General features: G+C 60.7%; 48 protein-coding genes (1 of these 48 only partly in view). 27 read left to right on the plus strand and 21 right to left on the minus strand.

The annotated features are described in order from the left end of the window. The 10 genes from V7650_RS00160 to V7650_RS00205 all read right to left on the minus strand — a co-directional run. Positions 1–8,958 (minus strand): hypothetical protein (locus tag V7650_RS00160; RefSeq protein WP_335654218.1); only part of this gene is annotated, 8,958 nt, incomplete at its 3' end. Positions 8,959–9,004: 46 nt separating this feature from the next. After that, positions 9,005–10,759, minus strand: coding sequence for a ShlB/FhaC/HecB family hemolysin secretion/activation protein (locus V7650_RS00165; RefSeq protein ID WP_335654219.1), 1,755 nt, complete (start codon positions 10,757–10,759; stop codon positions 9,005–9,007). Between the two features lie 140 nt (positions 10,760–10,899). After that, complete coding sequence (locus tag V7650_RS00170) at positions 10,900–11,649, minus strand: hypothetical protein (protein WP_335654220.1); 750 nt, start codon at positions 11,647–11,649, stop codon at positions 10,900–10,902. A gap of 37 nt (positions 11,650–11,686) precedes the next feature. Further along, positions 11,687–13,672, minus strand: a complete 1,986-nt coding sequence (locus tag V7650_RS00175) for an adenylate/guanylate cyclase domain-containing protein (protein ID WP_335654221.1) — start codon at positions 13,670–13,672, stop codon at positions 11,687–11,689. A 68-nt stretch (positions 13,673–13,740) separates the two neighbouring features. Beyond that, complete coding sequence (locus V7650_RS00180; RefSeq protein ID WP_335654222.1) at positions 13,741–16,857, minus strand: CHAT domain-containing protein; 3,117 nt, start codon at positions 16,855–16,857, stop codon at positions 13,741–13,743. 214 nt (positions 16,858–17,071) lie between these two features. Further along, positions 17,072–17,743, minus strand: coding sequence for a nitroreductase (locus tag V7650_RS00185; protein WP_335654223.1), 672 nt, complete (start codon positions 17,741–17,743; stop codon positions 17,072–17,074). 4 nt (positions 17,744–17,747) lie between these two features. Next, a complete protein-coding gene (gene cobT, locus V7650_RS00190; protein WP_335654224.1) occupies positions 17,748–19,568 on the minus strand; it encodes a cobaltochelatase subunit CobT in 1,821 nt (606 codons plus the stop codon). An 80-nt stretch (positions 19,569–19,648) separates the two neighbouring features. Further along, on the minus strand, positions 19,649–21,766 hold the full coding sequence (locus V7650_RS00195; protein ID WP_335654225.1) for a transglycosylase domain-containing protein: 2,118 nt from the start codon (positions 21,764–21,766) through the stop codon (positions 19,649–19,651). Between the two features lie 132 nt (positions 21,767–21,898). Then, positions 21,899–22,888 (minus strand): cobaltochelatase subunit CobS, encoded by a 990-nt coding sequence (cobS, locus tag V7650_RS00200; RefSeq protein ID WP_335654226.1) that lies wholly within the window; start codon positions 22,886–22,888, stop codon positions 21,899–21,901. 137 nt (positions 22,889–23,025) lie between these two features. Next, positions 23,026–23,637, minus strand: coding sequence for a J domain-containing protein (locus V7650_RS00205; RefSeq protein ID WP_442955239.1), 612 nt, complete (start codon positions 23,635–23,637; stop codon positions 23,026–23,028). 135 nt (positions 23,638–23,772) lie between these two features. Between V7650_RS00205 and V7650_RS00210 the strand changes: the two genes are divergently transcribed. The 3 genes from V7650_RS00210 to V7650_RS00220 are packed head-to-tail and all read left to right on the plus strand — an operon-like array spanning position 23,773 to position 25,303. Next, complete coding sequence (locus V7650_RS00210) at positions 23,773–24,048, plus strand: BolA family protein (protein WP_335654227.1); 276 nt, start codon at positions 23,773–23,775, stop codon at positions 24,046–24,048. Further along, positions 24,045–24,413 carry a cupin domain-containing protein gene (locus V7650_RS00215; protein WP_335654228.1) on the plus strand — a complete coding sequence of 123 codons (369 nt, stop codon included), beginning with the start codon at positions 24,045–24,047 and terminating at the stop codon, positions 24,411–24,413. The genes V7650_RS00210 and V7650_RS00215 overlap by 4 nt, the downstream gene beginning before the upstream one ends. Beyond that, positions 24,410–25,303, plus strand: coding sequence for a pirin family protein (locus tag V7650_RS00220; RefSeq protein ID WP_335654229.1), 894 nt, complete (start codon positions 24,410–24,412; stop codon positions 25,301–25,303). The genes V7650_RS00215 and V7650_RS00220 overlap by 4 nt, the downstream gene beginning before the upstream one ends. A 180-nt stretch (positions 25,304–25,483) precedes the next feature. Here the strand turns inward: V7650_RS00220 and V7650_RS00225 are convergent, their stop codons facing one another. After that, positions 25,484–26,539, minus strand: a complete 1,056-nt coding sequence (locus V7650_RS00225) for a DUF2332 domain-containing protein (RefSeq protein ID WP_335654230.1) — start codon at positions 26,537–26,539, stop codon at positions 25,484–25,486. A gap of 45 nt (positions 26,540–26,584) precedes the next feature. Here V7650_RS00225 and hisG point away from each other — a divergent pair, with 45 nt between their 5' ends. The 15 genes from hisG (at position 26,585) to V7650_RS00300 (ending at position 38,721) form a co-directional block, all read left to right on the plus strand. Beyond that, positions 26,585–27,238 (plus strand): ATP phosphoribosyltransferase, encoded by a 654-nt coding sequence (hisG, locus tag V7650_RS00230; RefSeq protein ID WP_335654231.1) that lies wholly within the window; start codon positions 26,585–26,587, stop codon positions 27,236–27,238. Beyond that, on the plus strand, positions 27,235–28,533 hold the full coding sequence (gene hisD / locus V7650_RS00235; protein ID WP_335654232.1) for a histidinol dehydrogenase: 1,299 nt from the start codon (positions 27,235–27,237) through the stop codon (positions 28,531–28,533). The genes hisG and hisD overlap by 4 nt, the downstream gene beginning before the upstream one ends. Next, on the plus strand, positions 28,530–28,922 hold the full coding sequence (locus tag V7650_RS00240) for a hypothetical protein (RefSeq protein WP_335654233.1): 393 nt from the start codon (positions 28,530–28,532) through the stop codon (positions 28,920–28,922). Before hisD ends, V7650_RS00240 begins: the two co-directional genes overlap by 4 nt. Positions 28,923–28,955: 33 nt before the next feature. After that, the gene (locus V7650_RS00245; protein WP_335654234.1) at positions 28,956–29,480 is read left to right on the plus strand and encodes a DUF1993 domain-containing protein; all 525 of its coding nucleotides are present in this window, start codon (positions 28,956–28,958) and stop codon (positions 29,478–29,480) included. Next, complete coding sequence (nusB, locus tag V7650_RS00250; protein ID WP_335654235.1) at positions 29,477–29,923, plus strand: transcription antitermination factor NusB; 447 nt, start codon at positions 29,477–29,479, stop codon at positions 29,921–29,923. The genes V7650_RS00245 and nusB overlap by 4 nt, the downstream gene beginning before the upstream one ends. A gap of 30 nt (positions 29,924–29,953) precedes the next feature. After that, positions 29,954–30,877 (plus strand): alpha/beta hydrolase fold domain-containing protein, encoded by a 924-nt coding sequence (locus V7650_RS00255; protein ID WP_335654236.1) that lies wholly within the window; start codon positions 29,954–29,956, stop codon positions 30,875–30,877. Next, positions 30,874–31,809, plus strand: coding sequence for a thiamine-phosphate kinase (gene thiL / locus V7650_RS00260; RefSeq protein ID WP_335654237.1), 936 nt, complete (start codon positions 30,874–30,876; stop codon positions 31,807–31,809). Before V7650_RS00255 ends, thiL begins: the two co-directional genes overlap by 4 nt. A gap of 159 nt (positions 31,810–31,968) precedes the next feature. Then, a complete protein-coding gene (locus V7650_RS00265; protein ID WP_335654238.1) occupies positions 31,969–34,092 on the plus strand; it encodes a sodium-translocating pyrophosphatase in 2,124 nt (707 codons plus the stop codon). Positions 34,093–34,288: 196 nt separating this feature from the next. After that, positions 34,289–35,500: a GNAT family N-acetyltransferase gene (locus V7650_RS00270; RefSeq protein WP_335654239.1), complete on the plus strand. Its 1,212-nt coding sequence runs from the start codon at positions 34,289–34,291 to the stop codon at positions 35,498–35,500. Beyond that, positions 35,497–36,366 carry a transcriptional regulator gene (locus tag V7650_RS00275; RefSeq protein WP_335654240.1) on the plus strand — a complete coding sequence of 290 codons (870 nt, stop codon included), beginning with the start codon at positions 35,497–35,499 and terminating at the stop codon, positions 36,364–36,366. The genes V7650_RS00270 and V7650_RS00275 overlap by 4 nt, the downstream gene beginning before the upstream one ends. 182 nt (positions 36,367–36,548) lie before the next feature. Beyond that, on the plus strand, positions 36,549–36,938 hold the full coding sequence (locus tag V7650_RS00280; protein ID WP_335654241.1) for a MerC domain-containing protein: 390 nt from the start codon (positions 36,549–36,551) through the stop codon (positions 36,936–36,938). A gap of 120 nt (positions 36,939–37,058) precedes the next feature. Continuing rightward, a complete protein-coding gene (locus V7650_RS00285; protein WP_335654242.1) occupies positions 37,059–37,241 on the plus strand; it encodes a type II toxin-antitoxin system HicA family toxin in 183 nt (60 codons plus the stop codon). Between the two features lie 12 nt (positions 37,242–37,253). Next, positions 37,254–37,643 carry a type II toxin-antitoxin system HicB family antitoxin gene (locus V7650_RS00290; RefSeq protein WP_335654243.1) on the plus strand — a complete coding sequence of 130 codons (390 nt, stop codon included), beginning with the start codon at positions 37,254–37,256 and terminating at the stop codon, positions 37,641–37,643. A 242-nt stretch (positions 37,644–37,885) separates the two neighbouring features. After that, positions 37,886–38,386, plus strand: a complete 501-nt coding sequence (locus tag V7650_RS00295) for a hypothetical protein (protein WP_335654244.1) — start codon at positions 37,886–37,888, stop codon at positions 38,384–38,386. Beyond that, on the plus strand, positions 38,383–38,721 hold the full coding sequence (locus tag V7650_RS00300; RefSeq protein ID WP_335654245.1) for a putative quinol monooxygenase: 339 nt from the start codon (positions 38,383–38,385) through the stop codon (positions 38,719–38,721). The genes V7650_RS00295 and V7650_RS00300 overlap by 4 nt, the downstream gene beginning before the upstream one ends. A gap of 246 nt (positions 38,722–38,967) precedes the next feature. Here V7650_RS00300 and V7650_RS00305 read toward each other — a convergent pair whose 3' ends face one another. Next, the gene (locus V7650_RS00305; RefSeq protein WP_335654246.1) at positions 38,968–41,475 is read right to left on the minus strand and encodes a hypothetical protein; all 2,508 of its coding nucleotides are present in this window, start codon (positions 41,473–41,475) and stop codon (positions 38,968–38,970) included. 229 nt (positions 41,476–41,704) lie between these two features. Between V7650_RS00305 and infA the strand changes: the two genes are divergently transcribed. The 6 genes from infA (at position 41,705) to V7650_RS00335 (ending at position 46,849) form a co-directional block, all read left to right on the plus strand. Then, complete coding sequence (infA, locus tag V7650_RS00310; RefSeq protein WP_066742521.1) at positions 41,705–41,923, plus strand: translation initiation factor IF-1; 219 nt, start codon at positions 41,705–41,707, stop codon at positions 41,921–41,923. 111 nt (positions 41,924–42,034) lie between these two features. Continuing rightward, positions 42,035–42,604 (plus strand): Maf family protein, encoded by a 570-nt coding sequence (locus V7650_RS00315; protein ID WP_335654247.1) that lies wholly within the window; start codon positions 42,035–42,037, stop codon positions 42,602–42,604. Next, a complete protein-coding gene (locus V7650_RS00320; RefSeq protein ID WP_335654248.1) occupies positions 42,597–43,595 on the plus strand; it encodes a ribonuclease E/G in 999 nt (332 codons plus the stop codon). Before V7650_RS00315 ends, V7650_RS00320 begins: the two co-directional genes overlap by 8 nt. 66 nt (positions 43,596–43,661) lie before the next feature. Continuing rightward, on the plus strand, positions 43,662–44,294 hold the full coding sequence (gene maiA / locus V7650_RS00325; RefSeq protein ID WP_335654249.1) for a maleylacetoacetate isomerase: 633 nt from the start codon (positions 43,662–43,664) through the stop codon (positions 44,292–44,294). Continuing rightward, the gene (locus tag V7650_RS00330) at positions 44,294–46,396 is read left to right on the plus strand and encodes a TonB-dependent receptor (RefSeq protein ID WP_335654250.1); all 2,103 of its coding nucleotides are present in this window, start codon (positions 44,294–44,296) and stop codon (positions 46,394–46,396) included. The genes maiA and V7650_RS00330 overlap by 1 nt, the downstream gene beginning before the upstream one ends. Before the next feature lie 9 nt (positions 46,397–46,405). After that, positions 46,406–46,849, plus strand: coding sequence for a MarR family winged helix-turn-helix transcriptional regulator (locus tag V7650_RS00335; RefSeq protein ID WP_335654251.1), 444 nt, complete (start codon positions 46,406–46,408; stop codon positions 46,847–46,849). A gap of 49 nt (positions 46,850–46,898) precedes the next feature. Here V7650_RS00335 and V7650_RS00340 read toward each other — a convergent pair whose 3' ends face one another. The 7 genes from V7650_RS00340 to V7650_RS00370 form a co-directional block, all read right to left on the minus strand. Further along, entirely contained in the window at positions 46,899–47,888 is a 990-nt protein-coding gene (locus V7650_RS00340; protein ID WP_335654252.1) for a type II secretion system F family protein, read from the minus strand. A 19-nt stretch (positions 47,889–47,907) separates the two neighbouring features. After that, complete coding sequence (locus V7650_RS00345) at positions 47,908–48,879, minus strand: type II secretion system F family protein (protein WP_335654253.1); 972 nt, start codon at positions 48,877–48,879, stop codon at positions 47,908–47,910. A 40-nt stretch (positions 48,880–48,919) separates the two neighbouring features. Further along, on the minus strand, positions 48,920–50,206 hold the full coding sequence (locus tag V7650_RS00350) for an AAA family ATPase (protein WP_335654254.1): 1,287 nt from the start codon (positions 50,204–50,206) through the stop codon (positions 48,920–48,922). Beyond that, entirely contained in the window at positions 50,206–50,805 is a 600-nt protein-coding gene (locus V7650_RS00355; protein WP_335654255.1) for a CpaD family pilus assembly protein, read from the minus strand. The genes V7650_RS00350 and V7650_RS00355 overlap by 1 nt, the downstream gene beginning before the upstream one ends. A gap of 21 nt (positions 50,806–50,826) precedes the next feature. Next, complete coding sequence (locus V7650_RS00360; protein ID WP_335654256.1) at positions 50,827–52,455, minus strand: type II and III secretion system protein family protein; 1,629 nt, start codon at positions 52,453–52,455, stop codon at positions 50,827–50,829. Then, positions 52,455–53,414, minus strand: coding sequence for a Flp pilus assembly protein CpaB (gene cpaB, locus V7650_RS00365; protein WP_335654257.1), 960 nt, complete (start codon positions 53,412–53,414; stop codon positions 52,455–52,457). The genes V7650_RS00360 and cpaB overlap by 1 nt, the downstream gene beginning before the upstream one ends. A 74-nt stretch (positions 53,415–53,488) precedes the next feature. Continuing rightward, positions 53,489–54,085 (minus strand): A24 family peptidase, encoded by a 597-nt coding sequence (locus tag V7650_RS00370; RefSeq protein ID WP_335654258.1) that lies wholly within the window; start codon positions 54,083–54,085, stop codon positions 53,489–53,491. Between V7650_RS00370 and V7650_RS00375 the strand changes: the two genes are divergently transcribed. The 3 genes from V7650_RS00375 (at position 54,068) to V7650_RS00385 (ending at position 56,395) form a co-directional block, all read left to right on the plus strand. After that, entirely contained in the window at positions 54,068–55,024 is a 957-nt protein-coding gene (locus V7650_RS00375; protein WP_335654259.1) for an alpha/beta hydrolase, read from the plus strand. The genes V7650_RS00370 and V7650_RS00375 overlap by 18 nt on opposite strands. After that, entirely contained in the window at positions 55,021–56,145 is a 1,125-nt protein-coding gene (locus tag V7650_RS00380; RefSeq protein WP_335654260.1) for an NAD(P)/FAD-dependent oxidoreductase, read from the plus strand. Before V7650_RS00375 ends, V7650_RS00380 begins: the two co-directional genes overlap by 4 nt. A 73-nt stretch (positions 56,146–56,218) precedes the next feature. Beyond that, positions 56,219–56,395, plus strand: a complete 177-nt coding sequence (locus V7650_RS00385; protein ID WP_335654261.1) for a YegP family protein — start codon at positions 56,219–56,221, stop codon at positions 56,393–56,395. On the opposite strand, the gene rnhA is transcribed toward V7650_RS00385, so the two are convergent. Both rnhA and thrB read right to left on the minus strand, forming a co-directional pair. Continuing rightward, entirely contained in the window at positions 56,392–56,847 is a 456-nt protein-coding gene (rnhA, locus tag V7650_RS00390) for a ribonuclease HI (protein ID WP_335654262.1), read from the minus strand. The two genes, V7650_RS00385 and rnhA, sit on opposite strands and share 4 nt — an antisense overlap. After that, positions 56,844–57,671, minus strand: the 3' portion of a protein-coding gene (thrB, locus tag V7650_RS00395; protein ID WP_335654263.1) for a homoserine kinase. Its footprint extends 132 nt past the window's final position; the window shows 828 of its 960 coding nt (coding positions 133–960); its start codon lies beyond the right edge, outside the window — the gene reads right to left on this strand; its stop codon occupies positions 56,844–56,846. Before thrB ends, rnhA begins: the two co-directional genes overlap by 4 nt.

A 57,671-nucleotide genomic window follows, 5' to 3' on the forward strand; every position in this document is an offset into this window, starting at 1 on the left:
AGTAGGAGTAGGAGTAGGAGTAGGAGTAGGAGTAGGAGTAGGAGTAGGAGTAGGAGTAGGAGTAGGAGTAGGAGTAGGAGTAGGCGTGGGCGTGGGCGTGGGCGTGGGCGTGGGCGTTGGCGTTGGAGTTGGAGTTGGGGTTGGAGTTGGGGTTGGAGTTGGAGTTGGAGTTGGAGTTGGCGTCGGGGTTACGCCGCAGCTGGCCGGATTGTTGATCACGCAGCCGTTGATGGTTGATTGTTGATTGAAGCCAGCTCCCGTTATCGTCGTGGCTGGAATGACCGCTATACCCGTCACGCCATTGATCGTGCCATTTATGACGATGGGTGTGATGCCACTGGGACCAGTATTTATAGTCAAACTGCCAGCGCCGACCACGAAGCCACGCCGGGCATCGAAATCCGTGCCGCTGCCCGTATTCTGAACATAGAACTGGCTGGCTAGCAGATTGACGCTGATCGTGTCCCCGAAGATAAATCCTTCATCCCGGACAATAGCGTCGTTCTGGGCAAGTCGCACATCAATTTCGGCGGTACTCATGCCTTGAATATCGACAAATGCCTGATCGGTCATCGCGTATATATTGCGTGCCGTGAGGGACAGAATACCCGACAGGCTACTGTCATTTCCTATCCCGATAGCGCCCGTTGCGGCGTTGACGAACAGATCATCGCCAGCGGCGAGATTGAGTTTGGTGTCAAAGTCACCTCCGACAGACAAGCGGCCGTCCACTCTTATGGATTGATCGGCGGAAATATTGAAATTTCCGTTTCGAGCAAAATTACCGTCAGAAAACGCGCTCGCCGAAAGGTCCTGAATCGTCAGGTCAAATCCGCCGAGCCCCGTTTCGACGACGTCAATTGACAGGTCCCCACCTGATTGGATCCGGCTGAATTCGTCGTTGTCGAGAGTGAACCTGCCAACGAGGTCGGACCCGTCACCGAGCACCATCTGGGTCGTGCCATCGGTGAATATCTGGATGTCGCTGGTCGCAGCACTCTGACCAAGATTGCCAGCCGAACCGATGTTCATGTCGGAACTGACGGTTCTAATAGTTCCGCCAATAACATTTGCCCCAATATCGATCTGGCCGCCAGCGGTGAGCTGCAGATCATTTGCTGCGTTCACCGGACGGTTGATCAGCACATCATTGCCGGCAGTGATCGAGATATTGCCGCCGATTGAGACGGTATTTGGCGAGCTGCTGAAACCGGTCGAATCAGAAGCGCTGATACTTGACGCGTCATTCAGAGTCGCCGAACCACCGGCAGCAATCACGATGTTCCCGGTTGCTTGCGATCCCTGAACCACCAAATCGGCTGCCGATGATAGTCCGATACCACCGTTTGTTGCATCCGCCCGGACAACCATATCCTGCTGTGTAGCAATAGAGACGGCCTGACCCAAAGCGATCAGAATATTGGTTGCATCAACATTGTTGGTCACGTTGACCATCCCGTTTGAAGCGGTCAGATCGATATCATTGCCCGAGACGTTGCGCAGCGTAATGCCGCCGTCGGCTTCGATGTCGACCAGCCCCTGACCGGTCTTTGCAGCATTCGCTTGATCGGCGATAAAATTACCTTGCGACCGGAAGATCACGTTGGTCCCGCTGTTGAGCGATCCGGCCGTTATGTTCTTGTCGCTTCTGGTCGTAACCCGCACATTGGAACCGCCCGTCACATCGCCGAGAAAAATGTCGCGATTCGTGACTATCGTCACAGGGCCGCCGGCGTTGATGTCACCGCCGCTGAGATCGCCGGACTGAATGCCTGTCGTGGCGTCAATGTTGACGCTGCCAGCGGCATCAATTGCCATAAAATCGATCGGGCCATTACTGGTCAGTCCAATATTACCGCCGCTCGCAGAGCCGAATGCAATAGCGGTACCGTCGATCGTAAGATCACCGCCGGCGGCGCTGTCGAAATCGATGTCGCCATCTGCGTTAAGCGTCATATTGTCGCTGCTGCTCGCGCTGCGGAAATTGATATTGCCGCCGGCATCGACGGTGAATGTGCCGCCCTGCGCGTCAAGATCGCCAAAGCCGATATCGCCGGTCGCATCCAGATCAATGCCACCTCCAACAGTAACGGTGCCATTGCCATCAAGATTGCCAGCAACGGCATTGAGCAGGAGGTTGCCCCCGACAGTGCCATTGTTAAGTGTTACCGATGCGCCCGTGACACTGGTGTTGCCGCCGCTGATCGCATTGGCCAGCGTTGGACTTCCGGTTGCCGAGACGATGATGTCATTGGTCGCGTTGACGGTACCGAAGCTGGCATCACCTGCGGTGGCGTCTGCGGTAACTGAACCAGCCGATGTCACATCGTTCAAAACTAGTGTTTGAGCCGCCAACATCACCTCACCACCGCTGTCTATATCGCCAGCCGCGGTATTCATTCCAATTCTGCCAACGGCAGCAGTGAGCATCACGGCATTGGTTGATGTAAGAGCGTTGAAAAGGATATTTGTGGCAGTCGTAAAATTGACCATTCCGGCTATTGCATCCTCGATCGCAATATTGCCGCCTGAGAGATTTAAATCATTGGTGGCGTCAAGATCACCGCCGACGATATCGCCGCCCGCCGTCATGGATATGAAGTCGCTGCTGGTTGCTTCGGTGAAAGCGATGGTGCCCGCAGCATCGGCTGTCAGATCACCAGCATCGAGGAAGCCGCCAAAAATATCACCCGCGGACATGTTGAGAGAATTAACTGCGACGATTGACCCGAAGTTAATTCCAGACGCAGAGTTGAGATTGATATCATTTGCAGCCGATATGTCGCCCAACAGGATATCGCCGCCGTCAAAATCGATATTGTCGGCGCCCGACGTGCTGTCGACCGAAATGGTTTGCGGTGCGAAAAGGAAAATATCGGTTCCTAGTACATCGATAAAGCCGAAAAAGAAATCGCCTCCCGCATCGTAATTGACCGCGTCGACTCCTACGGTCAGCAGCCCTACCGACATGCTACCCGGTACGGAGTAAAATCCCTCCAGGGCACCGCCAACATCCGCGACCGTTGTCAGTTCTCCACCGGTGTCGATGGTTGCAGCATTGATGTCGGCTCCTACGGTAATGCCGATATCATTGGTGCTGGTCAGCGATCCGCTGCCGAGCAAACTGCCGTTCACCGCGCTGACCTGAATACTGGCGCTGCTGGCAGAAGCGTTGCGCAGGTCGACATTGCCTTCGTTGCTCTGGACCAGGAAACGGTTCGCCGCATCGAGCACGGTGGCAATCCCGTCGGTGCCCATGATGATGTCACGGCGCGTGGTGACCAGAATGTCATTGGCCGTGACCGTGCCGCTCTCGACTATCGCCTGGATGACATCGGGCGTGCTTACCTGACCGATGCCGACGATATTGTCGATGTTCAAGGTACCGAGACAGACATTGCCCTGCAAACATTGCGCGCTCAACAAGCCGTTGTCATCCAATTGAGCGACGCCATTGGGAGGCGCATTTCTGACGTCAGCAGAAATGGAGCTTGCGGTAGCCGTTCCGCCCAACCCATCGATGGCCTCGGCCGTCAGGTCGATTGCAAAATTATTGGCATCCAGCGTACCGGCTGCGACAATGGAGGCGATCGGAGTCAACGGCGTTGAATTCAGACTGAACAACAGCCCGCCGGCATCCAGTCTGAGATTATTGCCCGTGAAGAAGGGCGAGACAAGATCGGGCGCGTCCACCGGATTTATGGCTGCTTCAACAACCGCTCCCGTCTGGACAATGATATCGTCACCGGTGCGGACCAAGACGCCATTGTCCGACATCACATTGGCACCAGTTTGGAACGTGGCACTGCCGCCAGCGTTGATGTTGACGAAGCCCGTCGACATAATATTGCCGGTCACGGTCGCATCATAGTTAGGATCATAAGGTGCCGGAGTCGGTGTGGGGCTAAAGCCCGCCAATATCGTAACGCCAGAATTGATCTGGGTGCCGAAGGTGATCGCATTGGTCAGCGGTGCGCCAGTCACCGTTGCATTTTTCACCATGGCGTGCTGTCCAGCGGACAAAAGAAGATCGGTAACCGCGCGCCCATCATTGAGCGAGGCGTCAAGCTCGGCCCGGATGGTCATGGTGGATCCGGCATTCAGGATCGAGTCGGCGGCAGCATTGAAATTGCGTTGGGCGGTCGCGTTGAACGTGCCACCAACATCGATGGAATTCACCGGCGTCAAATTGTTGGTGTGATTGACCAGCATGTCCTGACTGCTGTTCAGTACCGCATTGCCGCCAACCGTCATATGGCCATCGCCGTCGAAATCATACTCGATATTACCGACAACATTGACCGTAAGGTCGCCAAGGATCGCCATGGCACCGCTATTTCCGGTCACATAAAAGCCGCCCAATGGCACCGTGTTGGACAAAGCGATCGAGCCGCTACTGGCATCAAAGGCGTTTGCAGTCAGGCTGCCCAGCGTGATCAACCCGGCCGGATCGGTGGAACTGTCGGTGATTTCAATGCGGCCACCGAATCCGGCGAACGAAAAACCGCCCACGCCGGCCATGCCATTGGCGGTGGCCACGACATTGCCCAAAGTGATGATACCCCGACTGCCTTCTTGCACCTCGATGGTTGCGGTTCCGCCGGTTCCATTGCCGCCCGTCCCGGTCACACCATCGGTAGCGCCATATCCATATCCGTATGTGCCGCCGATATCGCCGTCACCGCCGATACCTGCTACCGTGAAGTTGACATCCTGCCCAGTGATGGTGCCCCCTTGCGCCAGAAACAAAGCGGTCCCGCCAGTGCCAAGGCCACCGTCACCGCCATCACCCGGTGTGTTGGAATAAGTATTTCCGCCATCGCCGCCCGCGCCGCCAGTGCCGGTGCTGGTAAAATCAAACGTGCTCGAGGTCAGGTTGATCGTTCCGCCGGTTCGAGCGATCAGTTCCGACCGGCCACCAGTGGCGTTGCCGCCATCACCGCCGCTGCCGGCATTGCCCGAAAAATTGTCATATCCGTTCGCGCCCTGACCACCTACGGCATTGGATTGCTGGACAATGAAGCCGATGTCGATATTGCCGTTGGTGCCGGTAACTTCCAGTCTCGCGGTGCCGCCCACCGCGTTACCGCCGCTACCGCTATTGCCCGTGTTGAATGTCGAGAAATCATTCTGTCCGGTCGCTCCGTCACCGCCGGTGGCGTTGGCAATGATGCTGGGGTCGTCAAACACGACGGTCGCGTCGATAACATTGATCTCCGCTGTGCCGCCCTGGGCATCACCCCCGTTTCCACCGGTTGTGCCAAAGCTCCCGGCTGCGCCAACACCGCTGGCATCGACTGTATACTGAACCGGATTGGGATCATCCTGCCCCAGATTTATGGTTGCGTTGCCGCCGGTTCCGCTGCCGCCATTGCCGCCGGTCTGGCCGATATAGCTCTCGACAAAAAGATCATTCGATCCAGTCACGGGATTGAAGGTGAAAGAGCCGCCGCGTCCGGCACTACCACCCGTGCCGATCGCGCTTACGCTCAAACTGTTGTAACTGATATCGCCACTGACATTGTTGAACGTGGCATCGCCGGCAACTGCATTGCCGCCATCGCCCGCTTTTCCGACGGTTGGGGAGGGAGTTGGCGTGTTACCGGCCAATGCATCACCACCAGCCCCGCCGGTTGTGCTCGCCGAAATATCGGCGATGTCGGCGATGCCACTGGCCGTGCCATTGAGGTTGAACGTGGCGTTTCCGCCCAGGGAGTCCCCGCCATTGCCTGCATCATTGCCCTGGCCCTGGCCGCCATTCCCGCCGAAACCGCCGGCTGAAACCAGCAAAGTGCTATTGACCGTCAACGAGCCGGAACTGGCGTTGAAATTTGCGGTTCCGCCCGTGCCCGAACCACCGTTTCCGGCCATGTCTGTACCGTCGAAGTCACTGGAACTGCCGCCATCGCCACCAAAGCCGTCGGCACTGACCGTCAGATTGTCCACCGTAACATTTGCGCCTTGCAGGTTGAAGATTACAACACCACCGCTGCCATCGCCGCCGCTGCCCACGACACCGGGAACCGATGGAAAGCCGATGGGTCCGGAGCTGCCGCCGAAGGAAGCGAAACCGTCCGAAGCGACGGCAAGATCACCGCCGGTAAACGTGCCACTCAGCAGGTTGAAGGTCGTGCTGCCGGCAATGCCATTACCACCTTGTCCGGTCACCGGGTCTGGCCCTTCGGCGCCTATGGCAATTTCGCCATTGGTAAAGACCGAAATGGTTTCGGCATCGAACACGCCCGCATTCTGAAGCGTGATAACGATATTGCCGCCCTGTCCGGCACCCCGATTGCTCGAAGCGCCGTCGAGACTGTTGCCGCGCCCAAAACCGCTGGCTGTTAAGGCCAAGGACGGATCCGGAAACGATGGGTCCGTGATATCATCGGACAGGCTCACCGTTCCGCCATTGACATTGAAATTGATATCCCCGGCCGACGCACGGCCGCCGGATGTTTGCGACGTCGCGTCGGTGGTGGCGGCAAAAGCCGTTCCAGACAGTTTGCCACCACCCTGCACGGTGACGTTGATTGTTCCCGCTATTCCGGTATTCGCTGCGCCAGCGCCAGCGGCAGTGGATCGTGAGGCGTCGAGCAAGAACGAGCCGTTGGCAGCCAACGTTGCGTTATCGACGTGCAGATTGATGTCGGCCGAAGCGGTGACGCTGCCGGGGCCAGCGGTTGAACCCGACGTATCGATCGCCAACTGGTTCGCAACAGTGATGTTCGAGCCGTTGAGCACATTTAATGCAACACCGCTCCCGGCTGACCCTGGCGCTACAGTGCCAGCCAGTGCGCTGGAACCATTGGTTCCAAGAACGATGCTGTCCACCGTGGCGGTGCTATTATCAAAATTGACCGACAAGGCACCGCCCGTCACATTGCCGGAAATTTCGTTGCCCGCAGCATCATATGATCTCGCGGCTCTGGCATCGTTGTAGAGGTTCAAACGGTCGGACAGGTTTACGATGGCATTGGTGAAATTGGCGGTGACAGATCCGCCTGCTGCACCATTCTGGCTTGCCAACAGATTTCCGGATGCATTGCTCGAGGCCTCTGCACCCGCGTCGATGGTCAAGGTTGTGCCGCTGACGGTTCCGCCAATGACGTTGAAACTGATTGTTCCGCCGGTACTGGTACCGCCGGTCGCGGTGCCGCGGAAATTTGACCCGCCTGAACCGCGCGCGTCAACAGTCAGGCCAAAAAGCCCCGCGGTTATCAACTGGCCGCCTGGACCGATATTGAAATTGATCGTCCCGCTCGTGGCCTCTCCTGCCGTTACCAGACCCATGATCGGGGCAGCGCCAACGTTGAAGATTGACCGGCCAAACGCTCCAAATGTTTGTTGATTGGTGACCTCGAGAATGCCGCCATTCTTCAGGTCCACATTAATGGTGCCACCAAATGTATCGGTACCACCGTCTAGTGTCGCGAAACGGCTGTCTCTGCCCGCCACACCGGCATTGGCCGTAAACTCGCCATCAACGCGGATGCCACTGGTACCGGCAACGGTGCCATCCCCAGTGCTGCTGATACTAATGATGCCGCCCCAAGCCCCGGAAGAAGCGGACGCGTTTAGATCTCCGAGGAAAAGCATTTGCGCGTCGAGATTGGTTATAAGGTCGATACTATTTGCCGCATTGAGGACGGTATTGCCGGTAAAGGTCGAATCCGATCCCGAAACCAGTTCAATACTGATTGAATCGCCGGCGGTGAAACTCGATCCCCGAAAGCCAACCCCGTTGTTGGATGTAATACTGCCGCCCGCTGCGCCGATAAAATTGATATCGTTATTGGCAAAGACATCGACATCGCCGTATAAAGCGATATTGCCGAAGTTGATGCTGGCTTCGATGGCCGGATCGACGGTTTTGACCGCAATCTGGTTGCCTCCGCTGGTGCCGACGCCGCCACCTGCGGTCAGGATGATTGTACCTTCGTGCTGACCTGCGACAGCAGAATTGGCCGCAACGTAGCCCATCGAACCCGACAGCAACATGGTCATCGCCTGGTTCTTCGGAACCGCGGTGGCCACAATCGTTTGGTAATCGAAATTGAACGGACTGGTTGTGGTTTGTGCTTCGGGTCCGGTGGTTGTGCCGGTGTGGACAATGCCGTTTCCATCGCCGGTGCCTACACCGATCGTGATGTCAAACAGGCCATTGTTGATGATCAGGTCCGCCTGTTCAGCTGCGACATAGGCGACAGAACCATCGACATTGACGAGGCCACTCTGAACGACGCGCGGTGCCACCAACGCGACGTAGCTACTACCATTGTTCAGAACGTTTATTGTAGCACCGGACTCAACGATTACAGCCGATTTGCTATCAGTAGTGCCCCGGAAGAGAATTGCTCCGCCGTTGCTGAACAGCCCTGAGTTGGTGTCGATAGCATTGGCAGTCAGCACCAGACTGCCAACATCAAATGTCGAACCGGTAGCGGCAATGATGCCACCCGGGCTGTAGAACCAGACATTGCCACCAGGCGCTCCGCTGATCAGGCTTTCAACCGTGCCACTAAATTGCGCTGGCCTTCCGTCGGCAGTAGCCACCGGAAGAACGCGATTCAAAATCGTATAATCGAAGCCGTCCGACTGGAATCTAAGCGTTCTGCCGCTCGGCAATATGTTGATCGGATTGTTGACTAGGCCAGTGACCGGATCAAATGTTGCTGCATTCGTATCGAGTGGTTGCCAGTTGATGAATGCCTCGCTGCCTTGAAGCGTGATTACGTCAAGATTGGTGTTTTGCGCGAGAGTTGCATTTGATAGGGTTTCAGCATCGGCCTGAAAAGCTCGTCCCGCTACAGGTGTGAATGCTGACTGACCTTTAACCGCCAGCGGCGCGGAAGCCAGCAGGACTGCAGCGGCAGCGACGGAAGTACCCGATAGCCACCGCATTTTTCTGGATCGCCCCGTTATGGATTTCTGTGGGGTCTTTTTGGCTCTGCTTGTCATTGGCCTATCCTCAATTCAAATATCATTTGATAAAAGTTTTGCCGCATCATTTGCGCCTCCAAGGTGCAAGCTGCACAGTGAGTGTCAGCAGGGCCCGGGCACTGTCGCGGCGGGTCTGGAAGCCGGCGCGTTTCAGGGGTACGACGGTGACGAGATCCAGGCTGGCCTGTTGACCGATGGTTGCGCGCACGCCACCGCCGGCGGAATAGAGCCTGTCGGGATCCCCTAGGGTGTTCTTGTTCCAAACGCCCATCAGGTCGAAAAACAGATAGGGCTGGATCGCGATGCCTTCGGGTGTGTCCGGTTGAAGCGAGCCGTAGCTCAGCTCTGTCTGCAGGCCGTAGCCGCTGTCGCCGATGATTGTCCCGGGGTCGTAGCCCCGTCCGGTGGTATAGTTGCCGCCGGAAATCTCTTCATAGGAGAACAGGGCATCCGGCGAATATTGGGCCCGCGGCTTGAGCGTGAAGGCAAGCAGGGGGGTCGGCCGAAAGTCGATCCTGGCTTCGCCCCGGATCACGAAGGCGGTGGGATCGCCATCAGCCCGCGTCGGGAAAACGGTCTGGCCAATGCAATTGACAAAGCCGGGGCCGCAGCCCTGGCTTGCCCCCAGAATATCCAGTCCCTGCCGGATTTCCAGAGAACCACCGAGGCCCCATTTGGGTTCGAACGCGGAATAGCCCCCTCGGCCGGCGATGCTGTCGGATTCTATCTGGCTGAAATCCAACCGTGCATAGGCGATGCTGAGCCGGTCTTCATTGGTACGGGTGCCCAAAATGTCGGTTTTCTGGTCAATATAGTCGAGGCCGACAGTCGCGAAGATATTGCGCGACTGCTTGCGGATCAAAGGGTAGGTCGCGTAGGCACCGGCAACCAGTGTTTCTGAACTGATGTCGAAGCCGCCAGCCAGTTCGGGTCTGGTCCACGCATAGGTGAAATTCCCCCCGAATTTAAGACCTTCGCCCCCAACCCGGAATTCGTGGCCGGCCTGCAGCACCTGCTGCTCCTTGAAATCGGAAGTGGAATAGCCGCTGATCACGGTCTGGTCTCCCATTCCTGTCAGCCCGTTGAGTCGGATCCGGGCCAGACCTCCGAAGCGGCCCACTTCTTCCGATCCGAAATTCTGCAGATTGATGTCCGCATAGATGGGGGTGCGAACCACGTTGAATTCGCCGACAACTTCTCCGGGCCTTCCTCCGGATTCGGCGGATACCGGACGCAGCGAGAGGCGCACGTCAAGCCCCGGAATATCCCGTGCCAGCAGCAGATAGCGATCGGCAGTGTTGATGTTGAAAACCGGCTGGGCAGCGAGCTTGGCGATATATTTCTGCAACAAGGCTTCGGATGATCCCGCGTCACCCCGGACCTGCACTTCGGTCATCCGCGCCATCAGCACATCGAAACGCACATTGCCCTGGTCTATCGTCTGGGGAGGGACCTGTACGGCTGCGAGATAGCCATCGCGGCGCAATATGGTCGCCGCCCTGTCCCGGATCTCACAAATTACGGAAACCGGAAGGTCCTGCCCGACATATTCCGCGTAGGAGGGGTTCAGGGATTCAGGCCCGACCGAAATCAGGCCGCCAAACTCAACCGATCTCAGCGTAAAGCGTACATCGGCGAACTCCGGTGCGGCAAGCGGGCAGGGCGAACGCTCGACATCTCCGGTAACTGTCAGTGCCTGTGCCTGGCCCTTCAGCGCCTCATCGATGATCCCCCGCTGGATTTCTTCCCTGGTCGGTGCGGCAACCGAAGCTTGTCCCCAGGCTGGCATGGCTGATGAACACAAGGCGACAGATGCCACCAGAGCAGATTTCCGAAACATAGTGCGCGCGCGCGGCATATTTTTCACCGTAATGCGATAATCCTGGCGCGACCCTCGGAACATCTAATAGTCAGTCTGCCGTCCAGCCCTCATTCCGGACGGCAGATTTTTTCTTGTGGCTAACCCTGATCAGCCGGGTCGCCGCTGTTGGCATTGACCGTTTCGACGAGTAGGTCCAGCTGGCCGTCGCAGCCATTTTCAATCAGCATGGCCGCTGCGTCATCCAGATCAGCCGGCTCGCTGCCCAGCACGATAAAATTCACCTCGACCGATTGCTGCACGCTCGACCCGAGCAGGCGATAGTTGGCGCCATCGACCACCGGCAGGACGTCTTTTGGCCAGGCCTTGAGCGCGCTGCCCTTGCGCCAGGCAATTTCGGTGACATTGCCGTTCTTCGGTTCGACGATGGAAGCCGTCGCCGAGCCGGTATAGTCTGGCCGCCAGACAACCAGCGCATCCGGATCCGCGACACAGAATTTTCCGCCCTTGGTCACGTCAAGGAACCAAAGGTTGGGATTGCTGGGTGTTTCGACCGCGGCGCTGACTGCCGAGCGAACCGCTCCGGTGCGGGCGCGGCTGCTGCCGCGGTTGTTGATGAAACTCGACAACCGACCCGACGCACTGGATGCGGAACCGCCACCCTGCGCCAGGGAATAGTTGCCGGGCCCCTTCAGGACGCGGGTGCCCGACGGCGTGAGGATTGTCACCTGATCCTGCGCCTTGAGCGAGATTTTTGCATCATTGGCCATTTTTTTGCCCGCGGGGTAGCTGCTGGCCGATGGTCCGGTCGATCGAACGACCATATTCTGCGCCATCGCAGCATGACCTGCTCCAAACAGCAATATCGTGCCGAAAGCCGCTTTTGTCATGCGAGATGCAATCTTTCCGAACCGTGCGGACCCCATTTTATCCAAGTGCATAGCTTTCTCCATTTCTTGTCTTTTCCAGTCTTTGCCGCAAATTGGCGAGACCCAAGTCTTCGCCATATTGCTTGATGATGGCACCGAGTGCCTGAATTGAACCCGTATCACCCTTTTCATGGGCCGCTATGACTGCCGTCACTGCCGCACGATCTTTTTCTGCCCAGTCCGGCACCGGCTCAAAGACCTCGACCGGGGTCGACCGTCCGCGCAGAGTGATCCGTCCCATTGGGCGGAACCAGTCGAGGCCGGTGCGTTCCATCGCTTCGCGGCTCAGCAGGACCTTCGTGTCGAGCGACTTGTTGGCCGCCTCCAGCCGCGCTGCCGTGTTCATCGCGTCGCCGAGCGCCGTATACTGGATCCGGCCTTCGCCCCCGAAGTTCCCGACAATCGCATCGCCGTAGTGCATGCCGACCCGGGTCCTGCCGATCGGTGGCACGCCGTCGGGGACGTTCTTGCGAAATTCCTCCCCGGCCAGATACAGCGCATAGGCGGCCTTCGCCGCCCTTTCGCCGTCGTCCGGATAGGCAATGGGTGCGCCCCAGAAGGTTACCAGGGCATCGCCGACAAACTTGTCGATGGTTCCGCCATATTCCAGCGCCACCTCGCTCAATCGATCCAGATAATCGTTCAGCAGCGTAGCGACCATTTCCGGTTCGATGGCATGGGTCAGCTTGGTAAAGCCCTCGAGATCGGTAAAGACGGCGAAGATTTTCCGCTTTTCTCCATGCAGGGCCAGTTTCTCGGGATCTTTGAGGATCTCGGTCGCGATCGATTTGGGCAAATATTTGCCCAACGCGCTCTGGGCGAACGCCCGCTGCTTCGCATTCAACGTGCGGGCGGCCGAGCCAACCGAGGCGTAGCCCAGCAGCCAGCCGACACCCCAGCCAAAGGCCGGCAGCGACAGCGTATCAATGCCAATATTCTGCAGGATGAAGGGAAAGGTCAGGAAAAAGGCGAACTGGCCGATCAGAACCAGGCCGACTTTCGCAGCCTTGCCCACGATAAGCGCAGACAGGCCTCCGCAAATGGCCACTATCAGCGCCCCGATCCACAGGGTCCAGCCGGGAATGGGGGCAGGCAGGTCGCCATTGAGCAACTGGGCGAGCATATGGGCATGCACTTCCAGCCCGATCATCTTGCCGTCATCTCCGGCGATGTTGGCCAGACCGCCGACCGGCGTCTCAAACCGGTCGCGGTCGATGAAGTCGCCACCGATCAGCACATGCTTGCCGGCAAGGAAGGGGCCGAGCATCTCGGCGATCGCCGGGTCGGCGAAGCTTTCGATGGGAAAGCGGTCAAACACCGGCACATCCGTGGTCGCAGGAACATGATAGCGGATCGCGCCATCATTGGCGGCAAATTTCGGGTTCGGGCGGGTCAGCGCAATCGCCATGAATGGCGGCGCGCCGGGCTTGTGCGGCGTCCATCTCCGCTGGACACCGTCGCTGTCGGTTTCCAGCTTGATGTTGGTCGGCTTCACGTGGTCGCTGCGCACGGTATCGAAAAACTGCTGGAGAAATTCATGTTCGGCAAACGTGATCTCGGGATTCTCCTCCGGATCGGCGTAAGCCAGGTAGGTTGGAGTGCGGATATTCTCGAAGGCAGAAATCAGCAGCGGATCGTCGTCCTGCGGCATCGTGAACAGGATATCGATGCCGATCGATCGGGGATTGGCCGCGTCGATCGTTTCGAGCGCCTGGGCGAGGATCGTGCGGTCCACCGGAGAGCGCTGGCCCGTCAGTTTCAGCGTATCCTCGTTATAGACGACCATGACGATCCTCTCGTCCTTTTCGACTTCCGGAGCGAACACCGACGCGCGCAGATCGTACAGCGCGCGCTCGGCCTCCTGGATCAGCGGAGTGGTCCAGCTGAAGCGCGCGACAAGAAGCGCAAGGACCATGAACAGCACGGTTGAGGCAAGGCGGATCGGCCCCAGCTGGTCGAACAGACGGCGCAGCGACTGGAGCACGCCTCTTGCTCCCTCCTTGACGTCTCGGTTGTTTTTGGCCGGGTCTGTCGGTGGAACGGTTTCGGTCACTATTTCGATGCTGCTCGTGCGATCTCTGGCAGGGAATCATTGCTGGCCGACGCCGAGGCATTGTCTGGCAGGAAGGCCCGGTCACCATCCCCGATGAGGGCAAAGCCCGCCCAGTAAAAGGGATGGGAAGTGACCGGGTCGTTCATCAGCTCCAGCTGCGAGTGCCTCAGCGCGTCGCCGATGGAATTGCCGCGACCGTCACGGAACAAGCCGTTGATCAGCCGTTCGGTCGCGCGGAATTCATCGGGCGCCGGCCAGTGACTGGCGAGCACCGAACGGCCCCCGGCACCGATGAAGGATCGGACCAGGCCGTCGAGCGCCGTTCCGCCGCCACTGCTCACGCCCGCTTCGCGCGTTACCGCTATGCTGGCCTTGCCTGCGGTGTCGCAGGCGGACAGGATGATGATATCCGCGTCGAGCTTGAGATCGAAGATCTCGTCGAATGCGAGCAACCCGTCGGAGCCCCCACCCCCAAAGGAGGTGACCAGTGCGGGTTTCGCCGGGCAGGATGGTGTCGGCGCCGTCACCAGGCCATGGGTGGCGAAATGCAGGATACGGTAGTCACCGATATTGCTTTTCGCCAATATCCCGGTGTCGGTGAAGGCGCCGCCGGTGATCACGTCGGAGCTTGTGGCGCCGATCAGCGATTGCGCGGTCAGCAGTTCGCGATCGGAAATCGGGCTGTTCCACTGGCTAAGCGGCCACTGGCAACGGGGATCCATGTTCCGGTCGTCGACGCGGCTGGCGGCGACCTTGGTGCTGGCGAGGACCGGTTGGTTCCTGCCGAAGCCCAAATATTGCAGCGAGGCCGTGGACTGTGGCGCCTGCCGGGCGTCGGCGAAGGCCGGAGCCGATACGGCGGTGCTGACGTTGATCGTCCGGCCGAGCCAGTTGACCGCGGCATAATCAAAGGGATCGCCGTCCGGTGCTTCGGTGGAGGCAAGATATTGCGAAACCGATGCATCGTCCGCTACCAGCAAATTCACGGGCAGGCGCAGCATGGCACCGTCCGGCTCAAATATCAGATGGGTTTTGCCGGCAAGCTGGTCAGCGAAAGGCTCGATGATCTGGACATAGAGTTCCCGCGCGGTTTCCATGTCGAAGGGATAGGTAACATATTGACCATTTTCGAGAACGGAGATCGAATCCCGGATGCGATCCACCTTGCTGTCGAGCGTGGCTTCATCAATCGCAAGCCGGTGGACCGCCGCATGCGATTGATCGGCATAGAACATGAAGATCTCACGGCCGACAATCGCCATCTGCAAATAGGCTTCGTTCGGCTGAATGGTGCTGCGCAAATCGGCGAGGCTGAGAAACCGGTCGCTTACGGCGCGATATTGCGGAAATTCGGACAGCCGGACCTGCGTCAGTTGCTGGTTGCGTTCCAGGGTTTCGATTTCATTGCCGAGATCCTGTCGCTCGCTGACTACGGAGGGCGTCTGTTCGACCCGGTTGAGCGCTGCAAACCGTATCCGCAGCCGTTCGATATCGCGTGCCAGATTGGTAGACTGCCGGAACAGGCGTGCGGCGTCGTCGGTGCCCCCGCTCAACTCACGCGACAGGATGGCCTGGGTTTCGGCCACGCCTGGTCGGACCAACATCTGGGAGGCCTTGAAAAACTGGTCCGATGCCGTCTGGTCGTCCGCCAGCAGCCGAAAATACGGGGCAAGCTGATTGGCGATCCCGGAAATGGCGCTGCGCTTGCCCAGCGAGCTGTCCACAACCTCGTCATATAGCAGGCGGGCCTCGGCCTCCTGTCCCCGTCGCAGCAGAAAAGCGGCAAGACGGGCCTTGGCACCATTGACCGCCCGGGTTTCGGGATATTGGATGCTCAGCAATTCCAGCCCGTCGCGGAGCAATTGTTCCGCTTCGGGTAGCTGGCCAGCGGCTTCCGCAAGCAGCGACAGTTCCGCGAGCGTCTGGGCTCTCAGCCGAGTGATCGAGGTTACGCGTCCGTCTCGCACGGCGACCGAGCGGTTGTAGGCTGAAATGAGGGACGTGCGGGCGGCCGTCTGGTCGCCAGTCAGACGCTGCGCGGTACCGAGAAGCTGCAAGGCCTGGGCGTCGATTATCTCGGCCCTTTCCGTCACGCTCAGCTTTGTCTCGTCGACAAAGCCGAGGAGATTGCGCGTCTGTGCGTTGCCATTGATGCGCATGGAAATCGGAGCCGTGATTTCCAGCCGCTCGGTCAGGGCTGTTCTTTTGCCAAGGGACGAATCCAGAGCGGTGTTGAGACGGTCAATCGCTGCCGTGAACTGCCCTTGGTTGAGCATGTGCATCGCTTCAAAATTCCGCTGCAGCCTCTCCGTTATCGGATCGCCTTTATCCAGAATTCTGGCCTGTTCAAACAGTTGGTCGGCTTCGGCAAACTCGCCAAGATTTGATTTTTGCAGGGCTCTGTTGAGCGAATATTCCTGGGGGTTGACGTCTTCGCCGTCCAGGCCGGATGTGCGCTGCTGCAGCGTTTCAAAAAAGGCTGCCGCTTCCGCATAGTCGCCGCTGAGATTGCGACGGTAGCCTTCGGCCAGGGCCTGGTCGGGTTTGAGGGTCGCGGCCTGTACCCGGGCGAACGCAGTCGGATCTTCCATCGACGTCGATGCGACTTCGATCCGGCCTTTTGCGATACTGTCCTGCAAGACAGATTTAAGCGCCAGCAGAGTCGCGCTGTCATAGGCGGCAAGCCCTTCCGCGACATAGGCTACGCCGTTCCGCTCGCCGGTAAAGACCGAATAGGCGACAGGTTCGGCCACCAGCTGACACTGGATATGCATGAAGCCGTCGGTCACCGCCGCCCGCGTTTTGCCATCGGCGCAAGAAACCGGTTCGGCGCGATAGGGATTGATCCTTTCCTGCAATTGCTGCGCAGGTGACCGCGAAGAGAAGACAAAGGCAACCGGCCGCGCCGAGTCCCGGCACACCACGGCCCAGCTGCGATCGAACATGTTGTTCTTGGCTTTGTTTTCGATGCTTCGGTCCTGCACCTGGCACAGGGTGCCATCGCTGCTGCCGATCGGGAAACTGTCCCGCAAGGTGACCGATGTACCTTGGGCATAAGTCGAAACCGGAGCGGCTAACAAAGCCAGCGATATTGTGCAAACCCATGACCGACGCACGATAGATTCCCCACCAATTTTATTGCGCTGGCAAGCCCCCTCAGACTCGGCCAGCGACGAGCGCGACCCGGATTATTTGCTCAGCTACTACATCTATCGATGAAAGCCGAGTCCCGGATAGTAAAATAACGACTCTGCAATTTAATTGGGTGATGCCCGTCACATGACGACGGGCTGGCACGGTTCTTCCTTAGAAGCCTGGCTCGTTGTCTGGTCAGTTTCCGCGAAACTCGACTGTCTCGCCTATCGGAACCCGTGGTACGGCAAAATTGTTGATCGGAGCGTCGGGGTCGCGATAGCCGATTGCCATGCCGCAGAAGAATATATGGTCATCGTCGATATCCAGCAATTCCCGCATATAACTTCCGTACATCGCCCAGATTTCCTGCGGGCAGCTGTCCAGTCCCGCTTCGCGCAACAGCAACATGACGGTCTGCAGCCACATGCCCATGTCCGACCATTGCGGCGGGCCCATATATTTTCTGGTGTAGGTAAACAATTGCACCGGTGCACCGAAACTGTCCCAGTTCTTGGCCATTTGCGTGACCCGACCGGCGCTGTCGTCCTGCGCGAGGCCGATGCTGTCGAACATGTTGCGGCCGACCGCACGCCGTTGCTCTTCGTATCGACCCTCAAGATCCTTGGGATATATGGCATATTCCATATTTTCGCCCATCGGAGCCGAACTGGCCTTGGCCTTGATCTTGGCGGTGATATCCGCCAGCGCGTCGCCGGTCACGACGATCGCATTCCAAGGCTGCGTATTGCCGCCCGACGGTGAACGTTGCGCAGTTTCCAAGACGCCTGCAAGCGTTGCCCGGTCAACCGGCTTGTCAAGGAACTGGCGAACGGAGCGGCGGGAATTAACGGCTTCGGTTACATTCATGCTTTCAATCCTCATCAAACAGTCCGGCGAGCTGCTCGACCATCGTGCCGCCCAATTGTTCCGCATCCATGATTGTCACGGCCTTCTTGTAGTAGCGCGTCACATCATGGCCGATGCCGATTGCGACCAGTTGCACCGGCGAACGGCCTTCAATCCACTCGATCACCTTGCGCAGATGGTTTTCCAGATAGGCACCATGGTTGACCGACAGCGTGCTGTCGTCGACCGGGGCTCCGTCTGAGATGACCATCAGGATTCGGCGTTCCTCGGGGCGGGCGATCAGTCGGCTATGTGCCCAGAGCAGCGCCTCGCCGTCGATATTTTCCTTGAGCAGGCCTTCGCGCATCATCAGCCCGAGATTTTTCTTCGCGTGCCGCCAAGGCTCGTCGGCCTTCTTGTAGACGATATGGCGCAGATCGTTGAGCCGTCCGGGATTCACCGGACGATTCGCTGCCAGCCAGTCCTCCCGGGTCTGGCCACCCTTCCACGCGCGGGTCGTAAAGCCGAGAATCTCGGTCTTGACGCCGCAGCGCTCCAATGTCCGGGCCATGATGTCGGCGGAAATGGCGGCGATCGAAATCGGACGGCCGCGCATCGAGCCGCTGTTGTCGATCAGCAGGGTCACAACGGTGTCGCGGAAATCGGTCTCGCGCTCGATCTTGTAGGACAGGCTGTGTGACGGGTTGCTGACCACCCGGGCAAGGCGGGCGGCATCGAGCATGCCCTCTTCCTGGTCGAAGTCCCAGCTGCGGTTCTGCTGCGCCATCAGGCGGCGCTGCAGCCGGTTGGCGAGCTTGGTCACCGCGCCCTGGAGGCTGGTCAGCTGCTGGTCGAGAAAGGCGCGCAGCCGGGTCAGTTCTTCCGCGTCGCAAAGTTCCGTGGCGCTGACGACCTCGTCATATTTTTCGGTCCAGGCGGTATAGTTGAAGCCCGGCGGCAGGTCGGACATGGCGCGGTTGGGCCGGACCGGCATCATGCCATCGTCGCCGGCATCTCCCATCTCCTCTTCCGCGCCTTCTTCCAGTTCCTCGGCATTCTGGTCGCTTTCGCCGTCCTGGCTATCGTCGTCGGAGGGCTCGGACCGCATCTCCGATTCGCCCTGGTCTCCGGTCGCTTCCTCGTCGGCACCATCATCGGTGCTGTCGTCGCTTTCCTCGTCGCTATCATCCTCGGTATCGTCCGCTTCGGATTCGTCGTCGCTCTTGATCAGGTCGAGATGCTGGAGCAACTGGGTCGACAATTTCGCAAAGCTGTTCTGGTCATCCAGAGTCAGATTGAGGCCGTCGAGATCGGCCCCTGCCTCTTCCTCGATCCAGGCGCGGAGCATGTCTAGCCCCTTGACCGTGCCCTGCGGCGGAACCTGGCCGGTCAGCTTTTCGCGGGCGAGTAGCGCGAGCGCGGTGGAAATCGGAACTTCGTCGCGATTTTGCGCCCGGGAAATCGGGTCCGATCGCATGCGCATTTCCAGCGCGGCATTCAGATTGCCCTTGGCGCCGGCCATGCCCCGCGAGCCGAGCGCATCGGTACGGACCTGTTCCAGGGCATCGAAACAGGCGCGCGCCACCGCTTCCTGCGGTGCATTCTTCCGGTGGGTAGCTTCGTCATGGTGGCGCAATTTCAGCGAAAAGCTGTCGGCAAATCCGCGCGCTTCGGCCACCTGTGCGGGTGGCAGGTCGCGCGCCGGCATCGGCACCTTGAGATGCTGGCCAGCCTGCGAAGGGGCTTCTGCGGTATAGGCCAGTTCCAGGTCCGGGTCCCGGGCAATCGAGCGGGCCGCGCCGCCGAGCACGTCTTTGAGGTCATCAAGTTTGGAACGGTCCGCCATAGAAGCGAACAGCTTTAAGCGGAAAGGCGAGGGGAATCAAAGGCCTATTTTCCTGCATTTTGTTAGGTTGTGCGGAGCACCTAGCGAGCGGGTTGCGGAGGACCCTCTTCCGGGCGCCGCTCGATCGCCACGCCTTCGCCGTCAATTTTCACATCGACGGGTATACCGCCGATATCGGTCCCGATCCTGACGCCCTGATCACCATTAATCCGTATTTCGGTGTCGCCCGGTTCTACCGGAATTTCCGGGATCTCCGGGAGATCGAGGGGCGTGACCGGGCCTTCGGGGTCGGGCTTGCTGGCCGGTCTGGACGGGCCAGCGGGTTTCTTGGCCTGGACGGCCTGCTGCATGAAATCCTTCCAGATCCGAGCGGGGAGGCTGCCGCCACTAACACCCTTGAGCGGCTTGTTGTCGTCATTGCCGATCCACACGCCGACAACCAGTCGGTCGTCACCATCACCGGCATAGCCGACAAACAGGGCGTCACGGTTATTCTGGCTGGTGCCGGTCTTGCCGTAGTTGGGGATCGACAGCATCGCACGGCGTCCGGTGCCGTTGTTGACCGCCGACCGGAGCATGGCTTCGATATTGGCATGGGTTCTCGATTCGTAGCGACCCGGCCAATCGAACAGCCATTCCGCCCAGGTCTGGCTGTCTTTCCTGAAGGCATAGGGTACCACCGGCCACTGGTTTGCGGCGACGCCGGCATAAGCCGCAGTCAATTCCATCAGGGTCATCGTCGAGGTGCCAAGCGCCAGGCTGGGATCATCCTCGGCGAGGCCGGACTTTATTCCCAGATTGCGCGCTTCCCGGATCACGGCACGGTCCCCGACCTGGCCGAAGAGGCGCACCGCCGCGACATTGCTCGACTTGGCGAAGGCCTCTTTGAGGGTGATGGAGCCGCGATAATTTTCGCCCGCATTCTTGGGAAGATAACCGCCTTTGGTGATCGGCGTGTCATCGACCAGATCATCGGGCTGCATGCCCGAACGCAGCGCGGCCAGCCACACGAACAGCTTGAAGGTGGAGCCCGGCTGGCGCTTTGCTTGGGTCACGCGGTTGAAAGCGGATTTTGCGTAATCCTTGCCGCCGATCATCGCCACGACTTCCCCGTCGGGACGCATTGCGACCAGCGCGACCTGCGCCTGGCCGAGCGGCGCGCGGGCCACGACGCGGCGGGCGATTTCCTGCATCCGGGAATCGAGCGTCGTCGTCAGCGTCAATTTTTCGTAGCTCAGGTCGGTCAGGGCCCGCGCCTGCGGCATCGCCCAGTCTGCAAAATAGGTGCCGGTGGGCAGGGCGTTTTTGGCCCGCACGTCGAGTCTCGCGATACCCAGACGGTCCGCCTCGTCGCGGGTCAGATAGCCGGCGCTGACCATCGCCGACTTTACCAGTGCTGCCCGTTTTGCGGCCAGCTCCGGGTTGCGGGTCGGGGCGAGACGGGAAGGGGCCTGGACCAGACCGGCCAGCATGATCGCCTGTTCCAGTTTCAGATTTTCAGGCTGGCGGTAGTAATAATGCAGCGAGGCGGCGCGCAGGCCGTAGACATTGTCGCCAAAATAGACGTTGGAAAGATAGCGCTCGAGTATCTGATCCTTGGTCAGCCATGCCTCCAGCCAGAAGGCGATCAGCATTTCGCGCGCCTTGCGGGTCAGGCTGCGTTCGGGCGTCAGGAATGTGGTCTTGGCTAGCTGCTGGGTGATCGTGCTGCCGCCCTGGGTCATGCCGCTGCCCGAAATATTGCTCCACAGGGCGCGAGCCAGCCCTCGCGGGTCGACCCCCCAGTGCGAATAGAAGCGGCGGTCCTCGATTGACAGGAAGGCCTGCTTCACATGGTCGGGCAGTTCCGCGATCCGGACCGGTTCGTCGACCACCGCGCCATTGCGGGCGAACGGCTGTCCGTCGGATGTCAGGAGGGTGATTTGTGGCGGCGCGATCGGTTGCAGGGATTTGGACAGGGGCGCGGTGATCGCGAGATAGGCGATGACCAGGATGAAGGCGAACAGGGCAGCGGCCATGCCGCGGCCGATCCACCACCATTTGCCGCGAGGATCCCGGAGCGGGGCAACCGGTTCTTCGATGCGCGGCGGGATGGCATCGCCATAAGGCTCGTAGAACCGCGTTTCAGCGGTTTTGCGGCTGCCAAACGGCCAGTACCAGCGCCGATGTTCGGTTTCAGAAACGGTTCGGTCGTGCATTAGTCGCTGTATTACAAAAATAATACGGCATTAGCGAGGGAAAATATTCGCGCAGGCTGCCTCACGACGATTAAATTTCAAAGCGCGTCGCTATCCAGCCGGCACTGTTCCGGTGGGCGCGGCGTCTCGTGCTCAGCGCCCCATCACACTCTCTGGCAAATCCTCGCCAAAGACCCGCTGGTAATATTCGGCGACCAGCATCCGTTCTGCCTCGTCGCACTTGTTGAGGAAGGAGAGGCGGAACGCAAAGCCGATATTGTTGAAGATCGCGGCGTTCTGGGCCCAGCTGATCACGGTGCGAGGGCTCATCACGGTGGAAATGTCGCCATTGATGAAGCCCTGCCGCGTCAGGTCGGCGACCTTGATCATGTTGCTCACCGTATCGTCGCCGGCGTCGGGTACCTTCGACAGAATCACCTTGGCTTCGGTCTCAGCCGGCAGATAATTGAGCGTCACCACGATGTTCCAGCGGTCCATCTGGCCCTGGTTGATCTGCTGGGTGCCGTGATAGAGGCCGCTGGTGTCGCCGAGGCCGACCGTGTTGGCGGTAGCGAACAGGCGGAAATAAGGATTGGGGCGGATCACCCGGTTCTGGTCGAGCAGGGTCAGCTTGCCCTCGGCTTCCAGGATCCGCTGAATCACGAACATCACGTCGGGGCGACCAGCGTCATATTCGTCGAATACCAGAGCGGTTGGTGTCTGGAGCGCCCAGGGCAGCAGGCCTTCGCGGAATTCGGTGACCTGCTGGCCGTCCTTCAGGACGATCGCGTCGCGCCCGACCAGATCGATCCGGCTGATATGCGCGTCGAGGTTGATCCGGATGCAGGGCCAGTTGAGTCGCGCGGCGACCTGCTCGATATGGGTCGATTTCCCGGTGCCGTGATAGCCCTGGACCATCACCCGGCGGTTGAAGGCAAAGCCGGCGAGGATCGCGGTGGTGGTTTCGGGATCGAACACATAGGAGGGATCGAGGTCGGGGACGCGCTCGTCCTTCTGGCTGAAGGCGGGGATCTGCATGTCCAGGTCAATACCGAATATTTCGCGCGCATCGACGGTCTTGTCAGGCGCATTCATGATGGTTTCGCCGCTGGTGTCGAGATTGGTATTTGGTATTTCAGTCATGTTCGCCCTTCGAATTTGCTCATCCCCTGGCCCACACCCCTATCATCGGGCCTGTCGAACGACGTTCATCAAAATCGACAGGCGCCGGGGACGGGAAACGTCCATCGACAGGGTCAGGACCAACGGGAATTGGATTCTCATCGAAAATCCGGTGATTCCTTAAGCTGCGTATAGGCCTCGATCACTTTTGCCAACTGTTTCTCGTGACTGCGGTCGCCGCCGTTGCGGTCGGGATGATATTTCCGGACCAGCGCCGAATAGGCGCGCCGTATCTCGCTGCGGCCAATGGCGGGAGAGTCCCGGTCGCCAAGCCCTAGCGTCTTCAGCGCTTTCTGGTCTACGCCGGAAAGCGGCGGGCCTGCATTCTGACGGCGATGGATGCCACCGGCAAAGCGCGCGCCGATTGCGTCGAGCGGATCGGTAAAATCGCTCCAGGCTGGCGCAACGCTGGGACCCGCATCATAAATTCGTCGGCCCGAGTCCCAGCCGCGCACCGGATGCTGCGCCTCGAAAATCTGTTCATGGTCCATGCCGGCAAAAAAATCGTAGCCCTGGTTGAACTCGCGGACATGGTCGAGGCAGAGCCAGCGATATTCGCCCGGACCATCATGGCTGCGGCTGCTGCCATATAGCGGCGGCGCGCGAAATTCTCCGCTTTCCGGGCAGCCTTCGATCGCGCAGGTGCGGCCGTCGGTTTCGACGCGTCCGTGAAAGCGGTTGGGTTTTCTCTTGGGGGAAGTCTCGGTCAAAATCCGTGCGGCTGAGCTTGTCGAAGCCAGTCTGTCCTTTGTGTTGAAACGCCCTTGAGCCTTGCTCGACCTTCGGTTCGACAGGCTCAGCGCTAACGGTTATAGTCAGTATCGAACAAGCAATATGGAGATTCGATGCCCAAAGGTCCAGTCCACAGCGAGATTGAAAAGCGGCTGACCGCCGAACTCGCACCGACCGCGCTCAATGTGATCAACGACAGCGCCAGCCATCACGGGCACGCCGGCGACGATGGCAGCGGAGAGTCGCATTTCACTGTCGAGATTGAAGCCGAGGCCTTCGCCGGACAGTCCCGGCTCAACCGCCAGCGCATGGTCAACCGGGCGCTGGGCGACATGATGCGCGACAAGGTGCACGCGATGGTGATCAAAGCGAAGGCACCGGGTGAATGACGCCGCAAAAGGTCAATCTTGCTCAGGCCTTTGCCAGTTTCTCCGATCCATGGTCGCCGCGGGTCGCCGGTGATATAAACGACATGCAAGTCAAACTCGCCAAGTTTGAAGGCGCGTTTGACTGGCATCACCACGAACGGGAAGACGAGCTGTTCCTGGTGGTGAAGGGCAGGATGCGCATGGGTTTGCGCGACGGCGACATCGACCTTGATGAAGGCGAAATGATCATTGTGCCGCATGGGGTTGAACATCGGCCGGAAGCGTTGACAGAGGAGTGTCACGTGTTGATGCTCGAGCCGAACACGACATTGAACACGGGTGTGGTAGAGACCGAGAGAACCGTCGGCAATCCGGAGAGATTATGACCAGCATTACCCAGACGATCACGCCGACCACCCATGATCTGGGTGAATTCCAGGTCCGCCGGGTGCTGCCGTCGCGCCATCGGCGGATGGTCGGGCCGTTTATCTTCGTCGATGAATTCGGCCCGGCGAGTCTGCCGGAAGGGCCGGGCATGGCGGTGCGGCCGCACCCGCATATCAATCTGGCGACGGTGACCTATTTGTTCGAGGGCGCAATCGACCATCGCGACAGCCTCGGGACGTTCCAGACCATCCGGCCGGGCGCGGTCAACCTGATGACGGCGGGCAGGGGGATTGTCCATTCGGAGCGGTCGCCGCTGGAAATAAAGGACGTCAAGAAGCCGATGTTCGGGATGCAGACCTGGCTGGCCTTGCCCGATGGCCAGGAGGAAATCGAGCCGGCGTTCGAGAATGTCGGCGCGGGCGATCTGCCAATCATCGAGGATGGCGGCGTGAAGGCGAGGGTGATCATGGGCTCGCTCTGGGGGCAGGCGGCTCCGACTACCTGTCATGCCGAGACCATCTATGCCGATATCCTGCTGTCTGCGGGGAGCGCGATCCCGATCGATGCGGAGGCCGATGAACGGGCGGTGATGCTGGTCGACGGCGAGGGGGCGCTGGATGGGGTGCCGCTGGACAAATATCAGCTCTACGTGATTGCGCCGGGTGCAAGCCTATCGCTTGGCTCGCGATCGGGTGGCCGCGCCATGCTGCTCGGCGGCGAGGCTTTTGCCAGCGAGCGGCATGTGTGGTGGAACTTTGTTTCTTCCAGCAAGGACCGGATCGAGCAAGCCAAGGCGGACTGGTTTGAAGGGCGGTTTCCGGTGGTGCCGGGGGATCCGGATGAATTTATTCCGTTGCCCGAGGGCAAGCCGAAGACGATCACGGATTGATTGATCCTCTCCCATAGGGAGAGGCTAAAAGCCTTGGCAATTTATTGCCTTAGCGCAGTCGGTGAGGGGTTTTAACTCTCCAGAGGTCGATAACCCCCTCACCGAGTTCCACTAGTCAGCAAGCTGACAAGTTCCACTTGCCTCTCCCTATGGGAGAGGGCAGTTCAATCTTGCTACCTTTTATCCTTCAAACCATTCGACCCATGCGCCATGAGCATGGGCGCGGCCCAGCAGCGCCGGTTCCTCGCCGCCGGGCCAGTAGCGGATGACCAGTTCGTGGCTGAACGTTTTGCGATTGGTCTCCAGCGACATCCACGCCAGCGGCTTGTCCAGGGTCGCTTTCTTGCCCGCTGTTTCCATCGCGGCGGTAATCCGGTCCTTGGTCTCCTGCGGCAGATATTGCCAGACGATCGAATGCATCAGCACCCGGGTCACGCCGCGCTCCTGCGGCCGGGTCAACTGCTCTTCGGTCCAATTGGCCGCATCGGCCTTGGCCACATCGGGCGGATCCATTTTGGCGAGCGCGATCGACGCTTCGATCCGCTTGAAGCGATCGGGCATTTCCGGCCAGATATAGCCTTTCAGCCGTGCCGCGGTTTCCTCATCGGTGAGATCGATCGGATTCTGGTCGCAGCCGCGGGCGCTGACGATCTCGACGGGTGCCTCGGGCGGAGGCGGGCCGCGCCATTCCGGCCTGATCCGCATCGGCGAATCCGCTGGACCGGCCTCGACGCCGGCCAGATTGTAGTGATAGCGGCCCATCATCGTGTTCACCCCGGCGCTGGCACCGAGTTCCAGCAGTTCGAATCGCGGACCGACCCGCCCCGACAGCCAGAGCAGGCCAGCCATGAAACTCGCCGAGCGGCCGGATTCGTTGGTCTGCGGCGGGCTGTCGAACCAGGGCAGCAATTCGGCGTCATGATCCGCGACGACCTCGCCGACCAGCTGGTCGATCTGGTCCTGATCGGTGATCCGGCCTTCGTAAATATCCCCCAAGCGCGGTTCCTCGCCGCTGAGATAGAGATGGTGGAGACCGCCGGTCAGGCGCAGCGGCATCGCGTCTTCCAGCGGCTTTCCCGGCCAGTGCGCGATCTTCTTTCCGCACGCAGTGGGGCCATTCATCAGGGCAAGCTGAGCCAGGATGACCGAAGCGGTGACCGGCGCGTCGTTGCGCCGGCAATGTTCGGCCTGGCCGCGCATTCCGGCAGTGATATCCTCGACGTCCAAAATATCCATAACTCGTTGCCCTTTGCCCTGTGAAGCCCTAAAGCCGCGGCCACCATGGCCGAACCACTGATCTTTGCAATTCCGAAAGGGAGGATTCTCGACGATGCCTTGCCGCTCCTTGAGCAGGCGGGGATTGTGCCGGAAGACGCCTTTTTTGACAAGTCCAACCGCAGCCTGAAATTCGCGACCAACCTGCCGCACATGGCGATCATTCGGGTGCGGGCGTTCGATGTCGCGACCTTCGTCGCACATGGCGCCGCGCAGATCGGCATTGTCGGTTCGGACGTGATCGAGGAATTCGGCTATAGCGAGCTGTACGCGCCGGTCGATCTCGGCATCGGACGCTGCCGGCTTTCGGTGGCGCAGCCGAAGGATGATGCGGAAGAGGTGGGCAATGTCTCGCATCTGCGGGTGGCGACCAAATATCCCAATCTGACCAGCCGCTATTTCGAGAGCAAGGGCATCCAGGCGGAATGTGTGAAGCTGAACGGGGCGATGGAACTCGCGCCGTCGCTGGGCCTGTCGCGGCATATCGTCGACCTGGTCGAATCGGGCAGCACGCTGAAGGCCAATGACCTGGTCGAGACCGACCGGATTCTCGAGATTTCGGGCCGTCTGGTCGTCAACCGCGCGGCGTTCAAGATGCGCAGCGCCGAGCTGACGCCGCTGGTGCAGAAGTTTCGCGAGCTGGCGGGGCAGGTCGGATGACCTTCCGGATGGCCATTGGCGAACCCGGTTTTGCCGAGGCGTTTGACGCGCTGGTCAATGCGCGGCGCGAGGCGGATGCTGATGTTTCTGCCGATGTCAGGGCGATCATCGGGGAGGTTCGGGATCAGGGCGACGCGGCGTTGGCGCGGCTGACCCGCAAGTTTGACCGGCATGACCTAGAGCAGACCGGATGGCGCGTCGAGAAGGCCGAATCCGCTGCCGCATTGGAGGGATTGGAAGCTTCCCTGCGGGTGGCGCTGGAACTGGCGGCCTTGAGAATTCGTGATTACCATGAAGGACAACTCCCTGAAAACAGGGACTATATGGATGAGGCTGGAGTCCGCATCGGGGCGCGCTGGAACGCGGTGGAGCGCGCCGGCATCTATATTCCCGGTGGTCGCGCGGCCTATCCCTCGTCGGTGCTGATGAACGCGATTCCGGCCAAGGCGGCGGGTGTCGAGCATATCATCATGGTGACGCCGGCACCCGATGGCTACATCAACCCGTTGGTGCTGGCAGCGGCCGAACTGGCTGGCGTAAGTGAAATCTGGCGGATTGGCGGCGCGCAGGCAGTGGCAGCGCTCGCTTATGGTACCGAGAAGATCAAAGCGGTCGATGTCATCACCGGCCCGGGCAATGCCTGGGTCGCCGAGGCGAAGCGGCAGGTATTCGGCGTGGTCGGGATCGACATGGTCGCCGGCCCGTCGGAAATCGTGGTTGTAGCCGACGGCAAGAATGATCCGGACTGGATCGCCGCCGACCTGCTCAGCCAGGCGGAACATGATCCGACCAGCCAGTCGATCCTGTTCACAGACGATACAAGCTTTGCCGATCAAGTTGCTGCCAAGATAAAGGAACAGCTGGGCGTGCTGGCCACATCCGAAACCGCGACGACCAGCTGGAATGACAATGGCGCGATCATCGTCGTCGAGCGGCTCGAGCAGGCTCTGCCTTTGGTAGACCGGCTGGCCGCCGAACATCTCGAACTGGCGGTCGATGATCCCGACGCGCTGTTCAGGAAGGTCCGCCACGCCGGATCGGTGTTTCTCGGCCGTCACACCCCGGAAGCGGTTGGCGACTATGTTGCCGGTCCGAACCACGTTCTGCCCACCGGTCGCCGGGCGCGTTTTTCGTCGGGCCTTTCGGTGACCGATTTCATGAAGCGCACCAGCTTCATCCACTGCGACGAACGGGCGCTGGCCAATATCGGCCCGGCGGCGGTGGCGCTCGCAGAAGCAGAAGGCTTGCCCGCCCATGCCGCCAGCGTGAGAAAAAGGTTGAAGCACCTTCCATGAGAGAACCTGACCCATTGATAGATGGCTGGTTTCTCAGAGATAGTGAGGCCACCCACGCGGAGGCCCCCGATACGTTTTCGATTCCAAGTGAACAAGAACGACAATCACTGGCGGTCGGGGATTTCGCGAAACTAGTTTTCGAAATTTGGGTAGATGATCCGGAAGAGTCCGCTTCTGTTGAGCGTATGTGGGTGATAGTGTCGGAGGTCTTGGAGAATAGCTATATCGGCATTTTGGATAACGAGCCCGATGGTATTGAAAAGAACGACGACTTCTGGTGTGGCTCTGAAATTCCATTTGGTGCAAAGCACATTATTCAGATCGATAAGGCGGATGAGAAATCAATCGCAATCGCTCAATCCGTACCATTAACCAGATGGCCCAGATAACATGACTGCAAAATCATCCGAAAGGTGATGCCCATGACCATTTCCCTATATGATGCCGTAATTCCGAGCCAGCTGCAGATCATTGCTTCGGTTCGCAAGCTGGTCGACAAGGCCAAGGCCCATTGCGAGGCCGAGGGCACGGCGCCAGAAGAAATTATCGGCGCGCGGCTGATCGCTGACATGCAGCCTTTCTCCTACCAGGTGAAATGCTGCCGCGAACATTCGCTGGGTGCGATCGAAGCGGTTCGCGAGGGCGTATTCACTCCGAGCCTGGCAGCACCGCCCAGCGACTGGGCAGGGCTTTACGAGAAACTCGATGAAGCAAAGGCCGGTCTCGAAGCGGTCAGCGAAGCGGAAATGGAAGGCTTTGTCGGCCAGCATATGGAGTTCCGGTTCAAGGATACGGTGATGCCGTTCACCGCCGAACATTTCCTGATGAGCTTTGCCCAGCCCAATTTCTATTTCCACGCCACGACCGCCTACGACCTGCTGCGCGAGCGCGGGTTCAAGATCGGCAAGATGGATTTCGTCGGCATGCCCCGGATGAAAAGATCATGACCGCAAAATCGACATCCCGATCCGCTGCCCGGCTCGCTGCCGTGCAGGCGCTGTTCCAGCACCAGATGGAAAAGACGCCGGTGCCGAAGCTGCTCAAGGAATTTCACGACCATCGGCTTGGCCATGAAATCGAGGATGACCAATATCATCCGGCCGAGCGCGACTTTTTCGATGACCTGGTCATTGGCGTCACTTCGCGGATGGAGGAAATCGACCAGCTTGTCGCCTCGAAGCTGGCTTCGGGATGGACCATCGGTCGTCTCGACAAGACCATGCTGCAGATTCTGCGCGCCGGTACCTTTGAATTGGTCGCACAAGAGGAAGTGCCGGTCGCAACGGTGATTGACGAATATCTCGATGTTGCGCATGCGTTTTTCAGCAAGAAGGATGCGGGCTTCGTCAACGGGCTGCTCGATAGCATCGCAAAACAGGTAAGGGGCTGAACGCTGCCCCGGCCGAGACTGGGGAAGTGATTGTCCGATTTTCTGAAACGACTGGATCCCGCCTTCCGTGACATGATCGCGGCGGAAGGTCCCTATATATTCGAGATCCTGAAATCGGACGTGGCGGCCGCGCGCGCGGCGCTGGACACGCTGTTTGCACAGCTGGCTGCCGATCTGCCCGAATATGACGGCCAGAAGGACGAATATCACATGCCGGGACTGGCGGGCGAGCCCGAGGTTGCGGTGATCGAATATCGCGCGCGCGATCTGCTGTTTCCGGATTGCGTCATCATCTGGCTGCACGGCGGCGGCTACATGATGGGCAGTGCCGATGACCTGTCGGCCCAGAGCTATTCGACGCTGGCGCCGGTGATCTCGGTCGACTACCGGATGGCGCCGGAGCATCGCTCGCCGGCAGCGGCCCGCGACGTCTGCGCGGTGATCGAACGGGTGGCGGAAAACCGGAAGCCGCGCAAGATCATCCTTGCCGGACCGAGCGCGGGCGGCGGCCTGGCCGCAAGCGCCGCGCTGCTCAACCGCGACCGGGGTGGACCGGACATCGCCTTCCAGCTGCTGATCTACCCGATGCTGGACGACCGGCATGACACGCCGTCGGGCCATATGGATATTCCGCCCTCGACCTGGACGCGCGAAACCTCGCTCCATGCCTGGTCGCTCTATGCCGAGGAAGAGGGTGCCAGCGCTTATGCCGCGGCGGCCCGGGCAACCGATCTTGCGGGACTGCCGCCCGCCTATATCATGTGCGGCGATCTCGACCTGTTTTTCGACGAAGACATTTTCTATGCAAACCGGCTTCGTTCATCCGGTGTTCCGGTTGAGCTTGCTATCTACCCAGGCGCGCCGCACGGTTTCAACGGATTTGCCCCTCAGGCAGCGGTCAGCAAGCGCGCCAACGCTTCCATCAGAATGGCACTGGAGCACGCCCTGTCTTGAGCGAACTGGATTTCATTGACCGGCTGAAAGCCATCACCACCCATCCGGCTGCTCGCGGCCTGGTCGACGATGTCGCAATGATGCCGTTCGGACGGCACAAGCTGGTGATGACCCACGACATGATGGTTGAGGGCGTGCATTTCCTGCGCGACGCCGATCCCGCCGATGTCGCGTGGAAGCTGGTCGCGGTCAACCTGTCCGATCTGGCGGCCAAGGGCGCAAAGCCGCTCGGCATCTTGCTCGGCTACGGCCGCACCGCCGGGGACCAGTGGGACGCGGCCTTTGTCGAGGGCCTGAAGCAGGCGATCGACCGCTTTGCGGTGCCGCTGCTCGGCGGCGACACGGTGGCAATGGGCGAGGATGCCCCGCGAACCTTTGGCCTGACCGCGATCGGCGAGGCTAAGGGCCATATCGTACCGTCGCGCAGCAACGCCCGGCCGGGTCACGCGGTCTATGTCACCGGCACCATCGGCGATGCCTGGGCCGGCCTGCAGATCGCCTCGGGACTGCTTCGGTCAAGCGATATCGACACCACGGCCTTCCTGCTGAAAGCGCATACCCGTCCACTCCCCCGACTGGAGGAGGGCAGGATATTGTCGAACCTGGTCAGCAGCATGATGGATGTTTCGGACGGCCTGCTGCTCGATGCGTCGCGGATCGCCGCTGCCAGCGGCGTGCAGATCGAGATCGACCTGGCCGAAGTCCCCCTGTCAAAACAGTTTCAGACGCTGGTCGGTGACGACAAGGAAGCGCGGCTCAGCGCCGCATCGGGTGGCGACGACTATCAGCTGCTGCTCACCGCCACCCCGGGAACCGTCCTGCCGATTCCGCTGACCTGTGTCGGAACCTGTCGGCCGGGTGCCGGCCTCACTCTGCACAGCCATGGCGAGCGGCTCGACCTGCCGGAACATCTGGGTTTCGTGCACGCCTGAACCGGCCGCCATTCGGCCGGTCGGACCGGTCCCTGTCAACCTCTCTGCCCCATCAAAATCAGGGCTTGCGCGATTTGCGTTTCCCGCACTATAGCCAAGGCCTCAACAGCCCCGAGGATACGGGGCGTTTTAGTATGAACCATAGGGGAGAGTGCAGCGATGACGGTTGTCACCATTTCAATTTTATGCGGTTTTGTCGCCATATTATACGGCTTCATAACCAGCCGCCAGGTGCTCAATGCGCCGGCCGGCAACGAAAAAATGCAATCCATCGCGGGCGCGATCCAAGAAGGCGCCCAAGCCTATCTGAACCGCCAATATCGCGCGATCGGTCTCGTCGGCATCGTCGTCGCGGTTCTGGTCTTCATCTTCCTCGGTACCATTTCAACGGTCGGCTTCCTGCTCGGCGCGATCCTGTCGGGCGTCGCGGGCTATATCGGCATGAACATCTCGGTTCGTGCCAATGTCCGCACCGCCCAGGGTGCCAGCGAAAGCCTGCAGACGGGACTGACCGTCGCGTTTCGCGCCGGCGCGGTGACCGGCATGCTGGTCGCGGGTCTGGCGCTGCTCGCCATCTCGATCTTCTTCTACGTGCTGACCACCCAGATGGGCATGGCGGCCAATGACCGCACGGTGATTGACTCGCTGGTTGCGCTGGCCTTTGGCGCTTCGCTGATCTCGATCTTTGCCCGGCTTGGCGGCGGTATCTTCACCAAGGCCGCAGACGTCGGCGCCGATCTGGTCGGCAAGGTCGAAGCCGGCATCCCCGAGGATGATCCACGCAACCCTGCGACCATCGCGGATAATGTCGGCGACAATGTCGGCGACTGCGCCGGCATGGCGGCCGACCTGTTCGAGACCTATGTCGTGACCGTCGGTGCGACGATGGTGCTGCTGGCGCTGCTGTTTGGCGATCTGGTTGGCAGCACAATGCTGGCCGACCTGATGGCGCTGCCGCTGATTGTCGGCGGTGTCTGCATCCTGACGTCGATCATCGGCACCTATATGGTCCGGCTCGGCAAGGGCACCAATATCATGGGCGCGCTGTACAAGGGTTTCATCACCACTGCGGTGCTTTCGATCCCGGCGATCTATTATGTTACCTTCCAGACGCTCGGCGACATGAACACGCCGATTGGCGTCGCGCTTGACGGAACCGGCGGGTTTACCGGCATGGCCCTGTTCTGGTCGATGATGGTCGGCCTGGCCGTTACCGGCCTGATCATCTGGATCACCGAATATTATACCGGCACGCAATATCGTCCGGTGCGGTCGATCGCCAAATCTTCGGAAACCGGCCACGGCACCAACGTGATCCAGGGTCTGGCAATTTCGATGGAAGCCACGGCGCTGCCGACACTGGTGATCGTTGTCGGTATTGTCATTGCGTTCCAGCTTGCCGGTCTGATCGGTATCGCCTTTGCCGCTACCGCGATGCTGGCGCTTGCCGGAATGGTCGTGGCGCTAGACGCTTATGGACCGGTGACGGATAACGCGGGCGGCATCGCCGAAATGGCGGGCCTGGACGAAAGCGTTCGCAACAAGACCGATGCGCTCGACGCCGTCGGCAACACCACCAAGGCGGTGACCAAGGGCTATGCCATCGGTTCTGCCGGTCTGGCGGCGCTGGTATTGTTCTCGGCCTATACCGCTGACCTGAAGGAGTTCTTCCCGAACCTCGAGGTCAGCTTCAGCCTGGAAAATCCCTATGTGATCGTGGGCCTGCTGCTGGGTGCGTTGCTGCCCTATCTGTTCGGCTCGATGGGCATGACAGCGGTGGGCCGCGCGGCTGGCGACGTCGTGAAAGATGTCCGCGAGCAGTTTGCGAGTGATCCCGGCATCATGGCGGGTACGTCGCGTCCGAACTACGCCCGGACCGTGGATCTGGTGACCAAGGCGGCGATCAAGGAAATGATCCTGCCATCGCTGTTGCCGGTGCTGGCGCCGATCGTGGTCTATTTTGCGATCACCGCTGTCGCGGGGCAGGCCAACGGCTTTGCCGCGCTGGGTGCGCTGCTGCTCGGCGTGATCGTGTCCGGCCTGTTTGTCGCGCTGTCGATGACAGCCGGTGGCGGGGCCTGGGACAATGCCAAGAAATATATCGAGGACGGCAATCACGGCGGCAAGGGTTCGGAAGCGCACAAGGCAGCGGTAACCGGCGATACGGTCGGCGATCCCTACAAGGATACCGCTGGTCCTGCCGTCAACCCGATGATCAAGATCACCAATATCGTCGCATTGCTGCTGCTCGCAGCGCTCTATGCGGCGCAGGGCGGGGTGTAAAAGCAAAGCCGCAACGCGGATTGGCCGCCGGACCCAAGGGCGACCGATCACCAATTTCCACCCCGCCGGAAGCAATTCCGGCGGGGTTTTTTCTGACTGCCGATCCCGAAAGACCGCGCGGACGGCGTTAATCACATATTACCCCTTTTCCGCTAGCTGGAGAGCCTGAACGGACGGTGCGAGCAGGCAGATGGATTTGAGTGGACTGCAGAGTTTTGAAGGCAAGGATATCTGTGCGAACCGGTTTCGCGATGGCTTGGCCGCATCCGAATGCCAGGCGATATTGCATCCGGCTGGCCAGATTGATGCCCGTCTGGCCGAAGCTTGGGGCGACCTCGCCATGGCGGCGAGCGAACCCAATATATTCTACGAACACTGGTTTCTCCGCCCGGGGCTCGAACGTTTCGACCATCATCCGGACCTCAGGCTCTTCCTGCTGTGGGCCGGCGAGCCCGGTCATTCCCTGCTGCTTGGCCTGCTCCCGCTTGGCCCCGACAGCCGGTTCGGACGCTGGCCGGTGCCGCATGTCCAGAACTGGATGCACCACAATTGCTTTCTCGGGACGCCGCTGGTCCGCAAGGGGTTTGAACAGGCGTTCTGGGAACAGTTGCTGATCGTCCTCGACGGCAGCAACTGGCCGGGCTTTCTCCATATCAACGGCATGACGATCGGCGGACCGCTGGACCGGGCCCTTCGCGTGGTGGCCAGGGCACAGAAGCGGCGCTGCGATCTGGTGTACAGCGAGGCGCGGGCGCTGTTGCAAAGCGATCTCGGCTCCCAGGCCTATTTCGAGGCAACCGTGCGCGGAAAGAAGCGCAAGGAGTTGCGGCGACAGACCAAGCGCCTGGCGGAGCTTGGCGATGTGACGTTCCATCACCGCACCGACGCGGAGGATCTGGACCGCTGGATCGACGAATTTCTGCAGCTGGAGCGACAGGGCTGGAAAGGCTATGGCGGTTCCGCGCTCGATTCCTCCGATCAGACAAGGGAATTTTTTCGCGACGTGCTGCGCGGGGCTGCCCGCGGCGGGCAACTGGAGCGGCATGATATCCGTCTGGAGGGCACGCCGCTGGTGATGCTGGTGAATTTCCACAGCGGCGCCGGCAGCTTTTCGTTCAAGACCGCGTTTGACGAGGCCTTCGCCCGCTTTTCGCCGGGCGTCTTGCTGCAGATCGAGAATCTGCGCCTGCTGGACAGGCCGGAGCTTGACTGGATGGACAGCTGCGCGGCCGAAAATCATTCGATGATCGACAGCCTGTGGTCCGGCCGCCGCCATATCGGCCGCTTTTCCGTGGAACTGGAGGGCGTTTCGCGGCGAACGGTCTTTCGCGGTCTGCGGCTCGGCGAGGAGCTGATGGGCAGGCTCAAGGGGCGCACAATCATCGATCCGACAGAGGGACAGGCATGAACCAGATTTCCGGCAGGGACAGCTTTCGGCAGCATGTGTTCGGGGACGAGGGCCGGCGGCAATTCGACGCCTGCTATCCCGAGCAGCCGCGGCTGCTCGATCACCATATGCAGGCGCACGAGCTGCTGACGCTCGATGCGCTGGCCCGGCTGGGGGCGACGCTGCCCGGGAAGAGCGTCGAATATAATCCGGGCGACCTGCCGGTCGGGATCCGGCCGGAGGACGTGCCAGCCAATGGCCTGAGCATCGGCGACACGATCCGGATGATCGACCAGGCGGCGAGCTGGGCGGTGCTCAAGAATATCGAGCAGGTGCCGGCATATGAGGCGCTGCTGCTTGGGCTGCTCGCCGAGATCCGGCCGATCCTGGAGGCAAAGACCGGGCAGATGCTGAAGCCGCAGGGCTTTGTCTTCGTGTCCTCGCCGGGGGCGGTGACGCCCTATCATTTCGATCCGGAGCATAATATCCTGCTGCAGCTGCGCGGCGAGAAATGGATGACGGTCTTTCCCGCTGGCGACCCGCGCTTTGCCGCCGACGAAATCCACGAGGGCTATCATCTCGGCGGCCACCGCAATCTGGTCTGGCAGGATGATTTCGAGGCCGAGGGCGTTCGCCACCACCTGACCCCGGGCAAGGCGATCTTCGTACCGGTGATGGCGCCGCATTTTGTCCAGAACGGGCCGGAGCCGAGCATCTCGCTGTCGATCACCTGGCGTTCGGACTGGAGCTTTGCCGAGGCGGACGCGCGGGCGTTTAACGGCTGGCTGCGGCGGCGGGGGCTGACGCCCAGGGCACCTGGGCGGTTTCCGGCGCGCAACCGGGCGAAGGCGCTGGGCTGGCGGGTGCTGAGGAAGCTGGGGGTCTAGCGCCACTATCGGCGCCGACCGTAGCGGCCTCCTCGGCAAGGATCTGGGTCTGGGATCTGGGTCTGGGATTGGGGGGCAAGGGGCGGAGACTTACCGCTCAGCTATCTTTCTCGGGTTTCCCCTTTCAATCGTGCCGGCCCTGCTTATATGTAATGATATAACGTAACATATAGGTCTTGTTCATGTCATCCGTCTCGCGAAATATCTCCCGCCTCCATAAAAATGGCAGCGATCTGATCGAGGGCGCCGCGATCTCGGCATCGCTGCTGTGCCTGGTGCATTGCCTGGCGTTGCCGGTGCTGCTGCTCGTCCTGCCGGGACTGCTGGGGATATTTGCACAGTCGGAGCTGTTTCACGCGGCGGTGTTCCTGGTTTTTGCTCCCTTTGCGGCGATTGCCTTTCTGATCGGCTATCGGTCCCACGGGCAGGCGGTTCCGGCGATGCTGGGCTTGGCCGGTCTGGTCTGCCTGGCCGTCGCACTGGTCCCGGGGCTCGGCGAGCAGGGCGAATATTGGATCACCATCACCGGCAGCCTGCTGCTGGTCACCGGTCATCTGCTTAACTGGGCATAGCGGAGCCATCACCATTAAGCCGGGACTGGCTTGGCGGTTGGCGCAACGCTGACTTCCTCCTAGCCCGTTGACACGGCTGCATTTCTTGACAAATCAATATGAGTGTGTATATAAATACACATGGAGCGGAACGGCAAGAAGATCATCCAGCGGCTTCTGGCGGATGGGTTTCAGCTTGTTTCGGTGAAGGGTTCGCACCACAAATATCGCAAAAATGGAAGAACCATCATTGTACCGCATCCCAAAAAGGACCTGCCACTCGGTACTGCGCGCAGCATTGCGCGAGCGGCAGGATGGATTTGAAAGGGTAGCAGCATGTTCTATTTTGCCGTCGTCCACAAAGACGAGAATAGCGTCTTCGGCATTTCCTTTCCGGAAATTCCCGGCTGTTTCTCCGCTGCCGACCGGGAAGAGGATATCATCCCCAATGCAATTGAGGCGCTGTCGCTCTATTTCGAGGATGAAGCGGCGATCGCGCCCCGTTCAATCAGTGAAGTCAGGCAATTGGCAGCCGAAGACCTGAGTGAGGGGGCCTATCTCGTGCAAATTCCCTATCTGCAACGAACCGGCCGGACCGGGCGCTATAATGTCTCGCTCGACACCGGCGTGGTCAGGATGATCGACAGCGCCGCAAAGAACCGCAAGATGACAAGGAGCGCCTTTCTGGAGGATGCTGCGCTGAAGGAAATCGGGACAGGGTCGTAGTGAGTTCCAATAAGCAGTGTCGGGCTTTTTGCTCTAATCCGAAGCCATCGCCTTAATTCTGCTCAAAATCTTCGCCTTATGCTTATAAATATAGATCGTCGTATTTACGGGATGCCCAATTTCTTCCTTTTCGGTATCGCCATTATCCTTTGAATCTCCCCAATCTCCATTGCTCACTCCAATCCCGCTTGACTTTCCCCCCGCCGCCGTCACTCTCCTCAAAAAAAAGCAGGAGAGAGATCATGGCCACCGTTGTCACCGCCGCACCGATCAGCATGGACGCCTTTGTCGAGAAGCAGGCGCGGGGGGATGCGGTGGTCAATATCATGCTGGCCGGGGGGATCAATTACTGGCTGACGCGCGATCTGGCCTTTGTGCCGGGGACGCTGCCGCTCGGTGACAGCAATCCCAATCTCGCCGGGACTCTGGTCGGTATTGCGGTGCTGATGAGCATCCTGCTGACCCTGATCGTCTACTTCATCACCGTGTCGCAGCGCAAGGCGGGCAAGATCATGCCCGGGCTGCCGGCTGAGCGGCGGGTCGGGTTCGCGCCCTTCCTGCTGGCGCTGAAACACCTGGCACTGACCCTGGTCCCCGCCGTGCTGATCGGGATGCTGCTGCAGACCGCTGCCCCGGATCTGCGCTTCACGCCGCTGGTCTTTACCGCGATGGTCACGATCATCGCGGCGGTGCTGGCCTATGTCATGTCGAAAAGCACGACCCGGGCGACGCTGAAACTGTGATCATCATTTCCGCCGCCTTCGCCGTTCCCCCGGCCCGGCGCGACGCGATCATCGCGCTGTGCGCCGAGCATAGCGCGCGCTCGCGGGCCGAACCGGGATGCCTCTCGCACCATATTCACGTGGATTGCGAAGATCCGGAGCGGCTTTTCTATTACGAGGAGTGGCGGGACGAGGCTGCGGTTGCGGCGCATTTCGCGGTGCCGGAATCGAGGGAATTCGTGAAGCGGTTGACCGAGTTGGTCGGGGAGCGGCCGGGGATGGGGATGTATCGGGCGGAGACGGTTGCGCCGGCGGACCTGGGTTCAAAACCTTCACCTCATCTCCTTCTCCCGTGAGGGAGAAGGATGCGAAGACTTGGCAGCTTGCTGCCTAGTCGCAGCTGGATGAGGGTGTTCTGTGCTTCGGTGTGCAGAACACCCTCATCCAACGCCGCCTAGCTTCGTTCCTCAGCAAGGCTCTGTATCCTTCTCCCTAACGGGAGAAGGGAGAATCAAGCCTCGTCCCAGTCTCGTCATCCTGAACTTGTTTCAGGATGACGAAAACGTTATCGGGGCGCAGCCATCCGACCGGCGAAGGGATGCCTAAAACCGCTTGCGGAAGCTGATCTCTACATAGCGACCGACCGGATCGAGAAAGCCGGGCTGGTAGCTGAGCGGCACCAGGCCGCCCCCGTCACGGACGGTCTGGATATCGTCGAAGATATTGTCGACCTTGAGCGATATCCGGCTGCCTTTCAGGAACGGCACGGTCTCGGTCAGGCTGCCGCGGTCGTCGAGATTGACGAACAGCCGGAGGTTGAGCGTGGTCAGGTCGGAGAAGCGCAGGTCGGAGCCGGTGAGCCCGCCATCGACCCGGGTTCCGATCTGGTGCTTGCCGTCGAGGCGGAAGCCGATCCCGTTGTTGAACCAGCCGCCGTTGATCTCGAACTCGTGCCGCGGGCTGCCGCCGGAGGAGCCGATCGCTGATCCGTTCAGCAGATCGAGTTCGTCGACGCCGTCGCGGATCTTGACGCGGTCCTCGAGGCGGATCGTGTGAAAGGCCGAAACCTGCCAGCGACCGCCGCTTGGCCGGCCGCCCATGCCGGGTCCGCCGCGCCGTCCGGTCGGGCGTGCATTCTCGCCCGGGGCGGACGGGGCTGCGTCTGGGTTCGTGCTCTTTTGTGCCTCGCCAGCCGGCGCGGGGTCCTCGGGTCGCTGCGATCCGCGATCGCGTCTGCCCGGACCGTCACCGCGCCCTTCGCCGAAGCGCTTGGAAAAATCGATGCCGTAGCGGATCCGTTCGCTGCTGACATTGGCATAGTTGACCGGTCGCCGGTCGATCGCGATCAGCCGGCCGCTGGCATCGCGAGTCACCCGGTCAGGAAAGGCGGCCTCGATTTCCGGGGTCAGCAGCGGGAAGCTGGACGCCACATTGTCGCTGCTATTGCGGAAATATTCGCCGAGGAAGCTGAAACCCTCTAGCCATTCGGGACGGTAGTTGACCGCCAGCTTGATATCGCGCCGCTTTTCCGCCAGCAGCGCCGGGTTGCCGCCGGTGGTGATCGCCGCCAGGACGCTCTGGCCGCTGGCAAAATCGAAGGTCGTGACATCGGGTGTGATGATCACCGGATTGCCGAGCTGGGTGATGCCGGGGGCAGCTTCCTCGCCGATGGCGGAAGCGGTGAACGTCAGCCCGTCGATCGGCTCCCAGTTCAGGCCAAAGCCAAATTCCACCAGACCGCCGAAGTCGGACAGTTCGGCATAGCCGAGATTGCCGTTGACCGACAATTTGCCGATCGCTTCGACGACATCGATATTCTCGTCGGCGAGCGGAATGTCTATGTTGATTCCGGTGCTGAGCTGGTCGCGACCGAGGTCGGTGGTGGTGACGATGCCGCTGCGCGTTTCCCGGCTGGCCAGATCCTCTCGGTTGTAGCCGGCCCGCACCGTGGTGGTGACGGTTCCCGAAGGAAGGTTGAGCAGACTGCCGGAAATCGTCGCCAGATTGTTGAAGGTCTGGTTCACGGCGCGGGCGCTGTCGGTGCCCGGTGCGCCGAGCAGACTGCCGAAACTTGCGGCGAAGGGATCGACGGTGCCGGCATCGATCGCCGCCTGCAATGCACCGATATCGCCGGACCGTTCGGTGTCGGTATCGACCTGCGCGCGCGTATAGTCGCTGGTCAGCGACCATTGCCATTCGCTCAACATGCCGTTCAGGGTCAGTCCGGCCTGGGCGGTGTTGCTTTCCTGCACCCGGTTGAGCGGGCCATATTCGGTGAAATAGCGGAACAGCGGATCGCCGGCGACCTGCAGCGTGCCGTTCGGGAGGCCCTGCAGGCCGCGGGACTTGTCATAGACATAGCCGCCATTGAGCGACAGCGACATGCCGTTGGCGAATTGCCGGCTGTAGTTGGAGTTGAGCTCGACATTGTCGGACGGCGCCACCAGCGTGCGGAAATCGCCGAGATTGACCTGATCGCCTGCCGCGGTCTGGATGATGCCGCGCTCGCTTTCGGTGATCGCGGTGTTGTGCTGCCATTCCAGGTTGATGTTGACCCGGCTGTTCTTGCCGATCTTGGTGACGTTGGTTTCCAGTTCGGATTTCCCCTGGCCGCCCTCCGTGGGCATGCCATATTCGCCCTCCACGCTGACCCCGGTGTAATTGTCCTTGAGGATGAAATTGATCACCCGCTGATCCGGACGATAGCCATATTGCAGCGCCAGTTCTTCCGGGAACACCTGCACCGTGCGGATCGCTTCGGGCGGCAGATCGCGGATTTCGCGGAAGCCGGAGGTGCGTTGGCCGTTGATCAGCACGACCGGCCGGCCGCTGCCGCGACCCCGGCCCGAGGTCGTCTGCGAGGACAGCGCCTCGAGCAGGTCCTGCACCGAGGAAGCGCCATAGCTGGCGATATCCGCCTCGCTCAGCTCGACGACGGGCGGGACATCGGTGATCACCGCGCCGCGCGGGCGCTCGGCGGTGACGACGATTTCCTCGTCCGGATAATCGCCACCGGCATCACTGGTCTGCGCGCCAGCGGGGGCGGCGAACAGCAGTCCGGCCAGAACGAACGGAGAGGCAGTGGTCAGCAGCTTGGGGGAGGACATCATAACAGGTTCACAACTCGACAATAGGGGGAAGGGGATGTCCGAAATGCCACGCAGGACATGCTAATGGTATAATTTCTTTGTATTAAATTGTCGCAGGCAAATTGCCGGAGCGGCGGCAGAATTTATCATTTGGGGAGATGCAGCTAATCCTTCCCTTTTTCCGCATTTGCCGTTATGGCGCACTGCAATACGCGGGTTTGCCGCGATAGCAGGGAAAATGTAACGCCATATGGCAAAAGAAGAACTACTGGAAATGAAGGGGATGGTTCGCGAACTGCTCCCCAACGCGATGTTCCGGGTCGAGCTGGAAAACGGCCACGAAATCCTCGGACATACCGCCGGCAAGATGCGCAAGAATCGCATCCGCGTGCTGGTTGGCGACGAAGTGCTCGTCGAGCTCACCCCCTATGATCTGACCAAGGGTCGTATCACCTATCGTTTCAAGTGACGTAATGCCGTTCGTCCCGAGCGTGTCGAAGGACGGCTTCCGGCACGCAGCGCGTCTGCGCAGCGGGCTTCGACAGGCCCGGCGCGGATGGTTCAGACGGTATTTTATCCTATGAAACTGGTCCTCGCCTCCTCCAGCCCGCGCCGGCTGGAACTGCTCGGTCGCCTTGGCATCACGCCCGACCGCATCATCTCCCCAGACATTGACGAAAGCCCGCGCAAGGGCGAGTTGCCGCGCGACTATGTGCTGCGCATGGCGCAGGAAAAGGCGGGCGCGGTCGAGCGCGCGGAGGGCGAAATGCTGCTCGCCGGTGATACCACGGTGGCGGTCGGTCGACGGATCCTGGGGCAGGCCAAGGATGCCGCGGAACAGCGCGCGTTCCTGCAGCTGGTCAGCGGCCGGCGCCATCATGTAATGTCTGCCGTCTGCGTGATCGCTGCCGATGGCACGGCGCGGACCAAATTGTCCGACAGCATCGTCAAGTTCAAGCGGTTCGAGCCGCGCGAGATCGAGGCTTATATCACCAGCGGCGAGGGGCAGGGCAAGGCCGGCGGCTATGCGATCCAGGGCATTGCGGAGGCATTTGTCACGTGGATGTCGGGCAGCTACAGCGGGATCATGGGCCTGCCACTTTACGAGACCCGCAATCTGCTGATCAGCAGCGGTTACCCCCTTGGCTGATCTTGCCACCGGCTGGCTCTACGAAGCCGGGATCGGCGAGAATCGCGCGCTGCGGCTGGAACGGGGCGAGCTGGCACAGATCCGCATCGAGCGTGCCGACGCCAGGGTCCGCGCCGGCGCGATCGTCGAGGCAAAATTCACCAGCCAGTGGGTCGCCGGGATATCCGGCATTGTAACCCTGACAGACGGGCAGGAAGCGTTGCTGCAACCGCTGCCCAGGGGCCTGACCGAAGGCGAGACGGTCCGGGTCGCGATCACGCGCGCCGCGATCAGCGAGCGCGGCGGCCAGGCCAAGCGAGCCAAAGCCCAGCCGGCGGATCCGGGCCAGACCCTGACCGATGGCCCTGATCTGCTGGCGGAAATCACCGCAAGCGGCCTGCCTGTCCGGCAGGTTCATGCCCATGACCAAGATATTCTGGCCGCGCACGGCTGGCACGAAGCCGTCGAACAGGCCGAAAGCAGCCGGATCGAATTTGCCGGTGGCAGCCTGCTGGTCTCGCTGACCCCGGCGATGATGTTGATCGATGTCGACGGGCCGCTGCCGCCGTTCGAGCTGGCGAAGCGGGCGGCGAGGGAAATGGCCGCCGCGCTGGTGCGGCTCGATATCGGCGGCAATATCGGCGTGGATTTTCCGACGCTGGCCGCCAAGGCGGACCGTTCCGCCGTCACCGCGATTTTTGACGAACATATGGTGGCCAATTGCGAGCGCACGGCGATCAACGGCTTCGGTTTCCTGCAGATTGTCAGCCGCAAGGTCCGGCCATCGGTACCCGAAATCCTGCAGGCGAGCCGGCCAGCCAACGCGGCGCTCAAGCTGCTGCGGCAGGCGGAGCGGGATCGCGGCACCGGCACCCTGCGACTGGCGGTGCACCCGGCTGTGGCGAACAGGCTGACGCCGGCGCTGCTGGCAGAACTGGCGAAGCGAACCGGGCGGACCCCATCGCTTGAATCCCGGGGGGATATCCCGATCGATGGCGGCTTCGTCTCCTAGCCATCTTCCCGCCAGACCCGGACAGCAGTGCTTGCTTTTCCGCCGCCCAGTCGTCAAACCCGGCGCATGACAGATATCATCCTCTACGACTATTGGCGCAGCTCGGCGAGCTACCGGGTGCGCATCGCGCTCAATCTCAAGGGCATTGCCTATACCGCCGTACCCACCAGCCTGCTGGACGGCGATCAGCGTGCGCCGGCCTATGTCGCCCGCAACCCGCAGGGCCTTGTTCCGATGCTCTCGATCAACGGGCATGACCTGACCCAGTCGCTGGCGATCATCGACTATCTCGATGCGCAATATGAAGAGCCGCCGATGGTGTCGCGCGACCCGCTGGCGCGGGCCACAACGCTCGCCCACGCAATGGTTATCGCAGCCGACATCCATCCGGTGAACAATCTGCGGATATTGAAATATCTCAAGGATGAACTGGGGCAATCACAGGACGCCATCGACGGCTGGTATCGCCACTGGATCGCAGAAGGCTTTGCGGCGCTGGAGATCATGGCGCCCGACAGCGGATTGTTCGGCGGTGAGCAACCCAATCTTGCCGACGTCTGTCTGGTCCCGCAAATGGCCAATGCACGCCGGTTCGAAACGGACTTGAGCGGCTTTCCCAAACTCGTTCGGATAGATGCGGCGTGCAATGCATTGGAGGCTTTTCAGAAGGCTGCTCCGGAAGCCGTGAAGCCAGAATAATGAAAAAATGGATTGTGGCGCTGCCGTTGCTGGCGAGCAACGTTCCCGCATGGGGGCAGGACCGGTCCGACAGGCGCGATGAGGCCATTGTCTTCGCCGATCTGCGGACATCAGAAATTGTCGTGACGGGGCTGCCCGCTTCGCTGGGCGACGAGGCTTACAAGACCATCGATATTCCGATGGAATCGGCGACCCGGGTGGAGAATATATTGCGCGATGTTCCGGGACTGCAGCAGTTCCGCCGGTCGGACGCGCGGTCCGCCAATCCGACCAGTCAGGGGGTCACGCTGCGCGGCCTCGGCGGCAATGCGTCCTCGCGCGCCTTGCTGATCCTGGATGGCGTGCCGCAGGCGGATCCGTTCGGCGGCTGGGTGGCCTGGCCAGGCTATGATGCACTGCCGCTGAGCAGCGCCAGAATCACGCGCGGCGGCGGCAGCGGCGCAGAGGGGCAGGGCGCCATTGCCGGCACCATCGAGCTGTTCAGCGACGATGTCGGCGATCTGGTCGAACTGGGCGCAGCCTACGGCAGCCGCAACAGCGTCGATGCCGACCTGCTGGTCGGCCGCCAGCTGGGGCAGGGACAGCTGACCATCTCCGCCAATTATGCGCGCGGCGACGGATTCATCCCGATCATCGAGGGGCAGCGCGGTGCGGTCGATCGCCCGGCGGCATATGAGCAGGCCGGTCTCGCTCTCCGTTTTGTTGCGCCGCTTTCGGAGAACACCGAATTGCAGGCGAATGTCCGGGCCTTCACCGACGATCGCGAGCGCGGCTTTGCCTTCAGTGAGAATCACAACGACGGGGCCGACGCCAGCATCCGGCTGGTGGACCGCAGCTCCGAGTGGCAATGGTCGGCACTGGGCTATGTCCAGATCCGCAATTTCGACGTCAGCTTTGGCGGCGTCGCGGATGATCGGAATTCGGTCAGCCGTGTCTTCGAGCAATATAACGTGCCCTCCACCGGCCTCGGTGCACGTTTCGAGGTGCGGCCACCGGTGGGCGACGCCATCGAGCTGCGCATCGGCGGTGACTGGCGGCGGACCGAGGGCGAGACCAAGGAAAATTTCTTCTTCGCCGACAATGACACGCCGCGGCGCAGCCGCAGGGCAGGCGGCAGCACCGCGACCTATGGCGGCTTTGTCGAGGCCAGCGTACAGGCGAGCGACGCGCTCGTCCTGACCGGCGGCGGCCGGGTGGACTTCTGGTCGATCGACGACGGCTTTCGCCGGGAGATAGAACTGATCAGCCCGTTTCCCGGCGCGGTGCGATCGGACGACCGGTTCGCCAACCGCAGCGGCAGCGAGTTTACCGGGCGCGGCGGCCTTGCCTATGATCTGACCGAGGCGCTGTCGCTGCGCGGTGCCGTCTATCTCGGCTGGCGCCTGCCGACATTGAACGAGCTGTTCCGGCCGTTCCGGGTCGGCGACGACGCGACCGCCGCCAACGAACTGCTGGAGCCGGAGCGGGTCAGGGGCGCCGAACTCGGCCTCGATTGGGAGAGCGGTATTGCCAGTCTGGGCGTCACCGTCTTTTACAACCAGCTCGACAACGCCATTGCCAATGTCACGCTGGCCACGGGTCCCGGCAACTTCCCGGGTGTCGGCTTTGTTGCAGCGGGCGCGACCTACAGCCAGCGCCAGAATCTGGAAGCGATCCGGTCAAGGGGCATCGAGATAGATGCCGAATTCGATCTCGGTGAACTGACCGACGGCCTGACCCTCCGCGCCGGCTATTCCTATGTCGACGCCGAAGTCGATGGCGCCGGCGCTGCGGCTCCGATCGACGGCTTGCGGCCGGCCCAGGTTCCGCGCCACAATGCCTCGGGAACGATTGACTGGACCGCACCAAACGGAAGCGGGGCAAGCCTGTCGGCGCGCTATGTCGGCCAGCAATTCGAGGATGATGTCAATCGGCTGGGCCTTGCCAGTGCGCTGACGGTCGATGGACGGCTGGCGCTTGCCATCAATGATCGGCTGCTGGTCGAAAGCCGGGTGGAAAACCTGTTCGATGCGAGGGTAGAAGCTTCGCTCGATAGCAACGGAATAATAGAACGCGCCTTCCCACGGACATTTTGGATTGGACTTCGCGCCCGAATTGAATAAATATTCTATATGACATTTCTCCTTGACGATTTCCTGCCCTACCAGTTGTCCACGGCATCCAATGCCGTCAGCGATCTGATCGCGAGCGAGTATAAAAGTCGCTTCGGCCTGAAGATTCCGGAGTGGCGGGTGATGGCGGTGCTGGGCACACGCGGGGCCTCCACGCAGAGGCATCTCGTCGAGGCGACCTTGATGGACAAGGTGACGGTCAATCGCGCGGTCAAGAATCTTGTTGAGCGGGCGCTGCTCGACCGCAGCCCCAACAGCGCCGATGGCCGCTCTCATCATCTGTTGCTGAGTGACACGGGGCGCGATCTGTACGGTCAGATCTTGCCGGCCGCTCAGGCAATGGACCGGAAAATCATGGCGGTGCTCAGCGAAGAAGAGAAAGACGTGCTGGCCGCAATGCTGGCAAAGGTCAAGAAATCGGCCGACACCATCGCCAGAAGCTGAAACAGAGCGGCACGGGAGGCCGCTCTGCCAATTGCGGTCGCCTGTCCCGTTACATCATCGCATCGGAGATCGAGCAGGCCGCAGGGCCGAGGATCACGATGAACAGGGTCGGCAGGATGAACAGAATGAGCGGTATCGTCATGATCGCTGGCAGGCGCGCTGCCTTTTCCTCTGCGCGCATCATCCGGTCGTTGCGGAATTCCGCCGACAGAACCCGCAGCGAGGATGCCAGCGGCGTACCATATTTTTCGGTCTGGATCATTGTCGTCACCACGCCTTTCACATGGTCCAGCGCCACCCGGTAGGCGAGATTCTCGAACGCCTGACGCCGCTCGGTCAGAAAGCCGAGTTCGATCGAGGTGAGCGAAAATTCATCGGCCAGTTCCGGATAGGCGCTGCCCAGTTCCTTCGACACGCGGGCAAAGGCCGTATCGACGGTCAGACCCGCTTCGGCGCAGATGACCAGAAGGTCGATGGCGTCGGGCAAACCCTTGCGGATCAGATCGGTCCGCTTGGAAATCAGGTTGTTGACGTAAATATCCGCCCCTTTGTAGCCCAGGATCGCCGAGGCGGCAAAGGCACCGAACCGCTTGAGGTCGGACCAGTCTCCCAGATAGTTGAAGCCATAAATGGCCAGCGCCGCTCCGCCACCCAGCACGATCGGCAGGACCAGTCGGCTGAAAATGATGAGGAAGGCCAGGTCCTTTGACCGAATGCCGGCCTGCGCCAGCTTCTGCTGGGCTTCCTTTACCTGCGTATCCTGCAGCACCTGCAGCGACGACAGCACGTTGCGCATCCGGTCGGTGGTATCATTCTGCTGGACCAGCTTGGCGCGCTTCTTGGTGGTCGAAGCCATGATGCCGGCTTTCAGCTGTTCGCGACGCTGATTGAGAGCCTTGACCCGCTTCGCCATCGGATCCCGCACAGTGACCGCAGCATAGATGGCAAAAAACACGGCGGTGGCCGCCACGGCCGCCAATATGGTTGCCACCCAGAGGACGTCCACGCCCATCAATGTTGGTCCGCCTGCGGTTGTCATTTGGCTCGTACCTTCATCCTTAAATCTCGAAGTTGACCATCTTGGCCATGATGAACACGCCGATGCTCATCCAGCACAGTCCGCCCATCCCGGCGATGATCAGCCTTTCCTCATAGAAAAATCCGGCCAGATATGTCGGGTTCACGCTGTAGACCAGGCCGAACACGATGAACGGCAGCGACCCCACGATATAGGCGGACGCCTTGGATTCCGACGACATCGCCTTTATCTTGAGCTTCATCTGTCCGCGCTTGCGCAGCACGTCGGCAAGGTTGGACAGCGTCTCCGCGAGGTTGCCGCCGGTTTCGCGCTGGATCGCCAGGGTGATGCAGAAGAACTTGAATTCCGGTGTTTCCATGCGTTTCGCGCTTTCCTGCAGCGCATCCTCCATGGTCTGGCCGATCTTGATCCGATCGACAACCTTCTGAAATTCCTCCCCGACCGGCCCGCCAATTTCCTTGGCGACGACGCCGATGGTTTCGGTGACGGGCAAGCCCGAACGCAACCCGCGAACCAGCAGTTCGATGGCATCGGGGAATGAGGCGGTAAATTTGGCCACGCGCCGGTTGATCAGGAAGCCGACCACGAAATGCGGCAGCCCGGCCCCGACCAGCAGACCGACAAACAGGCACAGCAATATCGGTGCGCCCTGCAGCAACAGCAAGCCGGAGATAATGGTGAAAAGTCCGCCGGCGGCATAGAAGAAATAGGCAAGGGGCCAGCGCTTGCCGGTTTTTTCCATGCGAATGGCGAGAATTTCCAGCTTCGTCAGGTTTTCGCCCATCGGACGCGTTGTCTTGCGCCGCGCGGACAGCGCCTTCTTCATCTGCGCTTCGACACGGACGTTGGCGCTGTCGGAATGGCGATATTTGAGCTTGGTCAGCTGCCGGGCCATGGACTTGGACTGCGACGGGCCGGAAAATGCAAAGACAAGCATCAGCAAGGCCGCCAGAGCGCCCGTCCCCAATATTGTAATTTCCATCGTGCCCATAGTGTGTTTCCTTTAAAGCTGAAGAATATCAGTGATAGCTTCAGGCTTTAGGACTGTCCTCGCTGGCTTTCCTGGACGGCAGCAATGATCTGAAATCGCCAAATTTGTCCTTGAGCGATTTCTTGTCGCCATCTTTGCCGGAAAATTCTTCCCCGCCAACGGACCCGAGCACGAGATCGGACAGTTCGATGATCTTGGCCGAGGCCTTGCTCGACTTGCCCGCTTCGACCATGGCCTGGCCCAACTTGGCAGCCTGCGACGCGGCCTTGCCGTCAAACGGAATCATGATGTCGATCTTGCGCTCGATCGAGCTTTCGAAATCCTGGCGGCCAATTTCCAGATTGGCAGACTGAACCTTGTTGGCGACGACAAACACCTTGCTCTGTGCGGCGTGGGATTTCAGCCAGGACAACAGGCGGATGCAATCGCGTGCCGATGCCAGCGTGAGTTCGGTTACGATCACCGTCGCATTGACGTCGCCGAGAAGATGCGGATAGTTGATCAGCATGTCGCGGGGCAGGTCGATTACGGTACAGTCGAACGAGGCGCGAAACTCCTCCTGTAGCTGGAAAAAGGCGGTGCCGTCGGTCATGATCGGCGAATTGATCGGCGCTTCCGCTGACAGCAGCGACAGCTTTTCATTGGCCTTGATCATGGCGCGCTCGATGAACAGGCCGTCGATCCGGCTGGGATTGTCGATCGCGTCGGTAAGACCGCGACCGGGCTCAAGGTCGAGCGACAGCGCGCCGGTACCAAAATGCACGTCGAGATCCAGCAGCGCGGTCATGCGCTCGCGATCATGGCTGAGCAGCCAGGCCACCGAGGTCGCAAGGGTGGATGCGCCGACGCCGCCGCGGGTTCCGATGACGGCAGTCGAGATATGCGGCTTTTCAGCGTGGGAATCGTCGCTCTTCGGCGCGTTGAGAACCGCCTGGGCCTGAGACAGGACATCGCGCAACTGGTCCGGGCTGAACGGCTTCAGCAGATAGTCCTGCAGGCCGCTGACGATGAGGTCGCGATAAAGGCGCACGTCGTTGACCTGACCCATGGCCACCACGACGGTGCCGGGTTCGCACACCTCTGCGAGGGAGTTGATGTCGTTGAGCGGATCCCCCGATTCCGACAGGTCAACCAGCAGAATATTGGGGCTGGCAGAGACCGAAAGGGTCTGGACCGCGTTGCGCAGGCCGCCCTTGTTGCACTTGTCCGTGGACCAACCCATTTCTTCCGCAACCGGCCGAAGCATCTCCAGCGTGTCGTCATCGCAGACAAAGGCGGCAAACGGATCTCTACCGCCGACCGAACCGGCTTTCCAGGGAGCGTTCATTATTGTCCTCCAACTTTCTTGTCACGATAGGCACGAATGGCCTTGGACGCCTGCATCTGGTCTTCACCATCGGCATTCTGGCCGCGCACCAGATCTTCCGGATCGGCAATCATGGCGGCCAGCGTGCTGTTCGTCCCGCATCCGTAGTTGGCGCTAGTCCGGGCCTGAAAATCCGTGTGGCTGCGATGGCTGAAATCGGGGCATCCGGGAACGGAAGCGGAGGACCGTGTCACGACCACCCGCATCAGGCCGGGGGCAATATTGCCTTCGGTTACCGGTGCGGTCTCGCTGATCAGCAAGCCATAGCTGGCCACGATATTTTCCACCGCTGCCTTGGCGGCAGCGCTCGCGGAATAGCCGGGATCGTCGATCGAGACGCGATCGCCATAGCCAAGCTCAAGCGCGTCGAACCAGCCGGACAGGCGGCTTTGCTCGGATGACGAAAGGCCGCCGTTGCCAGCGCTCAGGTCCAGCACGAAGTTGGATTTTGTCACGACCGGCTGGCGTTCGCTGTAGACGCTGCGATTGGCTGTGGTGCTGCCGCATGCCGTGACCGAAAGTCCGAGAGCGGTGATAAGTGCCATTGAAATGATGCGCATGATCTCTTCTCCTGATCCGGTCTATTTGTCGAAACTGAAACCGGGAGCGGCGCTTCCGGATTTCTTGGAATTTTTTGCCGATTTGGCCGGAGCCGCGTTTTCCAGGCTGCCGAAACTCTGATCTTCGGGAACCGCCGGAGCCAGGCTCGGCTTGGGTCGATCGTCCCCGGTACCGGAGTGGTTGCGATTCATCAGGAAGCGTTCTGCGTCGTTGGCGGCCTTGAAGCCGTCGGTTGGCAGGACGATCTCGCTGTCGCTCACCGGCTTGACGAGATACGGCGTGACCACGATCATCAGTTCGGTTTCATTGCGGCGATAGCCATCGGACTTGAACAGCGTTCCGAGGATGGGCACGTCGGCCAGGCCCGGCGTCTTGTCGATCGCCGAGTTATAGCTGTTCTGCATCAGCCCCGCGATCATGAAGCTTTCCCCCGAGCCCAGCTCTACGGTCGTTTCGGCCCGCCGGGTCGATACAGCCGGAATGCTGAAGCCTTCCAGAACGACCGCGCCGTTCGACGTGATCTCTGAGACTTCGGGTGCTACGCGGATGGAAATGCGTCCGTTGGACAATACGGTGGGCGTGTAGGAGAGGCTGACACCGTAATTTTTATACTGCACGGATACTTCGCCGAGACCGGTCGAGATCGGGATCGGGAATTCGCCGCCCGCCAGGAAGGTCGCGGTTTCGCCCGAAATCGTCGTCAGATTGGGCGACGCCAGCGTGCTGACCAGTCCGACCCGCTCCGACACATCCAAGGCGGTGGCGATGTCTATGCCAAACAGCCGCCCAGCTGCCTGGATGGTGTTGAGCCCGGAAGCGCCCTGATTATAATTGAACGCGGTTCCGCCCGGGGTCACGAACTGTCCCGTCGTCGGATTGAAGGGCAGCGAGATCGAGCCGGCGGGCAGGCCAAACAGCTGCGAGGCATCCAGATTGGGAAAGCCGGACGTGTTGAAATTGCCGATCGAACCGAAGTTACGGCCGCGCGAAACGCCGAACTGGAACCCGCCGGTTGTATCGCGGGTCAGCAGGTTGCCGTTGATTTCCTTGGCGAGCGTACGGCTGACCTCTGCAAAGCGGACCTTCAGATTGACCTGCATCGGGGTGGCGGTCTTCAGACGGCTAACCACCTTTGTGGCATCGCCGACAAAGGCTTGCACCAGATTTTCCGCTTCTTCCGCATCATCGGGATCGGCGATGGTGCCGGTCAGCAGGACAAAATTGTTGGTGGTGCTCACCGCAATATTGGCTTCTGGCATGGCCAGGCTCAGCATCTGGTCAATCGAGGAAATCTCGGCACCAACCGAAACTTCCGCCGAATAGACGACCTTGCCGCTCGCGCTGGTGGCATAGAAGCTGGTCTGGCCACCTTTCTTGCCGAAGATGTAGATCTGGCGCGGTGACCGGACCTGGACGTCAGCAATATTATTCTCGGCGATGAAGATATCTTCGATCGGCGAAGGCAGGGTGATCAGCTTGCCGCGACCGACGGCCACGGAAATGCGCGAATCGGGCTGTGAAATATTGACCGCCTGAGCGTTGGAAGCGGTGCTGCCATTGGCGGCGAGAGCCAGGGCAAGGGCGGCAACGACGGCAGCGCTCATCGCTTTCTTCACCGAACGGCTATGCTGTGCATATTCTACGGCCATTACTTGTCTCCAAACTCGATTTCATTGACCGCGTTGCCGCGTGCGACGCGAACGACCGGGCCTCTGGGCTTTTCCTTTTCGGCGAGCGGCGGCGGCGAGCGCGTTTCGAAGCGCGATACGTCCCCACCGGTCGAGAAGGTTGATTTTGTGCTGGTGGGGCGCGCTGCCAGCGAACGGATCATGTCGGCTTCGACCACCGGATCGTCGGTCTTGGGCAGCTTGATCGCACCCGAAGCGATCGCTTCTTCCAGCTCGGCGGCGCTATCGGCCAGCGAACGGAGCGACAGGCTCAATGTGCCAAGCGTCTGGGCAACGGAAATCTGCTCGGCAATCTTGGGTGTGGCTTCAAGCGTGACGAGTTTTGCCGTCCGCGGAACCTGCTGCCCCTCTTCATTCTTGGTTGCGGTGACGCGGTTGTCGGTGGCGAGCACCCGCAGGTTGCGGATCACGGTCTCGGAAACCTTCAGTTCGGGGCCTTCGCCCTGCACCGACTGGGTCAGCATCAGGTCGACGCGGTCGCCTGGAAAGACAAAGCCGGCAACGCCGGTCAGGCCCGAGACGGGGATGGTAACGGCGCGCATGCCGGGGCCGAGCGCTGCAGCAAGGAAGCCGCGGTCGCCCGGGGCTACCAGGGAGCCCTTGGTGAGCGGTTGACCAGCGGTGATTGGATTGCGGACCACGGTGCCGGCCAGGGCTTCGATGTCGGTGCTTTCTTTCATGAAATAGGCATCCTCGATCAGGTCCTTGGGCCAGGGCTGGAACCGGAAGCTGTCGGGCGTGATAATCGTTCCGACGGGGAGCGCGCGGGCGGCGACGAGGACTTCCTCGCCGACCACTTCGGCCTTTTTGGCGGCCACTTGCGGCGCGGAGGCACCATCAAACATGTTTTTCGCGAGCAGTGCCGTGACCGCTGCAACGATCAACGCCCCCACCAGCAGAATGATTTTCTTCTTGTCCATGACGTCTCACGCCTCCTGAATGCCCCCGCCCATTTGGTTCCATCGGCGGTCTTCGTCTCTTTCGAGGAAAATGGTTAAAATATCGTTTGTGAACTTTGCCCCGTAATGCCCCAGATCGCCCAAAGCCCCGAAAAGGCGATGGCGACACCATAAGGAACCTTTATTGGCGCAGCGGTCTTTCGGATTTGCTTGCCGATCATCATTAACAGCGTCAGCAGCCCGCCAGCGATCGACATGATCACCAGCAGCTCGAGGAAAGCCAGCCACGGCACCCACAAAGCCAGAGCTGTCAGCAGTTTGACGTCGCCGCCGCCCATGGCGCCGATGGCGAACATTCCGGCAAAGATGGTAAATATCACGGCAGCCAAACCGATTCGCCCGACCATGTCGGGCCAGAATGCGATGCCGCTGGCAATCCAGAACAGGGGCGCGCCCAGCGCAATGGCCAGATTGAGCCCGTTCGAGATATGACGGCTGCGGATGTCGGTGACCGCGGCGACGATCAGTGCAATTGCCAATCCGCCCAAGAGCACGTAGATGAGGAGTTCGCTATCCATGGGCAGGCTGTCTAGTGCGTTTGCCTTACCAAATAGTAACCACGATTCCCGGAGCGATTTTTGTCTTCCGATCCTGCGACAACGATAAAGCGTGATATGACAGACCCGACCCATTCGCGCTTCGATCGCCGTTCCATTCCGAAAGATGTGACAGAGGATATTTGGCCCGGCCCGGACGGCTGGGCATTCCGACGGCTGGATTGGCGGCACGACGCGCCGCGCGGTTCGGTCCTGTTCACGACGGGTCGAGCGGATTTCTATGAAAAATATCTGGAGAGCTTTCACGATTTCCATGCCCGCGGATGGAATGTCACGTCGGTCGACTGGCGGGGACAGGGCGGATCGGGTCGTTGCGGTCCCCATCCCCATGTCGGCCATATTGACGATTTCTCGACTTGGGTGGACGATCTGGTGGCCCTTTTCCAAGATTGGCACGCGGATCATCCCGGACCGCATGTGCTGGTTGGGCACAGCATGGGCGGGCATCTCGTATTGCGCGCCCTGGCCGAACAGCGCATCCATCCGGATGCCGCGATATTGATCGCGCCGATGCTTGCTCCGGCCGGTGGCGGCATGCCGGAATGGACGGCGCAGCTTGTCGCCCGGATCATGTGCCTGGTCGGCCGCTCCGAACGGCGCGCGTGGAAGCCCAATGCCAATCCCCTGGAGCCCTATGTTCCCCGGCAGCCCCTGCTGACCCATGACGCCGAGCGCTACTCGGATGAGTTTTTCTGGTTTCGCGAACGACCGTTTGTGCGCCTTGGTCCGGCCAGCTGGCGCTGGGTCGAACGGGCCTATGCCTCGACCAGGCGCCTGCGCAACCGGCAGCGGCTGATGCGGGTCGATGTCCCGCTGCTGGTGCTGGCCACCGCGACCGACGAGCTGGTCGACCATGCCACGATCGAGCGCGCGGTGCATCTGCTGCCGAGGGCGGAAATGAAATTGTTCGGCCCGGAATGTGCCCACGAAATATTGCGCGAGGTTGACGTCGTGCGCGAGGAAGCGCTCGCCAGCTGCTTCGCCTTTCTCGACAGGGTGGCGCCGCAGCAATGAACCACTATGATGTCGCCATAATCGGCGCCGGCATGGCCGGAGCCAGCGTCGCCTCCGAGATCGGGGGTGAGAGGTCGGTGTTGCTGCTGGAAGCCGAGGATCACCCCGGCTATCATGCGACGGGTCGCTCTGCGGCCTTCTGGACCGAAAGCTACGGCGGGCCGCTGGTCCAGCCGCTGACATCGGCCTCGCGTGCATTTCTGGAAAATCCGCCAGCGCGGTTTTCGTCGACCGGCTTTCTTCGGCCGCGCGGTGCGGTGAATATCGCGCGCGCCGACCAGACACATCTGGCGGACCAGTTCCTGACGGATTTCGCGGACAACGAACTTGACCTGGCGCGCTGGTCCTGGGCCCAGGCGGCGTCGCTCATGCCCGGCCTGAAGACGCAATGGACGCAGGTGGTCTACGAACCGGACTGCTGCGATATCGATGTCGCGGCGCTGCACGCCGCCTATCTGAAAGATGCCCGGCGCAAGGGGGTTGCACTGCTCTGCCGCGCGCCGGTCAGCCAAATTCGCAAGGTCGATGGGGGCTGGGAGCTGGTGGCCGGCGGAGAGGCCCACCGGGCCGGCCAACTGGTCAACGCAGCCGGAGCCTGGGCGGACAACGTGGCGCGTATGGCCGGGGTCGAGCCGGTCGGTATCCAGCCGCTGATCCGGACCATGGTCCAGATCGAGACCGATCCGCCGTCCACCCAGGACATGCCGCTGGTTGTCGGACTTGACGGCAGTTTCTATTTCAAGCCGGAAGCGGGCGGTACCTACTGGCTCAGTCCGCATGATGAAATCCCGGCCGAACCGGGGGACGTTGCCCCTGACGAACTGAGCGTGGCCGTTGCCATTGACCGCTTCGAAAAGGTGCTGGACGTCCGCGTCAAGCGGGTCGTCCGGAAATGGGCAGGCCTGCGCAGCTTTGCGCCGGACCGGCTGCCCGTGATCGGTTTCGATTCGGTGACCGAAGATTATTTCTGGTTCGCCGGGCAGGGCGGTTTCGGTATTCAAACCGCTCCCGCGACATCGAAACTCGCGCGATCGCTGTTGCTTGGGGAGCCCCGGGACGACAGCCTGCAGATGATCGATGCCAGCCTCTATGCGGCGTCGCGCTTTGCCGCGGAAACATAGTTTTACCTTTGGCCTGTTGCACAGAGGCGCGGAACAGCTATCATTCGTCACAGATCAGCAGGGGAGACAGACGATGGCGCATAAATTCGAAATCTGGAAAGACAAGAAAGGCGAATTTCGGGCTCGCTTCAAGTATAACAACGAGGTGATATTCTCGACCGAAGGCTATTCCAGCAAGGCCAGTGCCAAGAACGCCATCAGCTCCATTCAGAAAAACGGCCCTGCCGCCGAGATTGAAGACAACAGCTAGTAACGACTGCGGGCCACCTCAAGGGCAGCGTCGCTCGCCAGCTGGTCGGCGCGCTCATTGTCGGCATCGCCGTCATGGCCCTTGACCCAGTGCCATTCAATCTGGTGCGGCTCGACCGCCTTTAACAAATCCTGCCAGAGGTCGGCGTTCTTCACCGGTTTTCTGGCGGCCGTTCGCCAGCCATTTTTCTGCCAGCCGAATATCCATTTGGTAATGCCGTCCCTGACATATTTGCTGTCGATCGAAAGCTTGACCTTGCAGGGGCGTGTCAGCGCGTTGAGCGCCTCGATCGCCGCCCGCAGTTCCATCCGGTTGTTGGTGGTGTCGGGTTCCCCGCCCGAAATTTCCTTTTCCTTGTCACCAAGCCGGATCAGCGCGCCCCAGCCGCCCGGACCCGGGTTGCCCTTGCACGCGCCGTCGGTCGCAATTTCCACAACCCGGCTATCGATCATGACGAAAAAACTTCCGGATGGGACTGATAATATTGCAGTCGGTGGAGGAAAGCCTGCGGATCCTTGCGCGTGACCATGGCGTCCGCTGGCGTGTTGATCCAGTCATAGGCCCGGGTGAGCAGGAAGCGCAGGGCAGCGCCGCGCGCCAATGTGGGGAGCGCCTCACGTTCGGCATGGTCGAGAGCGAAAGCCGTTTCATAGCCGTCGATCAGGGCCGTCGAGACCGGATCCCGGAAATCGGTGCCATCATCCGAGAAACACCAGGCCGTGTGGGTCACGGCCAGATCATAGGCGCGGACGTCCGTACAGGAAAAATAAAAGTCTATCAGTCCGGTCACCTGGTCACCCAGCATCAGGACATTGTCGGGAAACAGGTCGGCGTGGATGACGGATCTCGGCAGGTAGCTGGGCCAATGCTCGTCCAGATGGTCAAGCTCCCGGGCAATTGCCTTGGCCAAGCCCGGGGCGATGTTGTCGAGCTGTTCCGGGCCACATTGTTCCGCCAGCGTCCGCCAGCCGTCATGGTCAAGCAGATTGCGTCGCTCCCGGTTGAAATCCCGAAGCGCCTGATGCATCGCGCCCAGGGCCTGGCCGGCCGACCGGGCCTGTGCCTCGGTCGGGTGGCTCACCGAGACCCCCGGGAGGAACGTGATCAGGCAGGCGCTGCGGCCGCACAGCTGCTGGATCTTCTCGCCCTGCCGGTCGGCAATCATCGGCGGCACGCGGCAGCCATGCGCCGAAAGATGATCGAGCAAAGCGACGAAAAACGGGAGGTCGCGCGGGTCGACCCGCTTTTCATAGAGGGTGAGAATATATCTGCCCTG

Source organism: Parasphingorhabdus sp., from assembly GCF_036964565.1.
In the GTDB taxonomy this organism is placed as follows: Bacteria; Pseudomonadota; Alphaproteobacteria; order Sphingomonadales; family Sphingomonadaceae; genus Parasphingorhabdus.

What these genes read in the sequence shown, in the direction of transcription:
- V7650_RS00350 (WP_335654254.1), bottom strand. Translation starts at nt 50,206, where the DNA reads ATGAACGCTCCCTGGAAAGCCGGTTCGGTCGGCGGTAGAGATCCGTTT.
- cobT (WP_335654224.1), bottom strand. Translation starts at nt 19,568, where the DNA reads ATGGCGGACCGTTCCAAACTTGATGACCTCAAAGACGTGCTCGGCGGC.
- V7650_RS00385 (WP_335654261.1), top strand. Translation starts at nt 56,219, where the DNA reads ATGGCGCATAAATTCGAAATCTGGAAAGACAAGAAAGGCGAATTTCGG.
- V7650_RS00215 (WP_335654228.1), top strand. Translation starts at nt 24,045, where the DNA reads ATGACGCCGCAAAAGGTCAATCTTGCTCAGGCCTTTGCCAGTTTCTCC.
- V7650_RS00335 (WP_335654251.1), top strand. Translation starts at nt 46,406, where the DNA reads ATGACATTTCTCCTTGACGATTTCCTGCCCTACCAGTTGTCCACGGCA.
- V7650_RS00245 (WP_335654234.1), top strand. Translation starts at nt 28,956, where the DNA reads ATGACCATTTCCCTATATGATGCCGTAATTCCGAGCCAGCTGCAGATC.
- V7650_RS00370 (WP_335654258.1), bottom strand. Translation starts at nt 54,085, where the DNA reads ATGGGTCGGGTCTGTCATATCACGCTTTATCGTTGTCGCAGGATCGGA.
- V7650_RS00315 (WP_335654247.1), top strand. Translation starts at nt 42,035, where the DNA reads ATGAAACTGGTCCTCGCCTCCTCCAGCCCGCGCCGGCTGGAACTGCTC.
- V7650_RS00345 (WP_335654253.1), bottom strand. Translation starts at nt 48,879, where the DNA reads ATGGGCACGATGGAAATTACAATATTGGGGACGGGCGCTCTGGCGGCC.
- infA (WP_066742521.1), top strand. Translation starts at nt 41,705, where the DNA reads ATGGCAAAAGAAGAACTACTGGAAATGAAGGGGATGGTTCGCGAACTG.
- V7650_RS00340 (WP_335654252.1), bottom strand. Translation starts at nt 47,888, where the DNA reads ATGACAACCGCAGGCGGACCAACATTGATGGGCGTGGACGTCCTCTGG.
- maiA (WP_335654249.1), top strand. Translation starts at nt 43,662, where the DNA reads ATGACAGATATCATCCTCTACGACTATTGGCGCAGCTCGGCGAGCTAC.
- V7650_RS00280 (WP_335654241.1), top strand. Translation starts at nt 36,549, where the DNA reads ATGTCATCCGTCTCGCGAAATATCTCCCGCCTCCATAAAAATGGCAGC.
- V7650_RS00265 (WP_335654238.1), top strand. Translation starts at nt 31,969, where the DNA reads ATGACGGTTGTCACCATTTCAATTTTATGCGGTTTTGTCGCCATATTA.
- V7650_RS00275 (WP_335654240.1), top strand. Translation starts at nt 35,497, where the DNA reads ATGAACCAGATTTCCGGCAGGGACAGCTTTCGGCAGCATGTGTTCGGG.
- V7650_RS00360 (WP_335654256.1), bottom strand. Translation starts at nt 52,455, where the DNA reads ATGGCCGTAGAATATGCACAGCATAGCCGTTCGGTGAAGAAAGCGATG.
- rnhA (WP_335654262.1), bottom strand. Translation starts at nt 56,847, where the DNA reads ATGATCGATAGCCGGGTTGTGGAAATTGCGACCGACGGCGCGTGCAAG.
- V7650_RS00185 (WP_335654223.1), bottom strand. Translation starts at nt 17,743, where the DNA reads ATGAATGTAACCGAAGCCGTTAATTCCCGCCGCTCCGTTCGCCAGTTC.
- V7650_RS00220 (WP_335654229.1), top strand. Translation starts at nt 24,410, where the DNA reads ATGACCAGCATTACCCAGACGATCACGCCGACCACCCATGATCTGGGT.
- V7650_RS00295 (WP_335654244.1), top strand. Translation starts at nt 37,886, where the DNA reads ATGGCCACCGTTGTCACCGCCGCACCGATCAGCATGGACGCCTTTGTC.
- V7650_RS00375 (WP_335654259.1), top strand. Translation starts at nt 54,068, where the DNA reads ATGACAGACCCGACCCATTCGCGCTTCGATCGCCGTTCCATTCCGAAA.
- cobS (WP_335654226.1), bottom strand. Translation starts at nt 22,888, where the DNA reads ATGACTGAAATACCAAATACCAATCTCGACACCAGCGGCGAAACCATC.
- V7650_RS00355 (WP_335654255.1), bottom strand. Translation starts at nt 50,805, where the DNA reads ATGCGCATCATTTCAATGGCACTTATCACCGCTCTCGGACTTTCGGTC.
- V7650_RS00240 (WP_335654233.1), top strand. Translation starts at nt 28,530, where the DNA reads ATGAGAGAACCTGACCCATTGATAGATGGCTGGTTTCTCAGAGATAGT.
- hisG (WP_335654231.1), top strand. Translation starts at nt 26,585, where the DNA reads ATGGCCGAACCACTGATCTTTGCAATTCCGAAAGGGAGGATTCTCGAC.
- V7650_RS00225 (WP_335654230.1), bottom strand. Translation starts at nt 26,539, where the DNA reads ATGGATATTTTGGACGTCGAGGATATCACTGCCGGAATGCGCGGCCAG.
- V7650_RS00170 (WP_335654220.1), bottom strand. Translation starts at nt 11,649, where the DNA reads ATGACAAAAGCGGCTTTCGGCACGATATTGCTGTTTGGAGCAGGTCAT.
- V7650_RS00330 (WP_335654250.1), top strand. Translation starts at nt 44,294, where the DNA reads ATGAAAAAATGGATTGTGGCGCTGCCGTTGCTGGCGAGCAACGTTCCC.
- V7650_RS00210 (WP_335654227.1), top strand. Translation starts at nt 23,773, where the DNA reads ATGCCCAAAGGTCCAGTCCACAGCGAGATTGAAAAGCGGCTGACCGCC.
- V7650_RS00305 (WP_335654246.1), bottom strand. Translation starts at nt 41,475, where the DNA reads ATGATGTCCTCCCCCAAGCTGCTGACCACTGCCTCTCCGTTCGTTCTG.
- nusB (WP_335654235.1), top strand. Translation starts at nt 29,477, where the DNA reads ATGACCGCAAAATCGACATCCCGATCCGCTGCCCGGCTCGCTGCCGTG.
- V7650_RS00380 (WP_335654260.1), top strand. Translation starts at nt 55,021, where the DNA reads ATGAACCACTATGATGTCGCCATAATCGGCGCCGGCATGGCCGGAGCC.
- V7650_RS00285 (WP_335654242.1), top strand. Translation starts at nt 37,059, where the DNA reads ATGGAGCGGAACGGCAAGAAGATCATCCAGCGGCTTCTGGCGGATGGG.
- V7650_RS00195 (WP_335654225.1), bottom strand. Translation starts at nt 21,766, where the DNA reads ATGCACGACCGAACCGTTTCTGAAACCGAACATCGGCGCTGGTACTGG.
- V7650_RS00290 (WP_335654243.1), top strand. Translation starts at nt 37,254, where the DNA reads ATGTTCTATTTTGCCGTCGTCCACAAAGACGAGAATAGCGTCTTCGGC.
- cpaB (WP_335654257.1), bottom strand. Translation starts at nt 53,414, where the DNA reads ATGGACAAGAAGAAAATCATTCTGCTGGTGGGGGCGTTGATCGTTGCA.
- hisD (WP_335654232.1), top strand. Translation starts at nt 27,235, where the DNA reads ATGACCTTCCGGATGGCCATTGGCGAACCCGGTTTTGCCGAGGCGTTT.